The sequence below is a fragment of the Yersinia alsatica genome, assembly GCF_902170305.1.
Taxonomy (GTDB): domain Bacteria; phylum Pseudomonadota; class Gammaproteobacteria; order Enterobacterales; family Enterobacteriaceae; genus Yersinia; species Yersinia alsatica.
The window spans coordinates 115343-173013 of the sequence record NZ_CABHWW010000014.1 but is presented as its reverse complement, the minus strand read 5'-3'; the positions used below and the strand labels follow the sequence as shown (position 1 = coordinate 173013).

Genomic DNA, 57671 nt, shown 5'->3' with positions numbered 1-57671 from the left:
CAAAGAAGCGGGATTGCGCACCCATATTTTAGTGGGGATCGGCAGTGCCATGTTTATGATTGTGTCGAAATATGGCTTTGAGGATTTACTGACATTAGATCACGTCAGTTTTGACCCAAGCCGTGTCGCGGCACAGGTCGTCAGCGGTATGGGGTTCCTTGGTGCCGGGACCATTATGATTCAAAAACAGATGGTTAAAGGGCTGACAACCGCCGCTGGGATGTGGGTGACAGCAGCCATTGGTCTGGTGATTGGTAGTGGCTTATACCAGATTGGTATTTATGGCACCCTGATGACACTGGTGGTGCTGGAGATCTTCCGTCAATTAAGCAATCGCCTGCTGGGTCAGCATCATTATGTCTATATCAAACTGTTACCGCAGAGCGTACCCCGCCTTTTGGTCGCCCTGGAGCAATTGCGTCTACGCCCGATTAACCTGTCGGTGACCCAAAAACCCGAACAGAGTGATGCGTGCTGCGAATTGACGATGGAAGTGACATTGTCACCAAGGAAAAGCCTGGACAAGGTGTATGCCACATTATTGGCCATTGAGGGCATACAGCAGTTAGATATTAAATAGCGGGATTGGCCACTGTCAGCCAGACTGGTTTGAAGGTAATAATAATGTGCCAACTTTCCGCGTTATCTTTTGATGGTGATAACGCGGAAAGCGGATGCGTACTCCCCGCATCCACTACCGATGATTAATGCATCGGTGTCTTGGACAGTAAGTTAATCACCAATACGCCAGCAATAATCAACGTCATACCGGCGATTGCGGCCCAATCCAGTTTCTGCTGATACATAAATGTGGCGGCAACTGAGACTAAAACAATGCCTAACCCTGACCAGATGGCGTAAGCAATCCCCAATGGCATGGTTTTTACTACCTGCGATAACCCCCAAAAGGCAACCCCATAACCAATAACCACCACCACTGAAGGCACCAAACGAGTAAAGCCATCCGAGGCTTTTAGCATGGTTGTTGCCACCACTTCAGCCACAATTGCCATCATTAAATACATGAAACCATTCATTATCACTCTCACCTTTCAGTATTGAGGCGACATTATGCCCACTCATCGTTAAATGTTCATTAAATCTATTTGTACTTCACAATTATTTCACAAACCAACTTAAACCCAGCGCAATATTTGCTCGCCAAAGATTGCAAACAAAATCTAATTACAGTTATAAATAGTTTTCTAATTGTAATAATTATTATCTGATAGTCACGATATAGCCTATCCCCAGCGAATTCCTTATTCCAGCATAAACATCGCCACACAAATGCGATAACTGGCAAAAATACTCTCTGCTAGAATTTCTCTATTAGTTCAAATAGCCAAATAGACCCAATAAATTTCAATATGCAGAAAGGCTGATTCGCTGCATGACAAGCAATGTGAAGGTATAAATTAATGATTACGACTGACGGTAACAGTGCAGTAGCTTCTGTGGCCTATCGTGCCAGTGAAGTTATCGCTATCTACCCCATTACGCCAAGCTCTACCATGGCTGAACAAGCAGATGCCTGGTCTGGTGACGGTAAAGTCAATATTTGGGGCGATGTTCCCCGCGTGGTTGAAATGCAGTCGGAAGGCGGAGCCATCGCCACCGTGCATGGTGCCTTGCAAACTGGGGCGCTATCAACCTCATTTACCTCTTCGCAGGGCTTATTGTTGATGATCCCCACGCTGTATAAATTGGCGGGCGAACTGACACCTTTTGTCCTCCATGTGGCGGCTCGAACCATTGCCACTCACGCACTGTCTATATTTGGCGACCACTCCGATGTGATGGCTGTACGCCAGACCGGTTGTGCCCTGTTATGTGCCAGCAGTGTGCAGGAAGCGCAAGATTTCGCCCTGATTTCACAGGTGGCGACCCTCAATAGCCGCATTCCATTTATTCATTTCTTTGATGGTTTTCGCACCTCACATGAAATTAATAAAATCGTGCCGCTTAGCGACGATACATTGCGTCAGTTACTGCCGCAAAAAGGGATTGATGACCATCGTAGCCGTGCTTTGTCGCCAGATCATCCGGTGGTGCGCGGCACCTCAGCCAACCCTGATACCTATTTCCAGTCTCGTGAAGCGACAAATCCTTGGTACAACAATACCTATCAGCATGTTGCTGATGCCATGCAAGCATTTGCCGCCGCCACCGGGCGTGAATATAAACCATTTGAATACTATGGCCACCCACAAGCTGAGCGCGTCATTATCTTAATGGGATCAGCGATTGGCACCTGCGAAGAGGTTATTGACACTTTGCTGACTCGTGGTGAGAAAGTCGGTGTGCTGAAAGTACGGTTATTCCGCCCCTTCTCCGCAGAACATTTATTGCGTGTTTTGCCGCCATCGGTGAGTAAAATTGCAGTATTGGATCGCACCAAAGAGCCCGGCGCATTGGCGGAACCCCTCTATCTGGATGTGATGACTGCATTGGCCGAAGCCTATAGCCGTGGCGAGCGAGCAACCTTACCGAAAGTGATTGGTGGCCGCTATGGTTTGTCTTCTAAAGAATTTGGCCCGGATTGCGTACTGGCGGTATTCAACGAATTGTCATTAGACTTGCCGCGCCCGCGCTTTACCGTGGGTATTTTTGATGATGTCACCGGTCTTTCATTGCCGCTAACGGATGAAAAAATCGAGCAGCGCGCCACCCTCGAGGCCTTGTTCTACGGCCTTGGCAGTGACGGTTCGGTTTCCGCGACCAAAAATAACATTAAGACTATCGGTAACAGTACCGCGCTGTATGCGCAGGGTTACTTTGTTTATGACTCCAAAAAGGCCGGTGGTTTGACGGTCTCACACTTGCGCGTCAGTGAAACACCGATTAATTCAGCCTATCTGGTCAGCCAGGCCGATTTTGTCGGCTGCCATCAATTACAGTTTATTGATACTTACCAAATGGCCGAGCGGCTAAAACCCGGCGGTATCTTCCTGATTAATACCCCTTTCAGCGCCGACGAAATGTGGCAACGTTTGCCCCAAGAAGTCCAAGCCGTATTGCACCAGCGTAATGCCCGTCTGTTTGTCATTAATGCCGCGAAAATTGCGCGCGAGTGCAAGCTAGGCGCTCGCATCAATACCGTCATGCAGATGGCGTTCTTTCATCTGACACAAATATTGCCCACGGCAATGGCGCTGGAGCAATTACGGGCAGCGATTGACCGCAGTTACAGCAATAAAGGGCCAGAAATTGTCACCCGCAACTGGCAAGCACTGGATGCTACCCTTGATGCGTTGGTGGAGATCCCGCTGCAACCGATTGATGAAAACAGCCCGATGCGCCCGCCGATCGTCTCCGACCAGGCACCGGACTTTGTTAAAACCGTGACCGCAACCATGCTGGCGGGTTTAGGGGATGCATTACCCGTCTCCGCCTTCCCACCGGATGGCACTTGGCCGGTGGGCACAACTCAGTGGGAAAAACGCAATATTGCTGAAGACATTCCTATCTGGCAGCCTGACCTCTGTACCCAATGCAACCATTGTGTTGCCGCCTGCCCTCATTCAGCCATTCGCGCCAAAGTGGTGCCACCACAAGCCATGGCTGGCGCGCCCGATAGTTTGCAGTCGCTGGATGTAAAAGCACGCGATATGCGCGGGCAGAAATATGTTTTGCAAGTAGCACCAGAGGACTGCACCGGCTGTAACCTGTGTTATGAGGTCTGCCCGGCGAAAGATCGCCAAAAACCAGAAATTAGAGCCATTAATATGAGGCCGCGGCTGGAACATCTGGTGGCAGAAAAAGCCCACTATGATTTCTTCCTCAAATTGCCGGAAATCGATAAAACTCAGATGGAACGGATTGATATTCGCACCTCTCAGCTGATATCACCGCTGTTTGAATACTCTGGCGCTTGTTCTGGTTGTGGTGAAACGCCATATATTAAATTGTTGACCCAGTTGTATGGCGACCGTCTGTTAATTGCGAATGCCACCGGTTGCTCGTCAATCTATGGTGGCAACCTGCCAACCACGCCTTACACCACCAATGCAGAGGGGCGTGGCCCGGCTTGGGCAAACTCACTGTTCGAGGATAACGCCGAGTTCGGTTTGGGCTTCCGCCTAACTGTCGATCAACATCGCCAGCGTGTTATTCGTTTAATCACTCAACTGGCGCCGCAACTGCCGTCAGAACTGGTCAGCCAACTGCTTGAGCAACAGGCAACACCTGAAGTTCGCCGTGAGCAAGTCACGCAACTGCGCCAGATTTTGCGGGAAATCCCGGGCAATGATGCTCAGCAATTAGCTACTGATGCCGACTATTTGGTGGATAAATCTATTTGGCTGATTGGTGGTGATGGCTGGGCCTATGACATCGGCTTTGGAGGCCTTGACCATGTCCTCAGCTTGACCGAAAACGTCAATGTGCTGGTGCTGGATACCCAGTGTTACTCCAACACCGGTGGGCAGCAATCCAAAGCAACACCTTTAGGTGCGGTAACCAAATTTGGCGAACACGGTAAACGTAAGGCACGCAAAGATTTAGGTGTCAGCATGATGATGTATGGCCATGTCTATGTAGCGCAGATTTCATTAGGTGCCCAGCTCAATCAGACGGTGAAAGCCATTCAAGAGGCTGAAGCTTATCCAGGCCCGTCCCTGATCATTGCTTACAGTCCGTGTGAAGAGCACGGTTATGATCTTGCCTATAGCCATGATCAAATGAAGCAATTAACCGCCACTGGCTTCTGGCCACTGTATCGCTTCGATCCGCGTCGCGCCGATGAAGGTAAAGTGGCGCTAGCGCTGGACTCCCGCCCACCCAACAGCGACCTGACCACCACACTGTTGAATGAGCAGCGCTTCCGCCGGCTCAATACCCAAGAGCCAGAAGTGGCGGCGCAACTGTACGCCGCAGCGGAAAAAGACCTGAAAAAACGCTATGACTTCTTAAGTTTGTTGGCAGGTAAGGCGGATAAAGCGCCAACAGAGTAATAGATTCGTGCGTGATCCTCACAAGCCAGTCGGTTTTTACTGACTGGCTTTTTATATTGTGACTATTTTTATTCCTCTTCATTTTAAAGTTGAAATTTCGCCGTGTTAAATAAAATGCTAACTTAGCATCAGTTAAAAATTTAACGTATTATTTTTATATGCATATCAAACTGATGACACTACTTAATATTATTTAAAATACCCTTTCAATGATAAGGAATACTTTATGCAGACCTGGATGTCTCATCTTAGCGATTCAATGTTATTAAGCCAAATATCCATACCTGGGACGCATGATTCGGCATCATTTAATATAAATGTTTCTGGTGCTGGTTTTACTCAAACTCAGTCATGGAACATTAAAGAGCAGCTTGATAACGGCGTGAGGTTTTTGGATGCCAGATGCCGTCTTATTGAGGATGTATTCACTATGCATCATGGGGCGGTCTTTCTAAAACAACAATTTGGCGACATGCTTAAAACCTGTGTTGATTTTTTAATTCGCCACCCTACTGAGTTCATTATTTTATCGGTTAAACAAGAGCATACAACAGAAAATAGCATTGCACAGTTTCATGAAGTCATGCAGAAACGCTATGTTAAACAATATAGTAATCTATTTTATTTACAGAATAAAATACCTAGGCTTAACGAAGTCAGAGGGAAAATAGTTCTGCTACGGCGTTATTCTGGTGGCGACATTGGCATTAACGCGAATCCGTGGAAAGACGACACCACCTTTAAAATTAAAAATAACGGTTTCAATATCCATGTCCAAGATCATTATGCTGGCTATAACGCATTAAATATAAATTTTAAAAGGAAATTTGTAGCCGCTTTACTCTCAGAAGCAAAAAATAAACGTCCTCAGGATTTGTTTATTAATTTTATCAGTGTGTCAGGGTTATTAATGCCGTATACCGGCGCTGCCGGTCATCATTTAATTGATGGCATGAACGTCTGGCTGTGCAAGCAATACCGCGAGAAACAAACAATGGGCATTATTGTTGCTGACTTTGTCGATGTTGACGATGGGGACATTATTAAAACAGTCATAAATTCAAATATTTTTGTATAAGCGACTCTTCAGCCCTTCGCTAAAAAAGACTGACTCATAAATTAAAATACTAATATATACGCTTATTGAATGATAAACTTGTGCCATAGCGACAGTGCACCATTATGCCCCAACTGGATATGAGTCAAGAATAAATGCAAGAGAAACAAGTGGTTAATCAAAAAGAACAATACAATTTGAATAAATTGCACAAGCGCCTGCGCCGCAATGTCGGTCAGGCGATTGCTGATTTTAATATGATTGAAGAAGGTGACCGCGTGATGGTTTGCCTCTCTGGTGGTAAAGACAGCTATACCATGCTGGATATTTTGCAGAGTCTGCAAAAAAGTGCCCCAATTAATTTCACTCTGATTGCGGTCAATTTGGACCAGAAGCAGCCGGGGTTCCCTGAAGATATCCTGCCAGCTTACCTGGACAAGCAAGGTGTGGAATATAAGATTGTTGAAGAGAACACCTACGGGATCGTCAAAGAGATTATTCCGGAAGGGAAAACCACCTGCTCACTGTGTTCGCGCCTGCGTCGTGGCATTTTATACCGCACCGCCAGTGAACTGGGGGCAACCAAGATAGCCCTTGGTCATCACCGCGATGATATTTTGCAGACCCTGTTCCTGAACATGTTCTATGGTGGAAAATTAAAAGGCATGCCGCCCAAGCTGATGAGCGATGATGGCAAGCATGTGGTCATTCGCCCACTGGCCTACTGTCGTGAAAAAGATATTGAACGTTTCGCTGTTGCCAGAGAGTATCCGATTATTCCTTGTAACTTATGCGGCTCGCAACCTAACCTGCAACGTCAGGTAATCAAAGACATGCTGCGTGACTGGGATAAGCAGTATCCCGGGCGCATTGAAACCATGTTTAGCGCCATGCAAAATGTGGTACCGTCGCACTTAAATGACCATAAGCTGTTTGATTTTAAAAGCATTACTCATAATAGCGAAGTGGTGGATGGCGGTGATTTGGCTTTTGATCGCGAAGAATTACCCCTACAACCTGTTGGTTGGCAGCCCGAAGATGATGAAGAGAGTGAAAAACAGCCTCTGATTCGTCTTGATGTGCTAGAAATCAAATAAAGCGCGGATAGCTATCGCCTCGTTCCCTCCATGGTTCAGAGGCGAGTTCTCTTGTTTGTTTTAACTGCTGTTTTGCCCAAAAAAAGCATAAAAAAATGCCGATGTTGAGACAACATCGGCATCGTAACAATTATGTGCTATGCAGTAATTCAAAATAAAAGTATTACAAATATGGAGCGCAACGCCCATCGCTTGACGTTGCATTCACCTGCAAAGTGATAATGCCTGAGTCATAACCGCTGAATCTTGATATGGCTCAATTTTGCAGTGATTAACCCCCGCTATGGCATACTCTTTTACTCACCTGTCTAGCACCCATTAGAGCCATTTACTGCGCTTTAACCACCAGGCAACAACCACTACCAAAACCACTAACATCATGCAGAATGTGGCGAAACCAAAAGAGTAGGTATTGCCGGGAATGCCGCCAAGGTTGACGCCAAATAGCCCAGTCAAAAAGGTAGTCGGCAAAAATACCATGGCCAATAGTGACATGGTATAGGTTCGCCGGTTCATAGCATCCGCCATTAACGAGCTAATTTCGTCGGACAACACTGCCGTGCGCGCAATGCTAGAGTCTAAATCCTCTAAACCACGCCCTAAACGCTCAGAAATTTCCTGCATCCGGCGGCGATCATCATCACTCATCCACGGCAAGCGCTCACTGGCCAGCCGGGAGAAAACATCACGCTGAGGTGCCATATAGCGGCGCAACACAATCAACTGCTTACGGAGCAGCGCCATCTGCCCGCGCTGCGGAATTTTTTGTTCCAGCAAATCATCTTCAAGATCGATAATTTTGTCATGCAGATCCTCGATAAACTCACTGGTATGGTCCGTCAGACCATCAACAATTTCCACCAGCCAATTGCCACTGTCTATCGGGCCAGTGCCACTTTGTAAGTCATTGAGTACATCATCGATGGAGTAAACTTTGCGGTGCCGGGTCGAGACGATTAACTTGTCTGTCATATAAACCCGGATAGTGACTAACTGATCTGGACGGGCATCATTATTAAAATTAATACCTCGCAGAGTTATCATGGTGCCATCGCCCAAGCGAGTGACCTTAGGGCGGACACTCTCGCCAGCCAGCCCATCACGAACTACCTCTGGCAATAATGGGGTATTTTGCAGCCAAGCGGCACTTTCCGGGTAGGTGTAATCCAGATGCAACCAGCAAGGTTGCTGCGCAGTGGCGACAGCATCAGTGCTGATGGATGTCACTCCCCCTTTACCATCGAGCTGATAGGCATAAACTGCATCCGAGACTTGCAGTGCTTTCCCTTCGACTACATCCACGACAACATCCTCTATTTCGGCATTTATCATGCAATTAGCTCAGTGTAGCGCTAGCAACCTGATCTTTAAAGCCGATGTCGCGGATAGCCGCTATCCCGAGTAAAATAGCGACTATTCGGCAAGAATTATCATCGATAACAGCTGAGCCTAATATATTCATCAAGATACGTGGCATGAAAATATTGCCATTAAACCGATATAGTTAAGGATACATAAGGATAAAGTCAGCAGGCGCCGCTCAGGCTTTGAGGTACAATTTTCACTAGTTACCACGTTGTATATTCAAGGAATATTGATTATGGAAATCAGCTTCATTACGTTAATGAAAGCATTAATTGGTGGCGCGGGAGCAGGGTTTGCACTAACTGGGGGCTTATCATTTTTAGTCCCTGCATTAACGGTTACGGCTTCCCTTGCATTCACATTTGCAGCAATTGGAGGCGTACTCATAGCTGGTGCCTATCTGAGCAAAGTTTTGGTGAACTAAATTGGAGCTACTCACCCCCCACTGGTACTCACCACAGACAACCGATGAGTTGACCAAGTTTTACTGTATTATCTGTATCTCTTACATGCTAATACATATTATTTGGGATTGTATTTCAAAAAAGACGCCACCATTTGCATTAGAAAATCTGCAATACAAACTTAACGAGTTATATTCATCATCAACTTTTGCGACCAGTTCATTCTTTTTTGTGATGATTATTGATATAAAGAATCCATTAAGATCTTCAGATGCTTTTATTTTTCCATTAATCGTGGCGTCATTGACTGGGTTTATGATTTCCATCTCAGCTATTGTACCTAAGCGGCATAACATAAAATAACCTTATATTCTTTACATCCTTAATTAACTATTGAATATAAAAAGCCACCGGTTAATACCAGCGGCTTATTTATTACGCTAAAATTAATGTTTGATGATGTACATAGTGTGACTATATGCCACATCTTCAGGGTTAGTGATAGGATAGCCTTTTACCCATGGCTTAATTAAGCGCCCATTAGTGAATTGATATATTGGTGCTATCGGCACTTGCTCTGCAATAATTTGTTCGGCTTTATTATAGTCATCACTTAATGCTTTAGGGTTAGTCTGTTTACCCGCTTCACTCAATAAGCGGTCATAATCTGCACTGTTAAATTTGGCAATATTACCGCTGTGAGTAGATGTCAGCAGTGATAGAAATGTCGATGGCTCATTGTAATCCCCCACCCATGATGCACGAACCACATCAAAATTCCCGGTATTACGGCTATCAATGTATGTCTTCCATTCCTGGTTAATCATATTGACATCCACGCCCAAGATTTTCTTCCACATGGAGGCAATAGCAATAGCCAATTTCTGATTATTATCAGAGGTATTATACAACAGTGATAATTTTAGTGGTTTATCAGGGCCATAGCCTGCAGCATGTAATAGTGCTTTAGCTTGGGCATTTAATTCTTCCTGATCTTGCTGCTGCAACAAGTTCGCCACAGGGTGATAGCCCGCAGTAACGTCAGGCGTAAAGTGATAGGCTGGTTTCTCTCCGGTGCCTAATACTTTTTCCGCAATAATTTTACGATCTATGGCATAAGATAGCGCTTTGCGCACTCGCACATCATTTGTTGGCGCACGCTGCGTATTGAATGCGTAATAATAAGTCCCTAATTGATCGGGTGTATAAACCTGCCCCGGAATATCTTTTAATAATTTTTGATATAAATTTTTCGGGAAGGATTCTGTAATATCAATGTCACCCGCTTGATAACGTTTAGTGGCATTGGCTTCCTGATTAATGGGAATAAACGTCACTTTAGTCAGCACAGTATGAGCATGGTCCCAATAATGATCATTGGGGACTAACACTAACTTTTCATTCACTACCCTATCTTGTAATTTAAATGCACCATTTCCAACCAGATTACCCACTTTAGTCCAGTCATTACCATATTTTTCAATTACAGCAGAGGGGACTGGGAATAAACTGAAGTTTGCCGTCAGGCTTGGGAAATAAGGCACCGGCTTGCTGAGTTTAACTTTAAGCGTATATTTATCAACCGCGCTGACCCCAAGAGTCTCCGGTGGCATTTTCCCCGCAATAATCTGTTGCGCATTTTCCATTCCTGCCAGTTCTGCAAACCAGGCAAAAGGAGATAAACTTTTAGGGTCCACCAAACGACGCCAACTATAAACAAAATCTTGCGCCGTTACCGGTTCGCCATTGGACCATTTCGCATCTTTGCGTAAGGTAAATATATACGTTTGGTTATCTGCTGTTTGCCACTTTGCTGCCACGCCCGGAATTATTTGGCCATGCGCATCTTGATTAACCAACCCTTCGAACAAATCTCTGGCAACCTGAGCCTCTATTAGCCCGACCGCTTTCATCGGATCGAGGGAAGCTGGCTCATCTTTAATATGACGAACAATTTCTTGTTTTTCAGCCAGTACGGTGCCTGCAGGGACATCAGCAGCATTGGCTGCGCCCAGCGCTGTGCCAACTAATGCGGCACACAATGCATAACGGAAATAGCGCATAATTGATAACCTTTTCGTTGTTCCATTTCAGCGAAAGTGCAAAAGTCTAATAAGCATAAACTAGCAGATTAAACATCATAATAACGGCCGTCGAATACTCGATTTAGTGGCCATCTAATGCAGCCACAACCCAGCGCTACAATCACCAGCCAAATTTAACTTTCATCTTTTTTGAATCATTACCCAGTTTATTACCAAATATCTTATCTTATTGATTCAAAGTAATAATGTTAGATGCTATGTTGAATGTAATATAAATATATGCGAAATAACAGAGATTATCATGAGCCAACTTCGCCCCCGCACAGCACGGGGAAATCTGGTTACGCCAGGGCAACACTACGGCACATCCCTACTGGGAGCACCACTGCTTTATTTCCCTGCACTTAATCCATCAGTTGATACCGGCTTGATTATTGCTGGCACTCATGGTGATGAAAGTGCGGCAATTGTGGCCCTCTCCTGTGCATTGCGCAGCATCTCGCCACTACAGCAGCGCCATCACGTAGTCTTGGCGGTGAATCCTGACGGCTGCCAACTGGGGCTACGTGCCAATGCCAATGGCGTTGATCTTAATCGTAATTTCCCAGCTAAAAATTGGCAGGCCGGAGATACCGTCTATCGCTGGAATAGCGTAGCTGATGCACGCGACGTGGTGTTATCGACCGGGGAATACGCCGGTTCAGAACCGGAAACTCAAGCTTTGTGCACATTAATTGACCAACTCTCCCCCAGTTGGGTTGTCTCATTTCATGAGCCGCTGGCCTGTATCGAAGATCCCGACAGTTCAGAGCTGGGAGCATGGCTCGCCGACAATTTCGAATTGCCACTGGTCACCAGTGTTGGCTACGCCACGCCGGGTTCATTTGGCAGTTGGTGTGCTGAGCGCAACTTACCTTGTATTACCGCGGAGTTGCCACCAATTTCAGCCGATGCAGCCAGTGAATGTTATCTGGCCGCATTGATTGATTTACTGACACTGACGGATTAAACCAATAAATCGATAGCCCCCGTAGAGAAGTGCAAGCCGTCATCGACATCGCGTTCCAACCAGGTTGGGCCGTCCAGATCGACAAAACGAGCGGCGGGTGCCAGAGGTAATGCGGCACGGATCGCCCGTGACGTACACAACATGCAACCGAGCATAATGGCAAATCCCATCGATTTTGCCTGCTCGGCTAATAGCAACGCCTCAGTTAACCCGCCACTTTTATCCAGTTTGATGTTAACCATGTCGTAGCGACCAACCAGACCGGCTAAGTCAACCCGTGTATGACAGCTTTCATCGGCACAAATAGGCAGTGGATGGATAAAATTCTCCAATGATTCGTCCTTACCTGCGGGCAGTGGTTGCTCTAACATTGCCACGCCTAAATCTGCTAATAACTGGCAACGAGCCGCTAAGCCCTCTGGCTGCCAAGCTTCATTGGCATCGACGATTAAGGTCACTTCAGGGGCGGCACTGCGAATAGCGACTAAACGTTCAGCAATAAGATGGTCATCCAGCTTGATTTTTAATAGTTTAGCGCCAAGACGTGTTAATGCACTGGCACTGTATGCCATGGCTTCCGGCGTACCAATGCTGACAGTCTGGGCCATGGAAATTGCAGGGATCGCAGGGATATGGGCCCGCTGCCATAAACTTTGCTGATTCTGTAAGCACTCCAGTTGCCATAACGCGCAATCTACCGCATTCCTTGCCGCCCCGGCTGGCAAGAGCTGCTGCAGCTCCTCGCGTGAAATACCATATTCTATCGCACTTACCACCAGCGCCAACTGAGCCATCACCGAAGATTCACTTTCACCATAATGCGGATATGGCGTACATTCACCCAATGCACGGATACCCTCTTCCTCAATCTCGACCACCACAACTTTGGCTTCAGTACGGCTTCCGCGTGAAATAACAAACGCGGAGTGAAGAGGCCAGGCCTCAGGATAACAACGCATGGTTCTCATAAGGGTTCCTCGGCAGAATTCAGGCTTTGGCGTCAAGTGCGAGGACTTAACGTCAGTAAAATCTCAATTATTTGGCAAATTTCTCATATCCAAGCTGCCATTGTTACCTTAAACTGAACTTCGTGTTACACATCTGTAAAATGGAGCAAATAATGACACAGACAGTACATTTCCAAGGCAATCCAGTGACCGTTACCGGTCAACTGCCACAACCGGGCGATAAAGCTAAAGACTTTACTTTGGTAGCGAAAGATTTATCTGATGTTGCATTGAGCAGCTTCGTTGGCAAACGTAAAGTCCTGAACATCTTCCCAAGTATCGATACCGGTGTTTGTGCCGCATCTGTACGCAAATTCAACCAACTGGCTGGCGAACTTGAGAACACCGTCGTTCTTTGTATCTCCTCTGACCTGCCATTTGCTCAATCACGTTTTTGCGGTGCTGAAGGCCTGAGCAACGTTGTTACGCTGTCAACTTTACGTGGCGCAGAGTTCAAACAAGCTTACGGTGTAGCCATTACTGAAGGCCCATTGGCGGGTTTGACTGCACGCGCTGTCGTGGTTCTGGATGGTCAGGACAACGTGATCTACAGTGAGTTGGTTAACGAAATCACTACCGAACCAAACTATGATGCTGCTCTGGCGGCACTGAAGTAACCATCACGCCTTTGGTTTCATTAAAACTAAAGTCATGATGCAAACGGCTGACCCATTAGGTTCAGCCGTTTTTTTATCGCCACCGACACTATTGTCTTTTTACTGAACGTTATGTGGCTTTAGCTATATCGCTAGTAAGCCAGCAACTTACTCTTCTTCACTTTCATCACTAGTAACTCGCTTACTGCTCAAGCCATATTCACGTAGCTTATTCGCAATGGCGGTGTGAGAAACCCCCAACCGTTTGGCCAGCTTACGTGTACTAGGATAATTGCGATAAAGGCGAGTCAAAACAGAGCGTTCGAAACGTTTGCTGATGTCATCAAGTGAGCCATCGAGAACTTCATCCCCAAGCGCAGCTTCAACTTCGAACTCCGGTAAAATGATATCTTGCGGCCGTAACTCAGACCCTTCCAACTGAGTCAGGGCGCGGTAGATAGCATTTTTCAACTGCCGCACATTGCCAGGCCAGCCATAATTCGTCAGGAAGCTACTCAGTTCAGGGGCCAATTTAGGCCGCGGCACGCCTTGTTCGTCGGAAAAACGCGCCACAAACATCGCCGTCAGCGGCATGATGTCGGCCTGACGCTCACGCAATGGCGGCAAAGTGATGGTCAATACATTGAGGCGATAATATAAATCCTCACGGAATTCACCACGCTGTACCAACTCCACTAAATTCTTTTGTGTCGCGCAAATAACCCGCACATCGACATGCACCTCGTGCTCCTCCCCAACCCGGCGGAAAGTCCCGTCATTAAGGAAGCGCAACAATTTGATTTGCATGCGAGGCGACATTTCGCCGATTTCATCCAGCAGCACCGAGCCGCCATTAGCCTGCTCAAAGAAGCCCTTTTTGCCCTCAATGGCATTAGGATAAGCTCCCGCGGCATAGCCAAATAGCTCGCTTTCTACCACATCATCTGGCATCGACGCACAGTTTAAGCCGAGGAATGGCATTTTCCCGCGCGGGCTGCGCAGATGGCAGGCGCGCGCTAATAAGTCTTTGCCGGTGCCGGTATCACCCACGAGCAGTAAAGGTGCATCCAGCATGGCCAATTTACGTGCTTGTTCAAGTACCTGGCGCATCTTCGTGCTGGTCGCAACAATCTGTTTAAATTCAGTATCGTCATTAACCGATAAAATTTGCAGCTGTTTGCCCATGCGCGCGGTGGATTTTAACATCACCACGGCCCCCACGGTCTGGCTCTGCTGATTTTCATCTTCAAGCTGAATCGGGGTGATTTCCATCAGGTAATCCTGATTATTGATCAACACCCGTTCAGTATGAGGCGCGGTTTCGCCCTCTTCAAACCAGCGGGCAAAGTTATACCCACCCAGCAAACCACCGGCCGTTTTATGGCGGATTTTCTCTTCATTAAGGGAAAATAACTCGCGAGCGGCAGGGTTGGCTAACTCAAGATTACCTTTCAAATCGATAGAAAATACAGGCTCGGGCATGGACTCAAGCAATGCCCGCAGCGAACGGTGTTCGCGCTCTGACGGCATGAAAGAGACGGTTCGGACATCAGTGACACCTTCAATGCGCCGAATATCCATCATTAAGGCGCTAAATACACTGAAGTCCAGTTGGGAGAAGTTCAGGTAAATGCGGCCAATCGGATCAATTTCGATCCCCCGTAAATCAATGCTGCGTAAAACCAAGAGATCAAGTAACTCTCTGGTGAGACCGAGTCGGTCTTCGCAAAAAACTTCCAAGCGCATCAGTATCGACCTTATATATGGCAGGTGCGGAATATCTGCCATGATAATACCCTGTCCCCCTGTGCTGATGAAGCAGTCTGTCAGCAAAAGTTGACAGGAATCGGCTTTTTATTGTTTTTTTTGCTCGATAAAGCACAGAAAGGAAATATCATCAGCGCCTATAGCCGAACTATATAGCGACATATTAGTTTTTATTCTAATAATTCAGAATAATATAATGCTTAATCGCGTCAAGCTCTTCGTCAAGCGCGAGTGACACTTTGCTTTGTATCGGCCAACTGGCTATAGTAGAGGTAGCCAATTGACCGAGGAGGTTACATGAGAGCATATCACCCAGCCCCAGCGACCAAAACAGGCGCGCTATGGCGTGAGATTGGCTTGCCCGCCAGCCGCGGTCCTGTATTGGTAGATAGCATCAAAATGGGTTTTTCTGTTGATGTTATCGACAGTATTCATCTATGGGCATCAATACCTAAAGCCGAAATATTACGTGCAACCGGGATTCCCAGCCGCAGCCTCACCCGCCGACGCACTCATGATGGTCGTTTTACCCCCGAAGAGAGTGAGCGAATTGCGCGTTTTGTCCGCGTAATGGATGCAGCCGTTGATTTGTTCGGTGGTGATAAAAACCGCGCCATCACCTGGATGTCTACCCCGATCAAAGGCTTGGGTCAGCGCAGCCCTGATTCTTTGCTGGAAACAGAAACCGGTGCACTGGAAGTTTGTGATTTAATTGGCCGGCTAGAGCACGGCGTATTTTCATAGTAGCAAGGACCGAGCTTACGCATCGGGTACAGGGCTAAGTATTCTAACAGGGTGATTTTGCCATGAATGACCGCCAGACGGGCCGTTACTGATGATTTTCTACCGCATTGTGATGCGCCATTATCTGGCGTCAACCTGGACTGGCTACGGGGCAGAAATCTATGGCGGTCGCTGGAACCACAAGGGACATGCGGCTATCTACTTAGCCAGCAGTGTGTCGCTAGCGATGCTGGAAACCTTAGTGCATATTCAGGGTAGCTCAACATTGAGTGAGTTCGAGCTATTCCAGATTGAGATAGATGACAGCAATATCATGCTGCTACAGCCGCAGGACTGGCCAACTGACTGGCGCAGTGATCCGGCACCGGTAGCCACAATGGATATTGGCACCGAATGGCTGGAGTCAGAATCATCACTTGGATTACTGGTTCCCTCTACTCTGGTGCCATCAGAAAATAACCTGCTGGTTAACCCTCGCCACCAAGACTTTCAAGCTTGCCTGACCAGTGTCAAGCCGCTCTCTTTTTCCTTTGACTCACGCCTAAAATAGTCTTCAAAACCAAGGGTTAACGCTTGTCACGGCTGACTAATCTTATCTTTTTTGGGCAAGGTGTTTTTCAGTTGGCTAATCAACTGGCGGCGGAAATCACCTAACTTAGGTTTATCCTCCCCCAACCAAGGTAATGGGCGGCACAGTTCCATAGCTTTGATACCCAGTCTGGCCGTCAGCAACCCCGCCCCAATGCCTTGGGCAGCACGGGCTGATAGACGCGCAGCCAAATCCTGAGACAACCAATCCATACCCACTTCACGCACCAATTCTGAAGCACCGGCAAAAGCAATGTTCAGCAGCACCAGGCGGAACAGCCTAATGCGGCTGAAATATCCCAGTTCAATGCCATACAAAGCCGCAATACGATTAATTAGCCTGATATTACGCCAGGCAATAAAGGCCATATCCACCAGCGCTAATGGGCTAACGGCTATCATCAATGCGGATTCAGCAGCATAACGGCTGATTTCGGCCCGCGCCTGATTATCCAGAGCTGGCTGTACCAATTTGGCATAAAGTTCAACGACTTCACGATCGTTATGGGTTTCATGCAGCGACGCTTGCCAGCGCTGTAATGCCGGATGCCCTTGATCCAGCCCAGCCTGACGTGCCAGTTTTTCACAAAACGCCCGCCCCTGACCAATCCCGTGGCTAACCAGCAGTTCGCGCGCGATATCACGCTCTTCAGCCCGTTGACGCAGCCGGTATAAGCGCCGCCACTCCGTCACTACCGAGCCAACGCCCGCCAACACAATCAGCCCCCCGGCAGTGGTAGCCCCCAGCGCTATCCAATCTTGTTGCTGCCAGGCTTGGTTGACCCATTGCACTGACTGAGCCATCACACTGACACCAAATAGTGCCACACCGGCAGTGACCATTTTACGCCACAGACTACGTTTAGGTTTCAGTGCCGCATTAACTAGCCCTTCAACCCGACCTTCTTCATTTTCTGCATCTAATTCCGGGGTGGCAGGATAGAAATTCTCGCTAGCTTGCTGGCTGAAATCCTGCGCCGCTTTTAATACCGGTTCATCCAGTGGTTGCAATGGCTGTTCAAAATCGATTCGAGGTTTTAACGGCTCGCTCATCGCAATTTATCTCCCAATAAAAATTCCATCACCGCATCAAGACGAATATGAGGCAATGGGCTGTCCACATTGACCGCCTGCGGGCGAAACTCATCAAAATGGAAGCCTTGCTGCTGCCAAAAAGCCGGGCCCGGTAAACGGGCTGGAACATCGCCGGGAAACACCGTCAGCGGCATACCATCACTCAGACGATGGCCCCGTAACGCCGGTATTTTCTGCCCTTGATGCTCGACAATGCCGCTCTCTGTTGCTTGTACCGAGGCCAACCCGACACAATCCATGCTAATCCCTTCGAAAGCCGCATTCTGCCAAGCTTCTTGCACCAGTTGCTGGAGCAAAGAAACCAAATTGGCATGTTGATCTGCCGTGACATGGTCAGCTTTGGTTGCCGCGAACATCAACTTATCAATACATGGTGAGAATAGGCGGCGGAATAAAGTACGCTTCCCATAATGGAAACTCTGCATCAATTGTGTCAGCGCCAAACGCATATCATTGAATGCCTGCGGCCCGCTGTTCAGGGGTTGCAAGCAGTCCACCAGCACGATTTGCCGGTCAAAACGCACAAAATGCTCTTTATAGAAACCTTTCACCACCGAGTTGCAATAATAGTTAAAACGAGCGCGTAACATCCCCAAATTGGAGTGTTTATCTGCTTGAGCTAACCGAGATTCACCCAAGCTGTTGACATCCGGCCATGGGAAAAACTGTAATGCCGGTGCGCCCGCCATATCGCCGGGTAACACAAATCGCCCTGGCTGAATAAAATGCAGCCCTTCATTTTTGCAACGAATCAGATAATCGGTATAGGCTTGTGCAATCGCTGCCAGTTGATTTTCGTCTGCCGGTGCCAGTGGGTCACACTGCTGGCACAGTGCTAGCCAAGGCTCGGCCCACTTGGCACGATCACCTTGTAACAGCCCCGCCATCTGGCGCGACCAACTTAAATAGTCCTGCTCCAGCATCGGCAAATCTAGCAACCATTCACCCGGATAATCGACAATTTCCAGATACAGCGTCGAAGTCTCTTTAAAGTGACGCAGCAACGAATCACCAGAGCGAAAACGCAGCGCCAGACGAATTTCGCTGACGCCACGGGTGGGAGTTGGCCAGTTTGGCGGCGTACCATATAAAGAGGCCAGCCCTTCATCATAAGTAAAACGTTGGATACCCAAGTCACGTTGCGGCACCCGTTTTACGCCGAGCAACCGCTCCTCGCGGACAGCAGAAAACAGCGGCAAACGTGCACCGCTGTGGACATGAAGTAATTGATTCACTAACGAAGTGATAAAGGCGGTTTTCCCGCTGCGGCTCAGGCCGGTTACCGCTAACCGCAGATGACGGTCCATCCCACGGTTAACCAAAGACGTAATTTCATTTTGCAGTCGTTTCATGCTTCTCCTTGGCAAATTGGCCCGCAGCGGCCCCCATCGCCCGTTTTAAAATAGGCTCCAGCATCATCAACAGCAACCAACGTAGGGGCTTACGGCTGACATTTTTTACTATCAAGCCAGCGGCACCGGCGGGGCCATAGGTCAGTGCGACAGTAAAAATAATTTTAGCTATTGTCGTTAATACTACACCGGCTCGCGTGCGGGCGAGGTTTTTGTTCATCTTCTTACCCTCCGGCAAGCCGAAATTGGGATGACTTATCCCGTGATATTACAACTGACGAAAACGGCTGCGCACCCCGAAGGTCTCGGATGTGACATAGCGCTCGACCTGACGCAGACGCTGCTCACCTGCCCCCAACTCATACTCGAGCTGATCGAGAAGCTGCCTTGGCGTTGCTTCTCGATGTTCGCTGAAACTGCTGGCGGGAGCCGGTTCCAACATAAAAGTCAGTACGATGTAGGCCACAATGGTAAACACGAACAGGCCGAAAAATAGTGATAAAACCACCATCACCCGGATCAAGCGTACCGGAATATCAAAATAGTGCGCCAAACCCGCACAGACTCCTTTGATCATGCCCTCTTCCGGTACCCGGTACAGTTTTTTGCTGCTGAGCCCATTAGCCATTATGACTGCCTCCAATCTGGATGCTGTGCATCAAGAATTTCTTCTAATGTCTGGATACGTTCGCGCATCCGGCGAGCATCATCAGTGAGTTGTGATAGGCGCTGCATATCCTGATGGCTGAGTTGAGCACCGCTTTGTTGGCGATTGCTGTAATGCAGCCATAACCAAATTGGTGCTACAAACAGCACAAAAATTGTCAGCGGTATGGCAAGAAACAGGATACTCATTCATTCCCCTTAATCATCTTTGCTAGCGGTTTTCCGCGTTTTATCATGGCAGGTCGTCGTTCGTTATCCCATCTGACGACCTGCACTGTGGTAGTAACATTACTCAGCTGAATTCATTTTTGCTTTCAGGGCAGCCAGTTGGTTGCTGATTTCGTCATCCGCTTTCAGCTCGGCAAATTGGCTTTCCAGTGATTTTTGTTTGCCAATCCCCACAGTTTCAGCCTCGGCTTCCATGTGGTCAATACGCCGCTCAAACTGCTCAAAACGCGCCATCGCCTCATCAAGTTTGCCACTGTCCAGTTGACGGCGAACATCACGGGATGATGCCGCAGCCTGATGGCGCAAGGTCAATGCCTGCTGTCTGGCGCGCGTTTCGGTCAGTTTGCTTTCCAGCTCGGTAATTTCATGCTTCATGCGGTCCAGTGTTTCATCCACTGTCGCCACTTCACGGGTTAGCGTGTCAATCAATGCCGCCACTTTCTGTTTTTCAATCAGTGCCGCACGTGCCAAATCTTCTTTATCTTTGCGCAGGGCCAGCTCGGCTTTATCCTGCCACTCTTGCTGCTGACTTTCGCTGTGATCAATGCGGCGCAGCAGCTGTTTTTTCTCTGCCAATGCGCGGGCCGATGTTGAGCGAATCTCAACCAGCGTATCTTCCATTTCCTGAATCATCAGCCGTACCAATTTCTGCGGGTCTTCGGCTTTATCCAGTAATGTATTGATGTTGGCGTTCACGATATCGGCGAAACGAGAAAAAATACCCATAATTTACATCCTCTTTTAACTTATTGGCTCTTTGAAATAGTGGCGTCTGATGACGCCTTGGCAGATAACTGTCTGGCAATAACACATTTCTTTCTTGGGTTAACTACAATCAAGAGTCGTGCCAACTTTTCACTAAAGTTAATGGACTGAAAAATAACAAAAAAAATTTTCGACTGTTTTAGGATAGAATGTAGATTAATAATTTTAACCAACTATTGGCGAATTTCACCATGAGTGAGCAATTAGAAAACCTGTTAGGCGAAGCAAACTCGTTTGTTGAGGTGCTGGAGCAAGTTTCTGGGCTGGCAAAGCTGAATAAGCCGGTATTGGTAATTGGCGAACGAGGGACCGGTAAAGAGCTTATTGCCCACCGCCTGCACTACTTATCCAATCGTTGGCAGGGGCCATTTATTTCGCTTAACTGTGCTGCCCTCAATGAAAACTTACTCGATTCTGAGTTGTTTGGTCATGAGGCCGGGGCTTTTACCGGGGCGCAAAAACGCCATTTGGGCCGTTTTGAACGGGCGGACGGCGGCACCCTGTTCTTGGATGAACTGGCAACCGCGCCGATGTTAGTGCAGGAGAAGTTATTGCGTGTGATTGAATATGGCCATCTGGAGCGCGTGGGGGGTAGCCAGCCATTGCAGGTGGATGTGCGGCTGGTGTGCGCCACTAATGATAATTTGCCGGCGTTAGCGGCAGCAGGTAAATTCCGCGCCGATTTGCTCGACCGCCTCGCCTTTGATGTGGTGCAGTTGCCGCCCCTGCGCGAGCGCCAGCAAGATATCATGTTGCTGGCCGAGCACTTTGCCATTCAGATGTGCCGCGAATTAGGTCTGCCTCTTTTCCCTGGATTTACCCCCTTGGCGCAAGCCGAGTTATTGGAATACCGTTGGCCCGGTAATGTGCGCGAGCTTAAAAATGTGGTTGAGCGCTCGGTATATCGTCACGGCGACAGCAGCCAACCACTGGGGAATATTATTATCAATCCCTTTGCCAGCCGCTTGGGTACTGAAAATGAGGCTATTGCGCATCATGATACCCATGGGATGACCGACTCATCGTCAGAGTTACCCACTCTTCCTATCGATCTTAAACAGTGGCTGCATAGCCGTGAACAACAGATGTTAAAGCACGCGCTAGAACAGGCGCGGTTTAATCAACGCAAGGCGGCGAGTCTGCTGGGTCTGACATACCATCAATTACGCGGCATGCTAAAAAAACACGCCATGCTGGCAGGAGAAAATGATCAGCAGTAAAGGCAAGATTGGCTGGATAACTTTATAGCAGGCAAAAAAAAAAGCCAGCACCCGAGCTGGCTTAAAAAACACTGGAAGCAATGTGAGCAATGTCGTGCTTTTCTGTCAAAAGCCTAAAATCACTGGCTTTATCCCGAAGAGCAAAATGATGATAATAGTTATCAATAGCACTTGCAAACACTTTGTTGAGAATTTTTCTCATTCCCATACTGATTCTGATGGAATTATGTGCAGCGAATACCCGAAATCCCCTCTCTGCTTGTTATGCCGCTATGATTTCCTATTGAGGAAACAATAATTTGCTTTTTATTTCGCTCAATTGCTGTAATAAGCAGCAGATGGCGTATTTGTTGCGCTCAATGAATAGTTGTTTTGCTCAATGGATTGGGGGGCGTGCCAGATTACGGTACACTAAGAACATTGCTTACTGACTGCGAAAGCGTATATGCGTGCTTTACTGATTTGGATGCTGTCGCTGGCTTGCCTTGCGACTCCCGCGCTGGCGCAACCTGCCCCAGCCGCCGAACCCACTCAACCACTGCCGGATATCCGTCAGCGTGGTTTTGTTTATTGTGTCAGCGGGATACTCAATACCTTTAATCCACAGATGGCCAGCAGCGGATTAACAGTCGATACCTTGGCTGCTCAGCTTTATGACCGGCTGCTGGATGTCGACCCTTATACCTATCGGTTAATCCCGGAGTTAGCCGAAAGCTGGCAAGTGCTGGATAACGGCGCGACTTACCGGTTTCATTTACGCAAAGATGTCCCTTTCCAGACCACCGACTGGTTCTCTCCCACGCGGAAGATGAATGCCGATGATGTGGTGTTCAGTTTTCAGCGCGTGTTTGACCCGCAGCACCCCTACCATGACGTCAATGGCGGCGAATATCCCTATTTTGACAGTTTGCAATTTGCCGATGCAGTACAAAGTGTCAAAAAACTGGATGACTATACGGTTGAATTTAAACTAAAAGCGCCCGACGCCTCCTTCCTGTGGCATTTAGCAACCCATTATGCGCCGGTGCTGTCGGCCGAATATGCCGATGTCTTAACTAAAAAGGGGCGACAGGAGCAGATCGACCGCGAGCCTGTGGGTACCGGTCCATTCTTATTGAATGAATATCGCTCTGGTCAATATATCCGGTTATTCCGCAATAGTGCCTATTGGAAAGGTTTGCCGCGCATGCCTCAGGTGGTGATTGACTTAGGTGCCGGTGGCACTGGCCGTCTCTCTAAATTACTGACCGGTGAGTGTGACGTGCTGGCTTATCCCGCAGCCAGCCAGTTATCTATTTTACGCGATGACCCACGTTTGCGGCTGACACTGCGCCCGGGGATGAATGTCGCCTATCTGGCCTTCAATACCCGTAAACCGCCACTCAATAACCAACGCGTGCGGCAGGCCATAGCTTTATCTATTAATAACCAGCGTTTGATGCAATCTATCTATTACGGCACCGCCGAGACGGCAGCATCTATCTTGCCGCGCGCATCATGGGCTTATGATAGCCAAGCTCAAGTCACTGAATACAATCCGGAAAAAGCCAAGGAAATACTCAAAGAGCTGGGTATCACTAAACTGCAACTCAATTTATGGGTACCTACCGCCTCGCAATCCTACAACCCAAGCCCATTAAAAACGGCGGAGCTAATTCAGGCGGATTTAGCACAGGTGGGAATTAGCGTGAATATTGTGCCGGTCGAGGGCCGTTTCCAAGAGGCGCGGCTGATGGAGATGAGTCACGACCTGACGCTATCTGGCTGGTCAACCGACAGTAATGACCCAGACAGTTTCTTCCGCCCATTATTAAGCTGTGCAGCAATTCGTTCGCAAACAAACTATGCTCACTGGTGTGACCCGGAGTTTGATGATCTGCTGCAAAAAGCATTACGTTCCCAGCAATTGTCGGCACGTATTGATTATTATCAGCAAGCCCAGCGTATTCTGGAGCAACAGTTGCCGCTGCTGCCATTGGCATCATCCTTGCGGTTACAAGCATACCGCTATGATATTAAAGGTTTGGTACTCAGTCCGTTTGGCAATTCTTCTTTTGCTGGCGTGTTCCGCGAGAGCGATGAGGGCAAAAAGCCATGATCATCTTCACCTTACGGCGCTTATTACTGCTAATGATAACTCTGTTTATGTTGTCGCTGGTCAGTTTTAGTTTGAGCTACTTTACCCCTCATGCGCCCTTAAATGGCGCAGCGCTGCTGGATGCCTATCGTTTCTATTTCAGTAGCTTATTGCAGTGGGATTTCGGCGTTTCCAGCATTAATGGGCAGCCTATCAGTGAGCAGCTACGCGAAGCCTTCCCGGCCACCATGGAGCTGTGTGTTTTAGCCTTTACCCTGGCGCTGTTTGTCGGCATTCCGTTGGGCATTATTGCCGGGGTGATGCGCGGCAAATTTGCTGATATCGCCATCAGTTCTATTGCTCTCATCGGCTTCTCAATTCCCGTGTTTTGGCTGGCGCTGTTATTAATGCTGTTCTTTTCGCTGCATTTGGGATGGCTACCGGTATCAGGGCGTTTTGATCTGCTCTATCAGGTAAAACCGGTCACCGGGCTGGCATTAGTCGATGCCTGGCTCTCCCCCTCACCTTATCGTAAAGAGATGATGCTCAGTGCGCTTCAGCATATGATCTTGCCCATCACCGCACTGGCGGTGGCTCCTACCACCGAAGTTATCCGCCTGATGCGCACCAGCACCGATGATGTCATCGGGCAAAATTATATCAAAGCGGCAGCCACCCGTGGCTTATCAAGATTCACCATTATTCGCCGCCACGTGCTGCATAATGCGCTGCCGCCGATTATCCCGAAATTGGGATTACAATTCTCAACCATGCTGACACTGGCGATGATAACCGAAGTGGTCTTTAACTGGCCGGGGTTGGGCCGTTGGCTGATTAACGCCATTCGTCAGCAAGATTACGCCGCTATCTCTGCCGGTGTGATGGTGGTGGGTTCGTTGGTCATCGTCATTAACGTCCTGTCAGATATTCTGGGCGCAATGATGACGCCGCTAAAGCATAAGGAATGGTATGCCCTTCGATAATGTCTACCGCGAGAAGAAAATGCCCAGCCCGTTGCTGTATACCTGGCGGCTGTTCTATTCTGATGGCTTGGCGATGGTGGGTTTCTACGGGGTTGTTGGCCTGTTGTTGCTGTGTGTGCTGGGCAGTACATTGGCCCCCTATGCCCTCGACCAACAGTTTTTAGGTTATCAATTACTGCCACCCTCTTGGTCTCGCTATGGCAATGTCTCTTTCTTCCTTGGCACTGACGATTTAGGCCGCGATATTTTAAGCCGCTTATTGGCGGGTACTGCTTCTACTTATGGCTCCGCGCTGCTCGTCACTGTCGCCGCAGCACTGTGTGGCGTGGTGCTCGGTGTCTTTGCCGGTATTACTCATGGTTTCCGCTCCGCGATCCTGAATCATATTCTGGATACCTTGCTCTCTATTCCTTCATTACTGCTGGCTATCATTGTTGTGGCCTTTGTCGGCCCGAGTTTAGAGCATGCCATGTTCGCCGTGTGGCTAGCATTATTACCGCGAATGGTTCGGACTATTTATAGCGCTGTTCATGATGAGTTGGATAAAGAGTATGTGATTGCGGCCCGTCTGGACGGCGCTTCCACTCCGCATATTCTGGCCTATGCCATTTTGCCCAATATTGCCTCGGTGTTAGTGACGGAGTTTACCCGCGCCCTTTCGATGGCCATTTTGGATATCGCCGCCTTGGGCTTTCTCGATTTAGGCGCGCAGTTACCTTCGCCGGAATGGGGTGCCATGCTGGGTGATTCACTGGATTTAGTCTATGTTGCCCCTTGGACGGTGATGCTGCCCGGCGGTGCCATTTTAGTGAGTGTGTTGTTGGTAAACCTGTTAGGTGATGGTATGCGCCGAGCGATTAATGCGGGGGTGGAATAATGCCGTTACTTGATATTCGTAACCTCACTATTGAATTTATGACCTCTGAGGGCATGGTAAAGGCGGTTGACCGCATTAGCATTACTCTGACAGAGGGGGAAGTCCGTGGATTAGTGGGTGAATCTGGCTCAGGTAAGAGTTTGATTGCCAAAGCTATCTGCGGAGTCAGCAAAGATAACTGGCGCATCACCGCAGACCGTTTTCGTTTTGACGATATTGACCTGCTGCAATTGACCCCACGTGAGCGGCGTAAGGTGATCGGCCATAATATTTCGATGATTTTCCAAGAGCCGCAATCTTGTCTGGACCCTTCCGAAAGTATTGGCCAACAACTACAGCAAGCCATCCCCGGCTGGACGTATAAAGGCCGCTGGTGGCAGCGATTTCATTGGCGTCAACGGCGCGCGATAGAGTTGCTGCACCGGGTGGGGATCAAAGACCACAAAGATATTATGCGCAGTTACCCTTATGAGCTGACCGAGGGTGAATGCCAAAAAGTTATGATTGCTATCGCTCTGGCAAACCAGCCACGGCTGCTGATCGCCGATGAACCGACCAATGCGATGGAACCGACCACCCAGGCACAAATTTTCCGCCTGCTGGCGCGGCTGAATCAGAACAACAACACCACTATTTTGCTCATTAGCCATGATTTGCAGATGATGAGCAAATGGGCGACCCGGGTTAATGTGCTGTATTGCGGTCAAACCGTGGAAAGTGCCGTTTGTGAAGATCTGCTGGCGGCCCCGCATCATCCCTATACTCAAGCCTTGATCCGCGCCATGCCCGATTTTGGTCGTTCTTTGCCACATAAAAGCCGCTTGAATACTTTGCCGGGAGCCATTCCATCACTGGAACATTTGCCGATCGGCTGTCGTCTGGGGCCACGTTGCCCGTATGCACAAAAAACCTGCATTGAAACGCCGCGCTTGCGATTGGTTAAAAACCACGCCTTTGCCTGCCACTTCCCCTTAAATTTGGAGGAGCAATAATGGCCGAGACGCTGCTCGAAGTCCGTAACCTGAGCAAAACCTTCCGCTATCGCACCGGGTTATTTCGCCGCCAACATGTAGAGGCGGTTAAATCCGTCAGTTTTACCTTACGTGAGGGACAAACACTGGCGGTTATTGGTGAGAATGGCTCGGGTAAATCCACACTGGCGAAGATGCTATCAGGCATGATTGAACCGACTGACGGTGAGTTGCTCATTGACGACCATCGTCTGGTTTATGGTGATTACGCCTATCGTAGTCAACGTATCCGTATGATTTTCCAAGACCCTAGCACCTCACTGAATCCGCGCCAACGTATTGGTCAACTGCTGGATGCGCCACTGAAGCTGAACACGGATTTAGACTCAGCCGCCCGTGAGCAGCGCATTTATCAGACTTTACGTCAGGTGGGGCTGTTACCTGATCACGCTAATTACTATCCTCATATGTTGGCTTCAGGCCAGAAGCAGCGTATCGCGCTGGCGCGGGCACTCATTTTGCAACCCAAAGTGATTGTTGCCGATGAAGCGCTAGCCTCACTGGATATGTCCATGCGCTCGCAGATTATTAATCTGATGCTGGAGTTACAGGAAAAGCACGGAATATCTTATATTTATGTGACTCAGCACTTAGGCATGATGAAGCATATCAGTGACCAAGTGATTGTGATGCATGAAGGGGAAGTAGTGGAACGTGGCAGCACCGCTGAAGTGTTGGCGGCGCCGCTGCATGATCTGACCAAACGCTTAATTGCCAGCCATTTTGGTGAAGCATTGACCGCCGATGCCTGGCGGCGGGATTCCGGCAATTTTTAATACTGCCACGCGGCGAATTCTGCGTGGAGAGACCTCAATACAGTACCGGCTCAATATCGCGCCCAGTTAATGTACACAAAAGGATTATTGCTATGGGTTTTCTTACCGGCAAACGCATTCTGATAACAGGTGTCGCCAGCAAATTATCAATTGCTTATGGCATTGCCCAGTCCATGTACCGCGAAGGGGCTGAACTGGCCTTCACCTATCAGAATGACAAATTAAAAGGTCGCGTTGAAGAGTTTGCGGCGGCACTCGGTTCCAAACTGATTTTCCCTTGCGACGTCGCGCAGGATGAGAGTATTGAGCAGCTGTTTACTGACTTAGGCCAAGCTTGGCCGAAATTTGATGGTTTCGTGCATTCGATTGGTTTTGCTCCAGCGGATCAGTTAAAAGGTGATTATATTGATGCCGTCACCCGCGAAGGTTTTGGCATTGCGCACGACATCAGCTCATACAGTTTTGTCGCTATGGCAAAAGCTTGCCGTACCATGCTCAACCCGAACTCGGCCCTGCTGACCCTGACCTATCTGGGTGCTGAACGTGCTATTCCAAACTATAACGTAATGGGCTTGGCAAAAGCCTCTCTGGAAGCCAACGTGCGCTATATGGCGAATGCCATGGGGCCAGAAGGTATTCGTGTCAATGGCATTTCTGCGGGGCCAATTCGCACACTGGCAGCTTCAGGTATTGATAGCTTCCGTAAAATGCTGGCACATTGTGAAGCGGTAACTCCTATTCGTCGCACCGTCACCATTGAAGATGTCGGTAATCCGGCCGCATTCCTGTGTTCCGATTTAGCCGCAGGCATCACCGGTGAAATCCTGCATGTTGATGGCGGTTTCAGTATTGCGGCAATGAATGAGTTGAACCTGAAGAAACCAGAGTAATCGCCCACCACCGGCTAAGTAAGGCCACGCCCCGCTTTGTCATCCGCGACCTATCCGGCGCGGATTTTTTCTATTTTCCTCATCCATTAGTCAATTACTGACTAACGTAACAACATTTTTGTTATATATAATAATATGTTATTACTTTTGGTTATGGATTATGGTTTAACATTATTTTATCTCGCAAACCCAATCAGCAATGATATCCACTGTGTTCACTCCTCAAAACAACAGGATATATTGCCGATGTCGAACCCTTGCACTTTGCATTGCTCCCAGTCAGATTCCGTACTAATCCGCTACTCACATCCGGCCGGTCATTCAGTTGTGATTACCCCACTGCTGCCTTTCACACTGGCATGTTGCTGTCCCTAACGGAGGTCACTATGGTGCAATTTAGACGCCACGATAATGCCCATTGGTATCATGAAACTCAACGTAGCGGCGGGAGCCTCGCGGTGCCAGTCAGCGATGAAAGTTACTGTGCCAATAGTAGTAATATCAGCAACCTCCACCATGATGAGAACACCACTGAACAAGGTATTTTTCTGCTCGGCCTAGCCGAGAGTGTTCCCGCCGCATTAGATGACGCATTGCAGCATCACGCCCTTATCTTACGGGCTTCAGATGCGATGTATCAGGCGCTTTTCCCGGCGATTGTCGAGCCAGATCACGACAATCGATTCTCGCTCTATGACCGACTAAGTAGCGCATTGACCGTCGCGCAGGTGACCGGCGTTCAACGTTTGTGCAGCCACTATGCCGCGCGTCTTACCCCGCTTTCCAGCCCGGATGCATCGCGGGAAAGCAATATGCGGCTAACACAAATTACCCAATATGCTCGCCAACTCGCCAGTCAGCCGACCTTAATCGATAGGCACGCACTGCAACAATTAGCCGACGTAGGCTTGAGCAACGCAGATATTATTGTTTTATCGCAGGTAATTGGTTTTGTGGGTTATCAGGCCCGAGTCGTAGCCGGTTTTTCGGCTCAGGCCGGCTATCCGACTGTCATGTTGCCCGGTTTCCCGCGCATGGAAGATGCCAGCGCAAGTCAGTTACCGGAGATTGACTCTCTATGGCAAGGTTGGTTGCCGGGATTAACAGCAACAGCGACTGAAGAGCCACAGGTTAATCCTGAGCTGACACTGAACCAATTATTGGCACTCCACCCACTCAGTTCACATGCTTATCATGCGATTACCGCGCAGGCTCAAAACCTTCAGTTAGTGACCGTCGATTCAGCTGCCACGGCTTGGCAACAGTGGATAGCACTGGTCAGTGGCCGGATCAACGGCAGCCGCTACTGTCAGGCGCGTCATCAACACCATTTGCAGCAATGGGCCGGGAATTCATCATTACTGGCGGCGCTACAGGCCGGGATTGATTGCGCGCTGGCAAGCCAAGCAGATAAGCAAATCACCCACCAGCTTATTTATGTTACTGCCGAATTGACCCGCGCACCGGAACGTTTTAGCCCGCAGCACGTCAGCCCATTGCTCGCCCTTGGCATCAGCAATGAACAATTACTGAGTATTATCTTTAACGTGGCAACCGCAGGCTGGACCAACCGCCTCCGCCACACGTTAGGGCAAGCCGTTTGATGCTCATCCATACTGCTGGTCATCAAGCTTCGTGAGTCGCTAACCACGCGTGGGCAACATCAAAGAAATGCTGAGCCAGTGGTGTGACTCGCCCTGGCTCAGCCACGACCACGGCGGCATGTCGGCTCATCTTAGGGATATCCACTGGCCGCCGCTGTAGTGCTGGCGACATATCCGGCAACAAACTGCCCTGAGGGAACAACCCGCAGCCCAGCCCGACAAAAACACCTTGTAACAACTGGAAAATTGAGGTGCTTTCCAGCCGGGCATGCAATGACAGCCCCGCATCGCGAAAGTTGTTATCCAGATAGCGGCGAAAATAGCGGCTAGGCTCCGTTAAACAGAGTGGTAAGGCGGCTGTTTGCGCCAATGTCAGCGGCTCAGTACCAACCAAATCAGGGAAATGCTCGGGATGAAACACCACATCAACACCACTATCAACTAAAGGCTGAACCTGAAAATGCAATTCTTTCAATGTGTTCAGTTCAAAAAAGCCAATACCGACATCCACTGAGTGACCGGTCAACGCCTCGAGCAGCTGATCCGCACTTAATACTGAAACCCGATAGTCCAGATGGGGATAGTGCTCGCTGGCGCTTTTCAGCAAACGCGCCAGTGAAATACTGCATTGTGGCACCACACCAATACGCAGCGTGCCATTTAACCCATTTTTGAGTGACTCAACTTCTAGTTTTAGCCCTTGATAGACCGAGACAATCTCCCGCGCCCAAGCTAAAACACGCTCACCTTCCGCCGTAAATCCTTCAAAGTTATTGCCACGGTTTATCAGGGCCACTCCCAGCTCCCGCTCCAGATTTTTCAAGCGCATCGACAGTGTCGGCTGACTAACGAAGCTGGCTTCAGCCGCGCGGCCAAAGTGTTTTTCGCGCTCTAAATTACAGAGATAGATAAGCTGTTTGATATCCATACAATACTCAGATTTTTACGATTACCAGCAGTATATCATTGTGCTCGCACCCTATGTTTTGCCCTTGGGGTGCTTTTAGATGAAAAAATTTACACAACTCTCTGATCCAGATCCCAGTTTAACTCGCGGCTCAGGTTTTTACCTGGTTAACATTTAAGCTAAATTTGGATAATTTCAGACTTTTCCATATAAGCACAATATTGGTTTGGTTATTCACATACAGATAACTATATGAACCATAAATTAGCCAAATAGCAGAATATATCACTAAATAAAATCAGTTCAGCTTTTAATCAAAACAAAAATTCGCCAAACAGCCAAAACATAAACGTTAATACTGCATAACATTTGTAACATGGTTACATCGAGCTGAGAGGGATATATGTAACAGAACATTACAAAAGCCTTGTCTCGTTGACAAAGATAGTGAACATTAACCGCCGCCAAACATCTTATAACAACGCAAAAGGATGCCATCCGCGCATTCACTTTTGTATTTCCTGTCATTTATGGCCGGTAGTGAAAAACAGAGGTTTCTCGTGTCAACAGCAAACAGCAATCAACAACCACCAAACAGTGAACAGCCCGAAAACATCAGCATGAATGCTTTCAAGCAGCCGAAAGCGTTCTATCTGATCTTTTCTATAGAGCTTTGGGAACGTTTTGGTTATTACGGCCTGCAAGGGATCATGGCCGTTTATCTGGTCAAAATGCTCGGGATGAGCGAAGCCGATTCCATCACGTTATTCTCTTCCTTCAGCGCACTGGTTTATGGCTTTGTGGCCATCGGTGGCTGGTTAGGTGATAAGGTTCTCGGCGCGAAACGTGTCATCGTGCTCGGCGCACTGACATTGGCAGTGGGCTATACCATGATCGCCTACTCGGGTCATGACATTTTCTGGGTTTATCTGGGCATGGCGACCATTGCTGTTGGTAATGGTTTGTTTAAAGCTAACCCATCCTCCCTGCTCTCAACCTGCTATAACAAAGACGACCCGCGTTTGGACGGTGCATTCACCATGTACTATATGTCCGTCAATATCGGTTCGTTCTTCTCTATGCTGGCAACACCATGGTTAGCCGCTAAATATGGTTGGAGCGTGGCATTCTCTCTCAGCGTAGTGGGGATGTTGATCACTCTGGTGAACTTCTGGTTCTGCCGTAAGTGGGTGAAAAACCAAGGTTCTAAACCTGACTTTGCACCATTGCAGTTTAAAAAATTACTGATGGTACTGATTGGCGTGGTTGCATTGGTTACCCTGTCTAGCTGGTTGTTGCACAATCAAATTGTGGCGCGCTGGGCACTGGCACTGGTTTCACTGGGCATTATCTTTATCTTTGCCAAAGAGACGTTTTCTCTGCACGGGACAGCACGTCGCCGAATGATTGTGGCTTTCCTGTTGATGCTGGAAGCCGTGGTGTTCTTTGTGCTGTATAGCCAAATGCCAACCTCACTGAACTTCTTTGCTATTCATAACGTTGAGCATTCAATCTTTGGCATTGCTTTTGAACCAGAACAATATCAGGCACTGAACCCATTCTGGATCATGGTTGCCAGCCCAATATTGGCCGCTATCTATAATAAAATGGGCGACCGCCTGCCAATGCCACATAAGTTTGCTTTCGGCATGGTGCTTTGTTCTGCGGCATTCCTGGTCTTGCCATGGGGCGCAAGCTTCGCTAACGAGCACGGTATCGTCTCCGTCAACTGGCTGATTCTGAGCTATGCACTGCAAAGTATCGGTGAATTAATGATTTCTGGCCTCGGTCTGGCGATGGTTGCACAGCTGGTTCCTCAGCGTTTAATGGGCTTCATCATGGGGTCATGGTTCCTGACCACTGCGGCAGCAGCCCTGATCGCCGGTAAAGTCGCGGCATTGACCGCTGTACCAAGTGATATCACCGACGCCCATGCATCACTGGCTATCTACAGCCACGTGTTTATGCAGATTGGTATTGTCACCGCCGTCATCGCCGTACTGATGATGCTGACTGCGCCAAAACTGTATCGCATGACATTGGCACCGAGTGACAGCAAGAAAGCCACCCCGGTAACAGCAGCATAATTATCTGACTAACTAACAGCGCTCCTCTGGGGCGCTGTTTTTATTTTTACGCTTGCCGACGACGTTCCTACGCCAAACTGGAAATTTCCATCCCCCCACCTAATATTTCCTAAACACTGCCCCTGCTCAATCCTTTGAGTGACAACCATCCATTTAGAAAATACATTTGGTCTATAACAAGATTTTTTACTCACCTCTGAGGGTATCGATGAAGACTGCATTGCTTAGCAAAACAAAACTCCGCCAAACATTACTGGCGCTGTCAGTTGTCGGGGCCAGCACTCTGGCTCTCAGCCTGCCGACGATCAGTAGCGCCGCAGCGCCCGCCCAGCAGCAAACACAGGTTCCCGGTTACTACCGGATGGCATTAGGGGATTTTGAAGTCACGGCTATCTATGACGGTTATATAAAACTGGGCACTAATCTGCTGAAAGATATCAGCGAAAAAGATATCCAAACGCTGCTCTCCAGTATGTTTATTGATAGCACTAACGGCGTGCAGACAGCGGTAAATGCTTTCTTGATTAACACCGGCAGTCACTTGGTGTTAGTTGATGCTGGCGCGGCACAATGTTTCGGGCCGACACTCGGGGTAGTGGTGGATAATATTCGCGCCGCAGGTTATCAGCCGGAACAGATTGATACCGTGCTACTGACTCACCTGCACCCCGACCATGCTTGTGGCATCAACAATCAAGGCAAAGCCGTGTTCTCCAACGCCACGGTCTATGTGTCAAAAGGGGATGCGGATTTTTGGTTGAATAAAGACGTCGCCAGTAAGGCACCACCAGAGCACCGCCCAATGTTTGAAAAATCAATGGAGTCGGTTGCCCCTTATGTCGCCAATAATAAGTTAAAAATATACACGGCGGGTGAAACCCTACTCCCTGGCGTCAAAGTGGTGCCGACTCCGGGCCATACACCGGGCCATACCTCATATCTTTTCTCTTCAAAAGGTGACAATTTGCTGGTTTGGGGGGATATCGTGCACAGTCACTCCATTCAATTCGCACATCCGAATGTCTCTTTAGAGTTTGATTCTGATAGCAAACAGGCCATTGCAACCCGCAAAGCCATTTTTGCTGAAGCCGCGAAAGACAAACTGTGGGTAGCCGGTGCTCATCTTCCGTTCCCTGGCCTCGGCCATGTTCGGGCTGATAAAGTCGGTTACACTTGGGTGCCAGTGGAATACAGCCCACTGATTGAGAAGAAATAAAGCAATACGGCTTAATCCGCTGAGATTAAAAACCGCCTTTCACTCTTGGGCGGTTTTTTTCAAGTTGATCATGGGCAACTTAGTTATCTGACCATACCGCCAATTGATAACCATCTGGATCGGTAAAGTGGAAACGTCGTCCACCTGGAAAAGCAAAAATAGGCACCACAATTGGCGCACCCGCCGCTACCAGACGTTTTTGCGTCTGTTCTAAATTATCTGCATACAGAATAATTAGCGGCCCGCCATTAGGCTGAACCTCACTTAAGGTAGTAAAACCCCCAGTCAACCGGCCATCAGTAAACTCACAGTATCCCGGCCCGTAATCAGTAAACTGCCAGTTGAAAACCGTGCCATAAAACGCCTTCGAACGGGCAATGTCACTGACGGCAAACTCTATGTTGTCGATCCGACTATCATTTCCCTGAATACCCATTAACTGCTCCTGTGGTGAGTTCATTGATATGGTTAATGACCTATCTTAGGTATTTAAGCTATTGATGTCTGCAATCCTCTCCCACTTGTGCGTGAACAGCATCACATTATGACAGTGTAAAAAACGAACTATACTGATCTTAGGTCGTGTGGCATTAAACCCCATCCCCCAGTGCTATGGGGATGATATTTGTCTGTTATTCGCGGCCGGTAGCGGGCAAGGAGGTGACTTATGATCAACCATGTATGGGGGCTTCTGACCCATCCCAGTCAGGAATTGCAGCAAATCAAGCATGAAGGTGAAAGTGTCCAGCACCTGTATGCTCATCACGTACTGTTGATGGCCGCTATTCCGGTGATTTGCGCGTTTATCGGCACCACGCAAGTGGGCTGGAATTTCGGTGATGGCCAGAGCATAAAACTGACACCCCTTACCGCGCTCTATTCCGCCATTATTTTCTATGTTTTGATCCTGGCCGCCGTCGCCCTGATGGGCCGCGTGATTTACTGGATGGCGCGCCGCTATGAAAGCCGCCCCAGTTGGCAAAGTTGTACCCTGTTCGCCGGTTATGCCGCGACACCGATGTTTTTAGCGGGTGTGGTGGCCCTCTACCCTATTATTTGGCTGTGTTTGCTGGTGGGGATTGTGGCACTTTGCTATGCCGGTTATCTGATGTATCTGGGGATCCCTACCTTCTTGAATATTGACCGACAAGAGGGATTTATCTTCTCCGGCTCCACCTTTGCCATTGGCGTTTTAGTATTAGAGTTACTCCTTGGCCTGACCGTTCTACTGTGGGGCTACGGTTCACGATTGCTATAGCCAATAGGCTTTGCACTCGCTTTTTCTTCACTCCTGGTCTTGCTGCTACTACCCGCTTTGCGAAATTTTTCGTAAAGCGGGGTTCTTTATTTCCTATTTGAAACCGCTAACAGGCTTTTATGGTAATTAATGTCGCCTGGATCGCAATCTCTTACATCCCCGTACAGCATAAGGTTGTACACTGTGTAGGACTGATGCAAACAAGGCAAAAAAAATGAAAAAGCTGACATTAAAAGAAATGACCGAAAGTGAGCAACGTGACGTCAAAACGCAACTCGATAAAGCCAGGATCAATTTAGGAAGGGCATTAACCAATTCAGAACAAAATAAAGTCAAAGACGAAGCAATAGAAAAAATCATGCACGCCAGAGAACAAGTCGCCAAGTTAACCCGCGTCGAAAGAAAAACCAAAAAAACAGCACCAAGCACCACCACTTTTAGCTGGTCAGCATCGATCAGCACCCGTCCACCACGGTAATTAATTTCCACTGACAGAAATTAGCTGTCATGGATGACCTACAGCGGGGAAGTCCTCTCCGCTGCGGGCGCTTTATTTCTTGCACCACATTGATTTCTATTCCCACTGTTATTTTCCGCATAATTATCTTACGTCGCTAGCTGCATTTTTCTCTCGTCTGCCTTAGGATTAAGGAAGCTTTTTTCTTTCAGTGCTCTATTAAGGAGTTTGTGATGAAATTGTTCTATAAACCCGGTGCCTGTTCTTTATCTCCGCATATCGTATTACGTGAAGCAGGATTGGACTTCAGTATTGAAAGCGTCGATCTGGCGACCAAAAAGACTGAAACGGGTGAAGACTATTTAAGCATCAATCCCAAAGGACAGGTCCCCGCGCTGCTGCTGGATGATGGTAGCCTGCTAACTGAAGGTGTGGCTATCGTGCAATATTTGGCGGATAAAGTGCCTGATCGCCATCTGATTGCCCCATCAGGTACCCTTTCCCGCTACCATGCCATTGAGTGGTTAAACTTCGTTGCGACTGAATTACATAAAGGTTTCAGCCCACTGTTTAATTCAAAAACACCTGAAGAGTATAAAGCGATTGCTCGTGAGCGGCTGGATAAGCAATTCAGTTATGTCGATAGCGTATTAGCACAGCATGATTATCTGTTAGGCAAAAAATTCAGTGTAGCTGACGCTTATCTATTTACCGTCACCCGCTGGGCCAATGCGTTGAAGCTTGAAATTAAGCAACGCAGCCATTTAGATAAATTTATGGCACGAGTGGCTGAACGCCCAGCAGTAAAAGCGGCATTAGCCGCCGAAGACGCGAAGAAATAAGAGATTAAATTAATAACAGCGCCCCTCTTTAAGGGGCGCTTGATATAAATGGCAGCTTATCTACCCAATAGATTTCGTATTGCAGCAAGGCGGCAACTGAACGAATCCACTGGAGCTTAGTTCACTAAGTCACTGGGATGAGTGCACGTAGCTAACAACTCTGCGACTTCAAATACCAAGGGGATTAGCGGTGAATTGGCATGACGGATTAACAATAGTATCCTGCGCTGCAACCACCTGAAGCTCATACTCACCCATTGCCTGAGTTTTCAGCATCACTTCATATACTGCCGCCGTCACATGCTCAAGCGCCTTATCCAGTGGCTCGCCTTTAAGCAGATTGACCAATAATAAACCACTGGTCAAATCACCGACACCCACCGGCTGACGAGCGCCAAAGTCCACCAGCGGGCGGCTAATGTGCCATGCCTCATCAGCGGTAACTAAGAGCATTTCAAAGCAATCAGCATGATAACCTGCTCGGCTCAGGTGCTTAACCAATACAATTTTTGGCCCTTTAGCACAAAGTTCGCGGGCAACGTTAACCGCCTGCTCGACATTTTCTACTCGCACACCGCTAAGTTGCTCTAGTTCAAGCAGATTGGGGGCAATAATATCACTGGCGGGTAATGCCTCTTTGCAGAAGAACTCAGCCACACCGGGAGCAACAATACAGCCCTTCTCAGGATGCCCCATCACCGGGTCGCAGAAATACCAAGCTGCTGGATTGGCCTGTTTTACTTGCGCCACTGCCGCCAATATATGGCCGCCTTGCTCGGGGGAACCAATATAACCACTCAATACAGCATCACAATCTTTCAGCCGATCAATATTGGCAATGCCTTGGACAATTTCAGTTAAATGGCTGGCGGGCATCACACATCCGGTCCAGTGACCATATTGCGTATGATTGGAAAACTGGACAGTATTCAGCGGCCAGACATTAACCCCCATCCGGCGCATAGGAAATTCAGCAGCGCTATTCCCTGCATGACCAAAAACAACGTGTGATTGAATCGAAAGTATATTTTTCATGATACGGCCTAAAGTTAAGGGCGCTTAAAAAAAATAAGGGACATTTCTGCCCCTTATCTTATTTCATTCTTATAACCAGCTAATCAGGCAATAATGTTTTTTGCCACGGCGCAATAAGGTATAGCGGCCGAATAGGCGATCAGCATCAGTGAAAGTATATTCTGGATCTGACTGCTTCTCACCATTGATGGCAACGGCATTAGAGTTAATCATCGTGCGTGCCTGACCGCGGGACGGCACCAGCTCGGCATTCACCAGCGCTTGCTGCAAATCTGCATCACGGCTCAGCTCAATCGTCGGCATCCCATCTTGTGCCAACTGGGCAAAGTCAGCTTCGGTCATGTCATGCAGATTACCTGAAAACAAGCTATCGGTAATACGTTTGGCCGCTGCCAGACCTTCAGCGCCATGAACCATAGCGGTCACATTTTCGGCCAGTACATACTGCGCCCGTGGTGCTTTGCCACTGTTTTTATCTTCTTCTTCCAGTGCATTAATCTCTTCCATGCTCATGAAAGTAAAGAATTTCAGGAAGCGATAAACATCAGCATCCGCAGTATTAATCCAGAATTGATAGAATTTGTACGGACTGGTTTTCTGCGGATCAAGCCATACTGCGCCACCTTCGGTCTTACCAAACTTGGTGCCATCTGCTTTAGTGATCAACGGCACGGTCAGACCATAAGCCTGCTGCTGGTGAAGACGACGAGTCAAGTCGATACCTGAGGTAATGTTGCCCCACTGGTCCGAACCGCCAATTTGCAGGACTACGCCGTGAGCTTTGTTCAAGCAGGCGAAATCGTATGCTTGCAACAAGTTGTATGAAAACTCAGTGAATGAAATACCGCTGTCATCGCGATTCAAGCGCTGTTTCACCGCTTCTTTATTAATCATCTGATTAACAGAGAAGTGTTTGCCGATGTCGCGCAGGAAAGTCAGCACGTTCATGCCACCAAACCAGTCATAGTTATTCGCGGCAATCGCACTGTTTTCACCGCAATCAAAATCCAGGAAGGGTGAAACCTGGCGGCGGATTTTCTCCACCCACTCATTGACGGTATCTTCGGTATTCAGCTTACGTTCGCTGGCCTTAAAGCTCGGATCACCAATCATGCCGGTAGCACCGCCAACCAAGGCCACAGGGCGATGCCCTGCCAGTTGGAAACGCTTTAGGCATAACAATGGAACCAGATGGCCCAAATGCAAGCTGTCTGCGGTAGGATCGAAACCGCAATACAGTGAAATTGGCCCTTGCGCCAGTCTCTCTGCTAACGCGTTTTCATCCGTAACCTGGGCAACGAGGCCCCGCTCTTGCAATTGTTTAATCAGGTTGCTGCTGGTCATCAACGACTCCATTGTCTTTTACGAAACATGTTCTTTTACGAGACATTGCTTGCTACAAAAATTCTCTGTGACAAACATTCTCTGTGACAAACATTGTCTGGTACAAAAATTGTATTTTACGAGGGGTGCTCAAGGAAGGTATAGAATAAAGCGCCCGTCCCGCGAGCGCTAGGTTTAACCACAATTATTTCATCATTCTCAAGGGGCTAAACGGTCAATTTTCCATGCATCTGCATCTCGCTGATAAATAAAACGGTCATGCAGACGATGTTCGCCACCTTGCCAAAACTCGACAGAGTCGAATTTAACGCGAAATCCGCCCCAAAAACTGGGGAGAGGGATATCACCGTGCTGGAATTTTTGTTTTAGCTCGAGGAATTTGCTTTCCAGCACTCCGCGGGCTGAAATCCGTGAAGATTGCTGGGATACCCAAGCACCAATCTGGCTATCTTTAGGGCGCGAGCTGAAGTATTTCAGCACTTCGAGGGTGGTAAGCCGTTCAGCTTTGCCAAGGAAAATGACTTGCCGGTCTAACATATGCCAAGGGAATAACAAGCTGATATGTGGATTCTCAGCTAATTGCTGCGCCTTGCGGCTACCTAAATTGGTGTAAAACACCATCCCTTGATCATCATAATGCTTGAGTAGCACAATGCGCTGATAAGGCTGGCCATTAGCATCAACGGTTGCCACACACATGGCGGTTGGGTCGGGCAAACGGGCATCACACGCCTGTTTTAGCCAGCGCTCGAATAATTCCAATGGATTTTCGGTTAAATCGCTACGGCGTAGACCGCCACGAATATATTCACGGCGCAAATCTGCAACATCAAATTCATTATTGTCAGTCATATAAGCTCTATAACGCGCAGGAAAGCAGTGATTATCATTCTGCCCTTGCAGCAACAGAATCACAATCACCCTGAACCGACAATGGCCCGATTACTTGATCAAAACACAATCATTGATAATGATTTTATCGCCACGTTCAACAAAAGCACTGTTGCCTTTCGACCAGAAAGTGTAATGCCCATCACTGTATTTACTGCCAGATGCCGCGCGCACTTGCGGTAGCGTCAACTGTTCACCGTCTAAAACAAAACTGACCTTATCTTGCTTATTGTCCTGCATTACCGTCAGCTTGGTAGTACCGCATTGATAATGCAAAATTTCGTTCTTCGGTTGTACCAGGCTACACCCCACCAGCGCCATTGCCACTGTTATGCAAAGAAAGCGTTTCATTATGATGTCGTCCTTATTGAGTGAATAAGCTGCCCTAATCTATGGCAGCTTAGCACCCTCATCGTGACGATACAGGATAGACTGCTCCTAAAATGGTCTCGCAACTCGCGCCGGTTACTGAGGGTAAATTGCCCGATTTACCTGATAAAGTGCGAAATGCCAGCCAAGCGAAGGCCAGTGCCTCCATATCATCACCACTGACACCGAAATCATCCGTCACACACACTTCAGTGCCCGGTAACAGCGCCGACATCCGCGACATCACCAGCGGATTACGCGCGCCACCGCCGCAGACCAACAGACGATCACAACCTCCTGCCAGTTGAACCTGCTCTGCGATTGATAGCGCAGTTAACTCAGCCAGCGTGGCCTGGACATCTTCAGGTGCTATTGCCGGAATTTTAGCCAGTTGTTTATCCAGCCACCCGGCATTGAAATACTCACGCCCGGTACTTTTCGGGGCCGGTAACGCAAAGTAAGGGTCGCTGTACATTAGCTCAAGCAGTGATTGATTGACCTGCCCTTGCTGCGCCCAAGCCGCATCTTTGTCATAAGGCAGTGAACGGTTGCGCCAGATCCAGGCATCCATCAGCATGTTTCCCGGGCCAGTGTCAAAACCACGCACCGGTAAATCTGGCAGCAACATCGATAAATTCGCAATGCCGCCAATATTCAATACCATGCGCCGCTCTGTGGGGTGGGCTAATAAGGCATGGTGGAAGGCGGGGACTAAAGGCGCGCCCTGCCCGCCATAAGCCATATCGCGGCGGCGGAAATCGCCAACGGTGGCAATGTGGGTCATCGCCGCAATGCGATTATTATCCCCTAATTGCATAGTAAAGGCGGGTTCTCCCAGCGGCTCATGCCACACAGTTTGCCCGTGGCAACCAATCGCCGTGATGTCTTGCGCCGTCAGTCCCTCTTTGGCCAACAAGGCCAGCACTGCCTCGGCAAATAATATCCCCAATTCGGCATCAAGCTTACCGACGGCCGATAAGGTGGTTGACTGGCCCTGACACATGCCAAGAATATCTTTTTTCAACTGCACTGGCATCGGGTGACTGTAACTGGCCTGCTGAGCCACCATGCGCTGGTCAATAGCCGCCAGCACCACATCAATCCCGTCCAGACTGGTTCCTGACATGACTCCAATAAAACGGCCTGATTTCATAGCAATGACCTTATTTCCCCTCAAGGGATAAAATAGTGACAAGACTTTCCGTGAACCATGTCGGAATAGTAAAATTAACACCATGAAAAGATATACTTTTTTAAGTGTATACCGCCATAGGGGCATGTCTTAAAGAATGCTTTCTATTTGTAGGAAAGGTCACATAAAAGTCATTAGTTCTTACGGTTTCATTTATTGGAGTGATATTTCTTACTTTAAGAAAGTTAAACTGCCGTTTAATATTGGTTGAAGGATAAACCGCTAAGCTGCGACCCATTGAAGTGGTAGAAAAATTAAGCACGTCGTCAAAAATCAGTTAAGTAGTGAAATAAACATTTGGGTAAGCCATACTTTATGCAAATACTAGGCCGTCAATGGACTGGATTTGGATATCCCTGGCATACTAAACCGTAATACGGTTATGCATTTTTAATAGGAGTTTTTATGATCAAGCCATTAATCGCCGTTGCTATTGCCGCAGTGACTCTAACCGGCTGTGCTAACAACAGCACGCTGTCTGGTGATGTATTCAGCGCCTCACAAGCGAAGCAAGTACAGACGGTGACTTACGGCACATTGCTTTCCGTGCGTCCTGTGACTATTCAGGGCGGCGATGATAACAATGTTATGGGCGCTATCGGTGGTGCCGTATTGGGTGGTTTCCTTGGCAATACTGTCGGTGGTGGCACAGGTCGTAGCCTGGCAACTGCAGCGGGTGCTGTGGCGGGTGGTATGGCTGGGCAAGGTGTTCAGGGTGCAATGAACCGTACTGACGGTGTGCAGCTTGAAGTTCGCAAAGATGATGGCACCACTATTCTGGTCGTTCAGAAGCAAGGTCCAACCCGCTTTAGCGTTGGTCAGCGTGTCATGCTCGCCAGCAGTGGCAGCACGGTGACTGTTAGCCCACGCTAATCGCCCTCAGGTCATCCCTAAATAAAAGCCAGGGCTGGTAATGCGCCCTGGCTTGTTTTTTCAACGAAAAAATCTTTCTGCTGTGAATAGAAATCTAAAGCTTTATTATTACTTGCTTTGTAGTTGAATAATGTTTCTCTCGAGCTTATCAATCAAACCAGATAGCAATTCAATTTCATCTGGCGAAATTCCCCCAAGAATTTCTTTACGGGTGGAACAGATGACTCCATCAACCTGCTCTATTATCGGTGAAGACTGTTCCGTCAGTTTTATCCTCTTCGCACGTCGGTCATTTGCGCAGGTATGCCGCGTGATTAAACCTTTCTCCTCCAGTTGATCTAAGGTTCTAACCAGTGATGGTTGTTCGATACCAATCGCTTTTGCCAGTTGAATCTGTGATTGCTCAGGTGGTAAACGATTAATGTTATGCAAAGTAACCCAATGCGTTTGGGTCAGCTCCAACGGTTTCAGCCGATGGTCAATAAGTGCGCGCCAAACGCGAACTAATCGTGCTAAATCAGATCCTAATGTCGATTCCAATTGCCCCTCCTTTTATTTAGCGTGCTAGCATAACTACCAGAGTCCAGTCTATTTTGGGTAATTAACATTAAAAACACAAATGTATATATACCGTCGATGCTAGGACAATAGCAATAAATACGGGGAATCCTTTAGCAAAAATGATGTATTTACTAAAATTACCTCTTAAGGATTAACCTTATGTATGTATCTATATTATCCCCTAACGCACCACTTTCAGACTTGGTTTTAGGTGCCTCAATCTATTTCCCGCCAATGTTTAAGGCGGTTATGCTAGGTTTGGTGTTATGGCTATTGATCCATCATATGCTACGGAATTGGATCTACTCTGGTGACATCTGGCATCCAATATTAATGGATCTGTCAATTTTTGTCATTGCAGTCAGCGTTTCTTTATGGATATTAGCCAGTTGGTAAATTGATATGAATCATCAGTCTTTTAAATACTTCACCTCAGTCATTGTATTCGCCCTCGCACTTTGTGCTGGTTGGTGGATGTGGAATTATTACATGCAATCTCCCTGGACTCGCGATGGCAAAGTCCGGGCAGAATTAGTCAGCATCACCCCGGAGGTCTCTGGCCGGCTGGTTAACATACTAGTTCATGATAACCAGTTGGTAAGCTCGGGGAGCTTATTATTTGTGATTGACCCACAACCTTATCAGCTGGCGCTGGATAATGCCCAAGCGGCTGTCGTCAGGGCTCAGGCTGAATTAGCCAAAGCTAATCATGAAGCCGAACGCCGCCGAAACTTGCCGAAAAATATCATTTCTGGCGAAGATCTCGATATTGCCAATTTAACCGCAGAGAGTATGAAAGCGGCTTATCAAGGCGCCTTAGCCAACCTTGAACAAGCGAAATGGAATCTCAGCAAAACCCGTATTTATGCTCCAGCCAATGGCTATATCACTAACTTACAGACCCGCGTAGGCGACTACGCAACCACAGGAACTCCTTTAGTCGCGCTAATAGATACCGACTCATTCTATGTGATGGGCTATTTTGAAGAAACCAAACTGAGACACATTAGAGAAGGTAATGAAGCCAAAATTGTGCTGTATAATGGCAACATTCCTTTACGGGGAGTGGTGGAAAGTATTGGTCGCGCAATTTATGACCAGAGTGTCGATACCAGCGGCAATTTATTGGTCGATGTGAAGCCGAATGTCCCTTGGGTGCGTTTGGCGCAGCGGGTTCCGGTGAGAATTAAATTGCTGGATGTTCCTGCCGACGTCACTTTGATTGCCGGTACCACCTGCACTATCTCCTTGGTGCAATAAGCCATGCGCCTTGCTTTCCCCTCGTGGCAGCAAACCCCTTGGGGTAAAGCCAATGCTGGCCAATGGCGCTACGCGCTGCGCAATTCACTGGCGATGTGCTTATCGCTGTGGATTGCCTTTGCACTGAATCTGGATGAACCCTACTGGGCAATGACCTCTGCCGCGGTTGTCAGTTTCCCGACAGTCGGTGGTGTCATCAGTAAAAGTATTGGTCGGGTTATTGGTAGCCTCATTGGTGCCGCGGCATCGTTGATGATTGCCGGTCATTGCCTCAATGACCCTTGGTTGTTTACTTTTGTCATTGCCGCCTGGATTGGCTGCTGTACTTTTGTCTCAAATCATTACCAGAACAACGTTTCTTATGCTTTTGCATTAGCCGGTTACACCACCGCCATAATTGCTTTCTCGACTGTCAATATCACTGATACACAACAAATTTTTGATATTGCCCAAGCCAGGGTTTGTGAGGTCATTACCGGTATTCTCTGCGGCGGGCTGATGATGATGCTGCTGCCCAGTACCTCCGACGGCGAAGCACTGCTGACATCCCTGCGCCGGATGCAGTCGCGTTTACTGGAACATGCTGAATTATTATGGCAAACCGAGCTGACGCCACAGATTCGCACCTCACACGAGGGGTTGATTGGTCAGATCCTCACCATGAATCTGCTGCGAATTCAGGCGTTTTGGAGCCACTACCGGCTGCGGCGACAAAATAACGTATTGAATTTTATTCTGCATCGCCAGCTACGCATCACTAGCGTGATTACCAGTTTGCGCCGTATGTTGGTTAACTGGCCTTCGCCGCCGGAAAATTTGGCAACGGTTCTGGCACAATTACTGGCCGCCTTACAACAACCGGATTGTGATAAGTATCAGTTGGCCAAAATACTGCAACAAATCGCCCCTCATGATGAGTTTGACTATCGTCACCGGGCCTTCTGGTTACGATTACGTCATTTCTGCTGGCTCTATTTGCAAGTGAATCGCTGGCTGGCGCAATTGGATAAAGAGCCGGAAAGTGGCATGTTATCGCCGCCGCCAGTGGCATCACTGGCTCGCCATACCGACACCTATGAAGCGGCCTATAATGGCCTGAGAACCTTCGTTTGTATTGTTATCGGCTGCGCATTCTGGATCAACACACAATGGAGTTCTGGCAGTGCGGCACTGGCATTAGCCGCGGTCAGTTGTGTGCTCTACTCTGCCACACCCTCACCAACGGACAGCATCGCCACCCTCTTGAAAGCCATTGTTTTGCTCTCTATCGGCTGCTTTATTCTGAAATTTGGCGTGATGGTGCAAATAGATGATTTTTGGCAATTTGCCGTGCTGCTGTTCCCGATTTTAATCACCATGCAAATGATGAAGCTCCAACATCCGTCTTATGCTTCGCTATGGGGGCAACTGATTGTATTTATGGGGTCTTTCTTGAGTGTCACCAACCCACCGAGTTATGATTATCAAGAGTTCCTGAATGATAACATCGCTAAATTAGTGGGGGTTATGCTGGCCGGTGTCGCATTCCAGCTGCTGCGCCCCAGCTCGGATAAACGCAAAAGTCGCCGCATTATTCGCATGCTTCGCCGTGATTTTATCGATCAACTTAGCAGTCACCCGAGACAGAGTCAGCATCAATTCGAATCACTGATTTATCATCGCATCAGTCAGCTTAATCTTAGCAAGGACCAACCCGCCCGGTTATGGCTACTGCGCTGGGGGATGGTGCTGCTCAATTGCAGCCATGTGGTCTGGCAACTACGTGATTGGCAAACCACGTCAGCGCCCCTGTCTGCGGTGCGTGATGTGTGTATCCACTGTTTGAAGGGTTGTATGACCGAGAAAGGGATTCAACCGACGTCGTTGCAAGCCACGTTGCAAGAGTTGCAGCGGATGAGTGCTATTTTGGGGCAATATCCGGATGCCACGGGTCGAGAGCTGGCCGGGCTTATCTGGCGGCTATATTGCTCACTGACACAACTGCAATTGGCCGTACCCGCCGAGGGAAGCCAAGCTGCGCCAGCCTAAACTGGCGCAAAGAAAAGTCTTAAGGCACATCATAGCCCAGCGCGGCACGACGAATACGGAACCACTGCTGGCGAGTCATCGTCAGAGAGAGTGACGCCCAGGCAGTTTTTACCCGCTCAATCTTACCAGAGCCAATGATTGGCAGCGGTGCCGATGGCAAACGCAGAACCCAGGCGTAAACCACTTGCTCAATACTTTCCGCGCCAATTTCATCCGCAACAGCTTGTAATTCATCACGTAATGTCTGGAACTCAGGATCACTAAATAAGCGACCGCCACCCAAGCAAGACCAAGCCATTGGTTTGATACGCAATTGTTGGCAAGCATCGAGTGTGCCATCGACAATCGCCGGCTGATGTAGCGGCGAAATCTCTACCTGATTAGTTACCAATGAGAATGGCAGGCGCGATTGCAGCAAACTAAATTGAGCCGGAGTAAAGTTTGAAACACCAAAATGTTTTACTTTGCCGCTTTTATGCAATTGAGTGAATGCTTCAGCAACTTCATCGGCATCCATCAATGGATCTGGGCGATGAATCAGCAATAAATCAAGATAGTCGGTATGCAGATGAGTCAGTGATTGTTCAGCACTTTCAATGATGTGCGAACGATCGGTAATATAATGCCCCAGCGCATGTTCCGGCTTCGCAGTGGTCGCAATACCACATTTACTCACCAACTCCAGTTGGCTACGCAGGGAGGGTTTAAGACGTAATGCTTTGCCGAATGCCTGCTCGCATTGATAACCGCCGTAAATATCTGCGTGATCAGCGGTGGTGATACCCAATTCAATATGCTGTTCAATAAAGACCAGCAGTTGTTCAGGCGTCATACCCCATTCCATCAGGCGCCAATAACCGCAAATCATGCGGGAAAATTCAGGCCCTTGCGGAGCAAGTTGGCTACGTGTATCCATTATCAGCTACCTCATTTGTTTATTTGCCCATAAGCATACACAACCGACGAAAAGGATCATCATCCTTGGTCAATGAATTAGGGGTCAATTGGGGGCTGAGCCATAAAATCGCCAGAAACGTTAAAAAGGCAGCAAAGAATCAGAATAAAGAAGGTTGTTCTGGCAAAGATTCATCGGGCTGCTTGTTGGCGCGCTGCAAGCGCAATAGACGTTGGCGACACAAACGCAGTACATCGCGCTTTTGCGGATCACTCAGCTGCATCCAATTAAAACGCTCTTCCCGGCTGCGCATGCAACCACGACAAAAACCACGGTCATCTGTTTGGCAGATACCGCGGCATGGGCTGGGGATGTCAAAAAACTCAAGTTGCTGAGCCACATAATCTCCTGATGCTGGTCCCTTAATTGAAGACTGCTTCACCGCCGCTGGCAAGTCCCTATTTCTGTCGGTAAGAAAAACCGATCATATTTGCCCCAGAGCGCACCTCAACCGCTAAGGTTATCTTAAGTTTCATGCGCTACTCTGCTGGCAATGAGTGAACTGTAGAGTTTGATTTTCATAATGAATGTACGACATAAGTTACAGTGTAACGGATTGGTTTTTATTCTGTCTTGCACACTGTTTTTTACCCTGTTCCAAAATGCACTATTTATTTATAAAGCCTGGTCGCTGATTCATTTTGACAGCAGTGACAGCTATTTCTTTGCTGCAACCATACCGGTAGTCATCTTCTGCGCCCTTAATATTATTTTTAGCTTGCTCGCGGTGCCCTTGCTGCGCAAACCCATCATTATTCTGTTTCTGCTCGGCAGCGCGGTCGCTAACTATTTTATGTTCAGTTACGGTGCCGTGATCGACGCCAATATGATGCAAAATGCCTTTGAGACTAACTCACAGGAAGCCACCGCCCTGTTCACCCCGCGCATGGCGCTGTGGTTGCTGGTGTTAGGCATTATCCCTGCGGTTGTTGTCTGTTTTGTACACATCCGGGCCACTCGTCCTTGGTGGTATATGTTGGGGTTGCGCGCAGCCAATATTTTGCTCTCCACCGTGATTATCCTACTGGTCGCGACCCTGTTTTATAAAGATTACGCCTCATTGATTCGTAACAATAAAAGTATCGTCAAGATGCTAACGCCGTCTAACTTTGTCAGCGGCAGTTTTCAATTTGCGAAACATAAATATTTTGCCAGTAACATGGCATTGGTGACGATAGGTGAAGATGCCCATAAAGGCCCGCTGATTAGCGGGCAACAGAAAAAAACATTAGTTATCTTAGTGGTCGGCGAAACCGCCAGAGCAGAGAATTTCTCGCTAGGTGGTTATGGGCGAGAAACCAATCCTCGCTTGCAGAAACAAAACGTTACCTTTTTCAAGAATGCTTCATCCTGTGGCACTGAAACGGCGGTGTCGGTGCCGTGCATGTTCTCGAATATGCCGCGCAAAAATTACGATGCTACACTGGCTAGCCATCAGGAAGGGCTGATGGATATCCTGGCGCGCGCAGGGTTGAATGTCTTATGGCGGGAAAATGATGGCGGCTGTAAAGGTGCCTGTGATCGCATTCCTCATCAGGATGTGACACAGCTGAAGTTAAGCAATGATTGCGAAAATGGCGTCTGTCTGGATAATGCATTGCTCTATAAATTAGATAACTATATCAATGGACTACAAGGCGATGCAGTGATTGTATTGCATCAGATGGGCAGCCATGGCCCAGCATATTACCGCCGATCCTCCCCAGAGATGCGCCAGTTCACCCCAACCTGTGATAGCAACCAAATTCAGGATTGCACTCCCCAGGAGCTGGTGAATACTTACGACAATTCTATTCTCTACACAGATGCGATGCTGGATAACACCATTAAGTTACTGCAACAGCACAACAATAACTTTAATACCGCACTGGTCTATCTCTCCGATCATGGCGAGTCACTCGGAGAAAATGGCATGTATTTGCATGGCACTCCGTATATGTTCGCCCCTAGCCAGCAAACACACATACCTTTTTTAATGTGGCTGTCTCCTGAATATACAAAAAACTATGGCATTGACCGCCAGTGTCTGTCCGACAGTGCGCAACATAATGAAATTTCTCAGGATAATCTTTTCCATACCCTATTGGGCATGATGAATATTCAAACTACCGAGTATCAAGCTGCAATGGATTTACTGCATAAGTGTCGCAGCCCAAACCCGTAAACAAAAAAGTGCTGTTAGACAGCCGATAATATCTGAAATTAATGCCAGCGCTCCTCTGTTGGCATTTTTTTCTTGACCTAGACCGATCGGTCTATTACGCTCTTTGGCATGAACAAAATACAGCATACACAGGTAGACACCCGCGAGCATCTATTGGCTACGGGCGAGAGTCTCAGCTTGCGCCTTGGCTTCAATGGTATGGGCCTTAGCTTGCTACTCACCACCGCGGGTATCCCGAAAGGGTCGTTTTATCACTACTTCCGTTCAAAGGAAGTTTTCGGTGAGGCGATGCTACAGCGCTATTTTGATCGTTATGATGCTGAGATGGAAAGTTTATTAGCCCAGCAACAAGGGGATAAGCGCCACCATCTACTGCGCTATTTTGCTCAATCTATCGCTAACTATTGTGGCAGTGAATGCCACAATGCTTGTCTGGCGGTTAAACTATCAGCCGAAGTGAGTGATTTATCCGAACCCATGCGTCACGCGCTGGATATCGGCACTGCTCGCGTCATTGGTCGTTTGCAAGATGCCATCGAAGCCGGTATTGAAGAAGGCTCGCTGCGTATCACGCTTTCCCCTGCCGCAACCGCAGAAACACTCTATGCCTTGTGGCTTGGTGCGGCGTTGCGCGCCAAGGTGAAACGATCGGTGGCTCCGCTGACTTGTGCGCTGGAAAGTATTGAACTGATTTTACAACCCACTCAATGATCTCATAATCCAATGATTCTGAAGTTAATATTATTTATCTTCGGGATTTACCCAGTCACTAGTTGACCGGTCTATTAATATAGGACGCACCATGACAACTGCTAAACTGTTCTCCCCTTTGAAGGTTGGCGCGCTCACTTTGCCAAATCGTGTCTTTATGGCGCCACTGACTCGTTTACGTAGCATTGAGCCAGGTGATATCCCAACCCCTCTGATGGCGGAATATTATCGCCAACGAGCCAGCGCAGGTTTGATTATTACTGAAGCAACTCAGGTTTCTTTCCAGGCGAAAGGCTATGCCGGTGCGCCGGGGTTACATACCCAAGAACAGCTAAATGCATGGAAAAAAATCACTCAGGCAGTGCATGAAGAAGGCGGACATATTGCTGTGCAGTTATGGCACGTCGGCCGTATCTCACACAATAGCCTGCAACCGGGTCAGCAAGCGCCCGTCGCGCCTTCGGCTATTGCGGCCGACACCCGCACCACCATCCGTGACGAAACCGGTGCTTGGGTGCGTGTTCCCTGCTCGACTCCGCGGGCACTGGAAACCGAAGAGATCCCCGGCATTATCAATGATTTCCGCCAGGCAACGGCGAATGCCCGTGAAGCTGGCTTCGACTATATTGAGTTGCATGCCGCCCATGGCTATCTGCTGCACCAATTCATGTCTCCAGCATCAAACCAACGTACCGACCAATACGGCGGCAGTATTGAAAACCGCACGCGCTTAACGCTGGAAGTGGTTGATGCCACTGCCGCTGAATGGGGTGCTGAGCATATTGGGATTCGTATTTCACCACTGGGGCCGTTCAATGGTCTGGATAATGGTGAAGATCAGGAAGAAGCTGCGCTGTATCTGATTGATGAGCTGAATAAACGCCAGATTGCTTATCTGCACATCTCCGAGCCAGACTGGGCCGGTGGCAAACCTTATACCGCGGCCTTCCGTGACGCCGTGCGCGCACGCTTTAACGGGGTGATTATCGGTGCGGGTGCTTATACCGCCGAGAAAGCTGAAGACCTGATTGAGAAAGGCTTTATTGATGCCGTCGCCTTTGGCCGCAGCTACATTTCCAATCCGGATTTGGTCGCTCGTCTACAACAGAAAGCGCCGCTGAATGAGCCAGATGGTGAAACCTTCTACGGCGGTGGCGCTAAAGGGTATACTGACTACCCAACACTGTAAGACTCTTTTATGTAATTCATTAAATAACAGCTGGTTAGAAGATAATTCTGACCGGCTGTTTTGTTTTTGACCCGTAGAAGATTACCGAGCTAGTGAGTGTGATAATATTGCTATATGATTATAAATTAGTTTTGATTTATCATGACTTGTAAATTTAACCTATTGATTATAAGGGGCTTTGTAAATGCGCTTACTCCATACCATGATCCGTGTAGGTGACCTGCAACGTTCCATCGATTTTTATACCAAGGTATTAGGGATGCGTTTGCTGCGTACCAGCGAAAATACCGAATATAAATATTCGTTGGCATTCGTCGGTTACAGTGATGAGAGTGAAGGTTCAGTCATTGAGCTGACTTATAACTGGGGCGTTGATAGTTACGAAATGGGGACTGCATTTGGTCATCTGGCGCTGGGTGTTGATGATGTTGCTGCCACTTGCGACCAAATTCGCCACGCGGGCGGTAAAGTAACTCGTGAAGCCGGTCCGGTCAAAGGCGGTAATACCATTATTGCTTTTGTCGAAGATCCCGACGGTTACAAAATCGAGTTAATCGAGAATAAGAGCGCCGGACTGGGCCTCGGAAACTGATTAACTTAAAGGCACCGGTAAGGTGCCTTTTTTCTCATCGCGATATCCCCCTGCATCCCGCGCTAAAATTTGACATAATGCGCGCTGAATTCGATGAAGATAAGAAACTGATGGCAGATAAAAGTGACCTTAACGCCCTGAGTGGCCGTTTTCGTGGGTATTACCCAGTAGTAATTGATGTAGAAACCGCCGGTTTTAATGCTCAAACTGACGCATTACTGGAAATTGCCGCCGTCACCTTGCAAATGAACAAGGATGGTTGGCTGTTGCCAGATGAAACACTGCATTTTCATGTTGACCCTTTTGAAGGTGCCAATCTGCAACCTGAAGCGCTGGCATTTAATGGCATAGACCCGACCAACCCTTTGCGTGGCGCAGTCAGTGAATATGAAGCCTTACATGCCATTTTCAAAGCGGTACGCAAAGGTTTGAAAGATCAAGGCTGTAACCGGGCAATTATTGTCGCGCACAATGCCCACTTTGATCACAGCTTTGTGATGGCGGCGGCAGAACGTGCCAGTTTGAAGCGCAATCCATTCCACCCTTTTGCCACATTCGATACTGCCGCGCTCAGCGGGTTAGTGCTGGGGCAAACAGTGTTGGCTAAAGCTTGTCTGACTGCGGGTATCCCCTTTGACAGTAGCCAGGCTCACTCAGCTTTGTACGATACCATGCAAACCGCAAAACTATTCTGTGAGCTGGTGAATCGCTGGAAGAAACTAGGTGGCTGGCCGGTACCGGCGGGTGAATCTGAGTAAGCAGATTTGAGGTGGGAATAGCGATTTCATGATTAAAAAAGGTGGCTTGCAAGCCACCTTTTGTTTGTTCCACTCACTCGCCAACCCATTATTCTGCGGCTGGTTTTTCTTCTTCTGCACGATATTTATCGGCAGTTTCTTTCAGTAACTTTTGCAGTTCGCCGCGTTGATACATTTCCATCAGAATATCGCAGCCGCCGACCAATTCACCATCAACCCACAGCTGTGGGAAGGTTGGCCAGTTGGCATATTTTGGCAGCTCAGCACGAATATCTGGGTTTTGCAGAATATCAACATAAGCAAAACGCTCGCCGCACGCGGACAGCGCCTGCACAGCCTGAGCAGAGAAACCGCAGTTTGGCAGCTTAGGTGAACCCTTCATATAAAGCAGGATTGGGTTTTCCGCTATCTGGCGCTGAATTTTATCAATCGTGGTCATTTCTTGCTTCCTCAAGCCCTGTGGCTACAATACTTATTGCTCAATTTAATTATTGCGTACGGCCTATTGTAGCGACTGTCACGACAGGAATAAAACGCCATCTTTTGCAGGGGCTTTACTCTGCCAGCAAATGGTTATATTGTCGGCTACAAATATATGCATTTATAATAACATTTTTGATCCCATCACTTCATTATTATCTTGCTTGTGGGGTGCTTGAAATAGGCGGTGGTTAACTCGTTGACGTATGGTTGATTTAAGGTCATTTGACGGGTGAAAAAACAACAATTGCGACGCCATTAACGTTTTCTCACAATATCGATTAGATTCTTGTAGTTCGCCGCTGTTTTATATCCGGAGTTTCGGCAATACTGTGACTCTTCATATTCATTTCAGGGCCAAGGTTGGTAGCGTTATTATGCGTTTAATTCTTACGCTGTTTGTGCTGCTGTTCACCCAGCTATTTCTAAACCTGGCGCATGCGTCGCCGCAGGCTCACGTCTCTGCTGAGCAAAAGAAAGGTCAGATTAGTCAGGCCAGCCCTGATGATCGCAAGAAACGTAAAGCAGATAAAAACATTAAGAAAGTTAAAGTCGACAACAATAAAAACACTACCAGTAAAAAAGTCCCAAATAAGATAGCCGCCAATAACGATAAAAAGAAAACAGCCGCCACTGCCAGTAAAACTATTAAGAAGAAAGCACCAGAAGTCAGCAAACCTACCGCTAAAAAATCAAACAACAGTAAAGCCACTGAGAGTAAAAAAACCGATATTAAAACTGCGGCCAATAAAAAGGCGACAGTTAAGAAAACAGAAAAAGTTGCTTATGGTCGCCATAGAAATAAAGCGGAAGGGAAAGCCAGCACCGAATTAGCCGCAAATAATAAAATGAAACTCAGCCCGGCACATAAAAAACGCTACCAACACGCCAAACAAACCGCTATGAGCAAACTGATGAAACAAGTCGGCAAACCTTATCGCTGGGGCGGCACCTCCCCTAATACCGGTTTTGATTGCAGCGGGCTTATCTATTACGCCTATAAAGATGTCATCAGAATAAAAATGCCGCGCACCGCCAACGAAATGTATCATTTGCGCGATGCAGCACCGGTTAAACGCGCTGAATTAGAAAGTGGTGACCTGGTGTTCTTCAATATTGCTAATCGTGGTGTGGCCGACCATGTAGGGGTCTATTTAGGCAACGGCAAGTTTATTCAGTCCCCGCGGACGGGCGAAGAGATCCGCATCAGCATGATGGATAATGACTACTGGCAAGATCACTATGTCGGCGCGCGCCGGGTAGTGACACCAAAAACCATCCGCTAATCCTTACACTGGCATCCGGTAAATCTATCAGGTGCCTACCTCTCAACATCCCCACCAATCACATAACTCAATGCGTTTAATTTTCGTGCAATCTCCTATCTGTCAGTGTGGTTATATCTGTCATTCCTGTTGAAAGTTGTTAAGATTAATACCCACAACAAAAATACAACAATTATGATTTAACCGCTCTTCGCCGCATCATGGCTACAGCTAATGACCGGATTTGAGGAGCAAACACCCTGAGCAACCCCGAAAGGAGAGAGCTATGTCTTTTGAATTACCCGCATTACCTTATGCACAAAATGCACTGGAACCGCATATTTCGGCTGAAACACTGGAATATCATTACGGCAAGCATCACAACACCTATGTGGTGAATCTTAATAACCTGATTAAAGATACTGAGTTTGCTGCTAAGACGTTGGAAGAGATTATCAAAACCTCCAGCGGCGGCATCTTTAACAATGCTGCTCAAGTCTGGAACCATACTTTTTACTGGCACTGTCTGTCGCCGAATGGCGGTGGCGAACCGACGGGCAAAGTCGCTGATGCCATTAAGCAATCTTTTGGTTCTTTTGCTGAATTTAAAGCGCAATTTACCGACGCCGCAGTGAAAAACTTTGGTGCAGGTTGGACGTGGCTGGTCAAGAAAGCGGATGGCACTCTGGCAATTGTCAGTACATCGAATGCTGCAACACCACTGACAACCAGCGATAAGCCGTTGTTGACAGTGGATGTGTGGGAACACGCTTACTATATTGATTACCGCAATGCGCGGCCAAAATATCTGGAGAACTTCTGGGCTTTGGTTAACTGGTCTTTTGTTGAGCAGAATTTAGCTTAATAGCGGCGTAATAATTAAGGGCGGGTAAACCGCCCTACTTATCACCGGCAAGCGGCTTAATTAATTCATTACCGCCACGAAGCTAAAGACAATAATCATTGCCAGCGCACCAACAGTCGTAATCAGCGACATCTTCAAATTGGTATCCATAAAAACTCCTCAGCCGGTTAATTTTAGTAGGGAAAAGGCACATAATTAGTGCGTTAAATTATTTTCCCACAGATAGGAAAAAAAATCTTGTGCTCATTACGCACTTTATAACATTGATTAGCTCTTCCACTTTCCCTCCAGATCAGACAAAATTCGCAGTTCATAACTGCATACCGACTAATAACGTCCAATAAAAACTCTCAGACGACCAGCTGACTCAACCATCCAGCCTACTATCGTGCTTCTGTCTGAGCGGTTTTCGAGTAATGCAGGCAAACGATTAACATAATACTTACCTGCTGTAACAGGTAAGCTTAGGAGTCATTTTTTTTATGGCAACGATTAAAGATGTGGCCAAACACGCGGGTGTGTCCACCACCACCGTTTCACACGTGATCAATAAAACTCGTTTCGTCGCCGAAAATACCAAGGCTGCTGTGTGGGCAGCCATTAAAGAACTGCATTATTCGCCCAGTGCTGTGGCTCGCAGTTTGAAAGTGAATCACACTAAGTCAATTGGTTTACTGGCGACATCCAGTGAAGCCCCCTATTTCGCTGAAGTGATCGAAGCGGTTGAAAATAGCTGCTATAGCAAAGGCTATACCCTGATTTTATGTAACTCTCATAATAATCTGGATAAACAAAAAGCTTATCTGGCCATGCTGGCGCAAAAGCGTGTTGATGGGCTATTAGTTATGTGCTCAGAATATCCCGAGCAACTGTTAGGGATGCTGGAAGATTATCGTAATATTCCAATGGTAGTTATGGATTGGGGCACCGCGCGCGGTGATTTCACCGATTCAATTATTGATAATGCCTTCGAGGGTGGCTATTTAGCTGGCCGTTATCTGATTGAGCGCGGCCATCGTGATATCGGTGCTATTCCCGGCCAGTTATCACGTAATACCGGGGGCGGTCGCCATCAGGGCTTCCTGAAGGCCTTAGAGGAAGCGAATATCACGATTCGTGATGAATGGGTGGTTCAGGGCGATTTTGAACCTGAGTCTGGTTATAAAGCCATGCATCAGATTTTGACGCAAAAACATCGTCCGACCGCAGTATTCTGTGGCGGCGATATCATGGCGATGGGTGCAATATGTGCCGCTGATGAGCTGGGACTCCGCGTGCCGCAAGATATTTCGGTGATCGGGTATGACAACGTACGTAATGCGCGCTATTTCTCACCGGCGCTAACCACGATCCACCAGCCCAAAGAGCGATTAGGTGAAACCGCCTTTGCCATGTTGCTTGATCGTATTGTCAGCAAGCGCGAAGACCCACAAACCATTGAAGTACACCCGAAACTGGTAGAGCGCCGTTCTGTCGCTGATGGCCCGTTCCGCGATTACCGCCGTTAATCCTCTTCGGCCAGTCACATTCCACGTGACTGGCCGCTAGTGCTGCACGCCGCCGTCATCCGCTGCATTGCCATCCTTTAACCATTCGTCATTTAGCGTGACACTGTCACCTAAATAGTCCAGTAACCACGCTAAAGCTGGGGAGTGATTATTCTGTTCCCAGGTTAAGCAGCACGGGCTATCTGGCAGTGGTTCAGCTAACGTCAATGCCACCAACTGGCCATCGGCAATCAGCGGCGACACCATATGGGCTGGCACCATACCAATGCAAAGCCCTGCACACAGGCAGTCAATCCCCGTCGTCCAGTCCGGTGCCACTAATCGTTGCTGATTATCCAGCGTCCAGGTATCTCGCTTAGGCAGATTTCGCGCCGTATCCTCCAGACAGAGTGATGGATATGGCCGCAACTGATTGTCGTTAAGTGGCCCGGTTAAACGGGCTAAAGGATGGTTCACGCTGACCACACAGTGCCAGGTCAAAAAACCCATATCGCGAAATACAAACCGCCCTCTCACCGGGATAGCCCGGGTGGCACCAATGGCCATATCGGCTTGCCCATCGACCAAAGCATCCCAGACACCATTAAACACCTCATAGCGCACCCGCAACTCCACATCAGGGAAATGGCGATAAAAATCTAGCACCAGGCGGCGACTTCGCTGCGG

At 48.2% G+C, this 57671-nt stretch carries 59 protein-coding genes (2 of these 59 running past the window's edge); 34 read left to right on the top strand and 25 right to left on the bottom strand.

The genetic code is table 11. From position 1 onward, the window contains the following. Nucleotides 1–580: the 3' portion of an MgtC/SapB family protein gene (locus tag FTA96_RS10315; RefSeq protein WP_050107106.1), read on the top strand. The gene continues 80 nt to the left of window position 1, outside the view; only the last 580 of its 660 coding nucleotides appear in the window; its start codon lies beyond the left edge, outside the window; its stop codon occupies nt 578–580. 124 nt (nt 581–704) lie between these two features. On the opposite strand, the gene FTA96_RS10310 is transcribed toward FTA96_RS10315, so the two are convergent. Continuing rightward, nucleotides 705–1037, bottom strand: coding sequence for a DMT family transporter (locus FTA96_RS10310; protein ID WP_050107107.1), 333 nt, complete (start codon nt 1035–1037; stop codon nt 705–707). Between the two features lie 384 nt (nt 1038–1421). Between FTA96_RS10310 and nifJ the strand changes: the two genes are divergently transcribed. From nifJ to ttcA, 3 genes are all read left to right on the top strand, one after another. After that, nucleotides 1422–4955, top strand: a complete 3534-nt coding sequence (gene nifJ / locus FTA96_RS10305; protein ID WP_145573744.1) for a pyruvate:ferredoxin (flavodoxin) oxidoreductase — start codon at nt 1422–1424, stop codon at nt 4953–4955. Nucleotides 4956–5181: 226 nt separating this feature from the next. Next, nucleotides 5182–6033 (top strand): phosphatidylinositol-specific phospholipase C, encoded by an 852-nt coding sequence (locus FTA96_RS10300; RefSeq protein WP_235897473.1) that lies wholly within the window; start codon nt 5182–5184, stop codon nt 6031–6033. A gap of 134 nt (nt 6034–6167) precedes the next feature. After that, the gene (gene ttcA, locus FTA96_RS10295; protein WP_050107109.1) at nt 6168–7109 is read left to right on the top strand and encodes a tRNA 2-thiocytidine(32) synthetase TtcA; all 942 of its coding nucleotides are present in this window, start codon (nt 6168–6170) and stop codon (nt 7107–7109) included. A 318-nt stretch (nt 7110–7427) separates the two neighbouring features. Here ttcA and zntB read toward each other — a convergent pair whose 3' ends face one another. Together zntB and FTA96_RS23265 are read right to left on the bottom strand one after the other, a co-directional pair. Continuing rightward, the gene (gene zntB, locus FTA96_RS10290; RefSeq protein ID WP_050107197.1) at nt 7428–8411 is read right to left on the bottom strand and encodes a zinc transporter ZntB; all 984 of its coding nucleotides are present in this window, start codon (nt 8409–8411) and stop codon (nt 7428–7430) included. Between the two features lie 34 nt (nt 8412–8445). After that, the gene (locus FTA96_RS23265) at nt 8446–8586 is read right to left on the bottom strand and encodes a hypothetical protein (protein WP_155413425.1); all 141 of its coding nucleotides are present in this window, start codon (nt 8584–8586) and stop codon (nt 8446–8448) included. A 123-nt stretch (nt 8587–8709) separates the two neighbouring features. Here FTA96_RS23265 and FTA96_RS10285 point away from each other — a divergent pair, with 123 nt between their 5' ends. Next, on the top strand, nt 8710–8898 hold the full coding sequence (locus tag FTA96_RS10285; protein WP_004706656.1) for a hypothetical protein: 189 nt from the start codon (nt 8710–8712) through the stop codon (nt 8896–8898). 426 nt (nt 8899–9324) lie between these two features. On the opposite strand, the gene FTA96_RS10275 is transcribed toward FTA96_RS10285, so the two are convergent. Continuing rightward, nucleotides 9325–10941 carry a peptide ABC transporter substrate-binding protein gene (locus FTA96_RS10275; protein ID WP_145573742.1) on the bottom strand — a complete coding sequence of 539 codons (1617 nt, stop codon included), beginning with the start codon at nt 10939–10941 and terminating at the stop codon, nt 9325–9327. Nucleotides 10942–11224: 283 nt separating this feature from the next. Here FTA96_RS10275 and mpaA point away from each other — a divergent pair, with 283 nt between their 5' ends. Further along, a complete protein-coding gene (mpaA, locus tag FTA96_RS10270; protein WP_050121294.1) occupies nt 11225–11932 on the top strand; it encodes a murein tripeptide amidase MpaA in 708 nt (235 codons plus the stop codon). Here the strand turns inward: mpaA and ycjG are convergent. Next, entirely contained in the window at nt 11929–12900 is a 972-nt protein-coding gene (gene ycjG / locus FTA96_RS10265; protein ID WP_145573740.1) for an L-Ala-D/L-Glu epimerase, read from the bottom strand. The two genes, mpaA and ycjG, sit on opposite strands and share 4 nt — an antisense overlap. Before the next feature lie 152 nt (nt 12901–13052). On the opposite strand from ycjG, the gene tpx reads away from it, so the two are divergent. Beyond that, nucleotides 13053–13556: a thiol peroxidase gene (tpx, locus tag FTA96_RS10260; protein WP_050134508.1), complete on the top strand. Its 504-nt coding sequence runs from the start codon at nt 13053–13055 to the stop codon at nt 13554–13556. 147 nt (nt 13557–13703) lie between these two features. Here the strand turns inward: tpx and tyrR are convergent, their stop codons facing one another. Then, nucleotides 13704–15281 (bottom strand): transcriptional regulator TyrR, encoded by a 1578-nt coding sequence (gene tyrR, locus FTA96_RS10255; protein ID WP_050107113.1) that lies wholly within the window; start codon nt 15279–15281, stop codon nt 13704–13706. A 318-nt stretch (nt 15282–15599) separates the two neighbouring features. Here tyrR and xre point away from each other — a divergent pair, with 318 nt between their 5' ends. Both xre and FTA96_RS10245 read left to right on the top strand, forming a co-directional pair. Beyond that, nucleotides 15600–16046, top strand: coding sequence for a type II toxin-antitoxin system antitoxin Xre (gene xre, locus FTA96_RS10250; RefSeq protein WP_050107114.1), 447 nt, complete (start codon nt 15600–15602; stop codon nt 16044–16046). Nucleotides 16047–16137: 91 nt separating this feature from the next. After that, the gene (locus FTA96_RS10245; protein ID WP_145573738.1) at nt 16138–16596 is read left to right on the top strand and encodes an RES family NAD+ phosphorylase; all 459 of its coding nucleotides are present in this window, start codon (nt 16138–16140) and stop codon (nt 16594–16596) included. A 26-nt stretch (nt 16597–16622) separates the two neighbouring features. Here the strand turns inward: FTA96_RS10245 and FTA96_RS10240 are convergent, their stop codons facing one another. From FTA96_RS10240 to pspA, 6 genes are all read right to left on the bottom strand, one after another. Next, on the bottom strand, nt 16623–17687 hold the full coding sequence (locus FTA96_RS10240; protein ID WP_050121289.1) for a YcjF family protein: 1065 nt from the start codon (nt 17685–17687) through the stop codon (nt 16623–16625). Then, nucleotides 17684–19081 (bottom strand): YcjX family GTP-binding protein, encoded by a 1398-nt coding sequence (locus tag FTA96_RS10235; protein WP_050121288.1) that lies wholly within the window; start codon nt 19079–19081, stop codon nt 17684–17686. Before FTA96_RS10235 ends, FTA96_RS10240 begins: the two co-directional genes overlap by 4 nt. Further along, nucleotides 19062–19301, bottom strand: coding sequence for a phage shock protein PspD (pspD, locus tag FTA96_RS10230; RefSeq protein ID WP_050121287.1), 240 nt, complete (start codon nt 19299–19301; stop codon nt 19062–19064). The genes FTA96_RS10235 and pspD overlap by 20 nt, the downstream gene beginning before the upstream one ends. A gap of 48 nt (nt 19302–19349) precedes the next feature. Continuing rightward, on the bottom strand, nt 19350–19709 hold the full coding sequence (gene pspC, locus FTA96_RS10225) for an envelope stress response membrane protein PspC (protein ID WP_050107119.1): 360 nt from the start codon (nt 19707–19709) through the stop codon (nt 19350–19352). Then, on the bottom strand, nt 19709–19936 hold the full coding sequence (pspB, locus tag FTA96_RS10220) for an envelope stress response membrane protein PspB (RefSeq protein ID WP_032910193.1): 228 nt from the start codon (nt 19934–19936) through the stop codon (nt 19709–19711). Before pspB ends, pspC begins: the two co-directional genes overlap by 1 nt. Before the next feature lie 99 nt (nt 19937–20035). Further along, nucleotides 20036–20701, bottom strand: coding sequence for a phage shock protein PspA (gene pspA, locus FTA96_RS10215; protein WP_050107120.1), 666 nt, complete (start codon nt 20699–20701; stop codon nt 20036–20038). A gap of 230 nt (nt 20702–20931) precedes the next feature. Here pspA and pspF point away from each other — a divergent pair, with 230 nt between their 5' ends. From pspF to FTA96_RS10165, 8 genes are all read left to right on the top strand, one after another. Then, nucleotides 20932–21960, top strand: a complete 1029-nt coding sequence (gene pspF / locus FTA96_RS10210) for a phage shock protein operon transcriptional activator (RefSeq protein ID WP_145573736.1) — start codon at nt 20932–20934, stop codon at nt 21958–21960. A gap of 445 nt (nt 21961–22405) precedes the next feature. Continuing rightward, nucleotides 22406–24058 carry an ABC transporter substrate-binding protein SapA gene (sapA, locus tag FTA96_RS10200; protein ID WP_050107122.1) on the top strand — a complete coding sequence of 551 codons (1653 nt, stop codon included), beginning with the start codon at nt 22406–22408 and terminating at the stop codon, nt 24056–24058. Continuing rightward, nucleotides 24055–25020: a putrescine export ABC transporter permease SapB gene (gene sapB / locus FTA96_RS10195; RefSeq protein ID WP_050107123.1), complete on the top strand. Its 966-nt coding sequence runs from the start codon at nt 24055–24057 to the stop codon at nt 25018–25020. The genes sapA and sapB overlap by 4 nt, the downstream gene beginning before the upstream one ends. Then, nucleotides 25007–25897, top strand: coding sequence for a putrescine export ABC transporter permease SapC (gene sapC, locus FTA96_RS10190; RefSeq protein ID WP_050107124.1), 891 nt, complete (start codon nt 25007–25009; stop codon nt 25895–25897). Before sapB ends, sapC begins: the two co-directional genes overlap by 14 nt. Continuing rightward, nucleotides 25897–26889 carry a putrescine export ABC transporter ATP-binding protein SapD gene (sapD, locus tag FTA96_RS10185; protein ID WP_145573733.1) on the top strand — a complete coding sequence of 331 codons (993 nt, stop codon included), beginning with the start codon at nt 25897–25899 and terminating at the stop codon, nt 26887–26889. The genes sapC and sapD overlap by 1 nt, the downstream gene beginning before the upstream one ends. After that, on the top strand, nt 26889–27704 hold the full coding sequence (gene sapF, locus FTA96_RS10180; protein WP_032910189.1) for a putrescine export ABC transporter ATP-binding protein SapF: 816 nt from the start codon (nt 26889–26891) through the stop codon (nt 27702–27704). Before sapD ends, sapF begins: the two co-directional genes overlap by 1 nt. A gap of 92 nt (nt 27705–27796) precedes the next feature. After that, nucleotides 27797–28594 carry an enoyl-ACP reductase FabI gene (fabI, locus tag FTA96_RS10175; RefSeq protein ID WP_134957165.1) on the top strand — a complete coding sequence of 266 codons (798 nt, stop codon included), beginning with the start codon at nt 27797–27799 and terminating at the stop codon, nt 28592–28594. Between the two features lie 386 nt (nt 28595–28980). Next, entirely contained in the window at nt 28981–30198 is a 1218-nt protein-coding gene (locus FTA96_RS10165) for a CMD domain-containing protein (RefSeq protein ID WP_145573731.1), read from the top strand. Between the two features lie 22 nt (nt 30199–30220). On the opposite strand, the gene FTA96_RS10160 is transcribed toward FTA96_RS10165, so the two are convergent. Beyond that, entirely contained in the window at nt 30221–31126 is a 906-nt protein-coding gene (locus tag FTA96_RS10160) for a LysR family transcriptional regulator (RefSeq protein ID WP_050318612.1), read from the bottom strand. A gap of 539 nt (nt 31127–31665) precedes the next feature. Here FTA96_RS10160 and dtpA point away from each other — a divergent pair. Continuing rightward, nucleotides 31666–33192: a dipeptide/tripeptide permease DtpA gene (dtpA, locus tag FTA96_RS10155; RefSeq protein ID WP_050107129.1), complete on the top strand. Its 1527-nt coding sequence runs from the start codon at nt 31666–31668 to the stop codon at nt 33190–33192. A 208-nt stretch (nt 33193–33400) separates the two neighbouring features. Beyond that, on the top strand, nt 33401–34408 hold the full coding sequence (locus tag FTA96_RS10150) for an MBL fold metallo-hydrolase (RefSeq protein WP_145573729.1): 1008 nt from the start codon (nt 33401–33403) through the stop codon (nt 34406–34408). Between the two features lie 79 nt (nt 34409–34487). On the opposite strand, the gene FTA96_RS10145 is transcribed toward FTA96_RS10150, so the two are convergent. Further along, a complete protein-coding gene (locus FTA96_RS10145; RefSeq protein ID WP_050107131.1) occupies nt 34488–34844 on the bottom strand; it encodes a VOC family protein in 357 nt (118 codons plus the stop codon). A 231-nt stretch (nt 34845–35075) separates the two neighbouring features. On the opposite strand from FTA96_RS10145, the gene FTA96_RS10140 reads away from it, so the two are divergent. From FTA96_RS10140 to gstA, 3 genes are all read left to right on the top strand, one after another. Continuing rightward, nucleotides 35076–35666: a Yip1 family protein gene (locus FTA96_RS10140; protein ID WP_072077497.1), complete on the top strand. Its 591-nt coding sequence runs from the start codon at nt 35076–35078 to the stop codon at nt 35664–35666. Nucleotides 35667–35880: 214 nt separating this feature from the next. Continuing rightward, entirely contained in the window at nt 35881–36144 is a 264-nt protein-coding gene (locus FTA96_RS10135; RefSeq protein WP_050107132.1) for a DUF3811 domain-containing protein, read from the top strand. Nucleotides 36145–36356: 212 nt separating this feature from the next. Beyond that, nucleotides 36357–36965 (top strand): glutathione transferase GstA, encoded by a 609-nt coding sequence (gstA, locus tag FTA96_RS10130; protein WP_050107133.1) that lies wholly within the window; start codon nt 36357–36359, stop codon nt 36963–36965. Nucleotides 36966–37133: 168 nt separating this feature from the next. Here the strand turns inward: gstA and pdxY are convergent, their stop codons facing one another. The 5 genes from pdxY to anmK all read right to left on the bottom strand — a co-directional run bounded on the left by pdxY (nt 37134) and on the right by anmK (nt 41757). After that, nucleotides 37134–38000, bottom strand: coding sequence for a pyridoxal kinase PdxY (pdxY, locus tag FTA96_RS10125; RefSeq protein WP_145573726.1), 867 nt, complete (start codon nt 37998–38000; stop codon nt 37134–37136). 69 nt (nt 38001–38069) lie between these two features. Beyond that, entirely contained in the window at nt 38070–39344 is a 1275-nt protein-coding gene (gene tyrS / locus FTA96_RS10120) for a tyrosine--tRNA ligase (RefSeq protein WP_050107135.1), read from the bottom strand. A gap of 198 nt (nt 39345–39542) precedes the next feature. After that, nucleotides 39543–40196: a pyridoxamine 5'-phosphate oxidase gene (gene pdxH / locus FTA96_RS10115; RefSeq protein WP_050107201.1), complete on the bottom strand. Its 654-nt coding sequence runs from the start codon at nt 40194–40196 to the stop codon at nt 39543–39545. 90 nt (nt 40197–40286) lie between these two features. Further along, complete coding sequence (locus FTA96_RS10110; protein ID WP_145573724.1) at nt 40287–40586, bottom strand: MliC family protein; 300 nt, start codon at nt 40584–40586, stop codon at nt 40287–40289. Between the two features lie 58 nt (nt 40587–40644). Then, a complete protein-coding gene (gene anmK / locus FTA96_RS10105) occupies nt 40645–41757 on the bottom strand; it encodes an anhydro-N-acetylmuramic acid kinase (protein ID WP_145573722.1) in 1113 nt (370 codons plus the stop codon). Between the two features lie 444 nt (nt 41758–42201). Here anmK and FTA96_RS10100 point away from each other — a divergent pair, with 444 nt between their 5' ends. Further along, nucleotides 42202–42669 (top strand): outer membrane lipoprotein, encoded by a 468-nt coding sequence (locus FTA96_RS10100; RefSeq protein WP_004706618.1) that lies wholly within the window; start codon nt 42202–42204, stop codon nt 42667–42669. Between the two features lie 108 nt (nt 42670–42777). Here the strand turns inward: FTA96_RS10100 and rovA are convergent, their stop codons facing one another. Continuing rightward, a complete protein-coding gene (gene rovA, locus FTA96_RS10095) occupies nt 42778–43209 on the bottom strand; it encodes a virulence master transcriptional regulator RovA (protein WP_004706617.1) in 432 nt (143 codons plus the stop codon). A 180-nt stretch (nt 43210–43389) separates the two neighbouring features. Here rovA and FTA96_RS10090 point away from each other — a divergent pair, with 180 nt between their 5' ends. The 3 genes from FTA96_RS10090 to FTA96_RS10080 are packed head-to-tail and all read left to right on the top strand — an operon-like array spanning nt 43390 to nt 46518. Beyond that, nucleotides 43390–43626, top strand: coding sequence for a DUF1656 domain-containing protein (locus tag FTA96_RS10090; RefSeq protein WP_050107138.1), 237 nt, complete (start codon nt 43390–43392; stop codon nt 43624–43626). Nucleotides 43627–43632: 6 nt separating this feature from the next. Continuing rightward, nucleotides 43633–44490 (top strand): efflux RND transporter periplasmic adaptor subunit, encoded by an 858-nt coding sequence (locus FTA96_RS10085; RefSeq protein ID WP_050121275.1) that lies wholly within the window; start codon nt 43633–43635, stop codon nt 44488–44490. Between the two features lie 3 nt (nt 44491–44493). Further along, complete coding sequence (locus FTA96_RS10080; protein ID WP_050107140.1) at nt 44494–46518, top strand: FUSC family protein; 2025 nt, start codon at nt 44494–44496, stop codon at nt 46516–46518. A gap of 19 nt (nt 46519–46537) precedes the next feature. Here FTA96_RS10080 and FTA96_RS10075 read toward each other — a convergent pair whose 3' ends face one another. Both FTA96_RS10075 and FTA96_RS10070 read right to left on the bottom strand, forming a co-directional pair. Further along, nucleotides 46538–47434, bottom strand: coding sequence for an aldo/keto reductase (locus FTA96_RS10075; protein ID WP_050134518.1), 897 nt, complete (start codon nt 47432–47434; stop codon nt 46538–46540). Nucleotides 47435–47573: 139 nt separating this feature from the next. Then, nucleotides 47574–47813 (bottom strand): DUF1289 domain-containing protein, encoded by a 240-nt coding sequence (locus FTA96_RS10070; RefSeq protein WP_050107142.1) that lies wholly within the window; start codon nt 47811–47813, stop codon nt 47574–47576. Nucleotides 47814–47996: 183 nt separating this feature from the next. Between FTA96_RS10070 and eptA the strand changes: the two genes are divergently transcribed. From eptA to rnt, 5 genes are all read left to right on the top strand, one after another. After that, entirely contained in the window at nt 47997–49637 is a 1641-nt protein-coding gene (gene eptA, locus FTA96_RS10065; protein WP_050107143.1) for a phosphoethanolamine transferase EptA, read from the top strand. Between the two features lie 108 nt (nt 49638–49745). Next, entirely contained in the window at nt 49746–50348 is a 603-nt protein-coding gene (locus tag FTA96_RS10060) for a TetR/AcrR family transcriptional regulator (RefSeq protein ID WP_050107144.1), read from the top strand. A 91-nt stretch (nt 50349–50439) separates the two neighbouring features. Then, a complete protein-coding gene (gene nemA / locus FTA96_RS10055; protein WP_050107145.1) occupies nt 50440–51537 on the top strand; it encodes an alkene reductase in 1098 nt (365 codons plus the stop codon). Between the two features lie 184 nt (nt 51538–51721). Further along, on the top strand, nt 51722–52129 hold the full coding sequence (gene gloA, locus FTA96_RS10050; RefSeq protein ID WP_050107146.1) for a lactoylglutathione lyase: 408 nt from the start codon (nt 51722–51724) through the stop codon (nt 52127–52129). Between the two features lie 77 nt (nt 52130–52206). Further along, on the top strand, nt 52207–52887 hold the full coding sequence (gene rnt, locus FTA96_RS10045; protein WP_050107147.1) for a ribonuclease T: 681 nt from the start codon (nt 52207–52209) through the stop codon (nt 52885–52887). 88 nt (nt 52888–52975) lie between these two features. Here the strand turns inward: rnt and FTA96_RS10040 are convergent, their stop codons facing one another. Next, entirely contained in the window at nt 52976–53326 is a 351-nt protein-coding gene (locus FTA96_RS10040) for a Grx4 family monothiol glutaredoxin (RefSeq protein ID WP_050107148.1), read from the bottom strand. Between the two features lie 418 nt (nt 53327–53744). Between FTA96_RS10040 and FTA96_RS10030 the strand changes: the two genes are divergently transcribed. Both FTA96_RS10030 and sodB read left to right on the top strand, forming a co-directional pair. Further along, nucleotides 53745–54653 carry a C40 family peptidase gene (locus FTA96_RS10030; RefSeq protein ID WP_050107149.1) on the top strand — a complete coding sequence of 303 codons (909 nt, stop codon included), beginning with the start codon at nt 53745–53747 and terminating at the stop codon, nt 54651–54653. Nucleotides 54654–54918: 265 nt separating this feature from the next. Next, nucleotides 54919–55497: a superoxide dismutase [Fe] gene (sodB, locus tag FTA96_RS10025; protein WP_050107150.1), complete on the top strand. Its 579-nt coding sequence runs from the start codon at nt 54919–54921 to the stop codon at nt 55495–55497. Nucleotides 55498–55557: 60 nt separating this feature from the next. Here sodB and cydH read toward each other — a convergent pair whose 3' ends face one another. Continuing rightward, complete coding sequence (gene cydH, locus FTA96_RS10020; protein WP_019079325.1) at nt 55558–55647, bottom strand: cytochrome bd-I oxidase subunit CydH; 90 nt, start codon at nt 55645–55647, stop codon at nt 55558–55560. 332 nt (nt 55648–55979) lie between these two features. Here cydH and purR point away from each other — a divergent pair, with 332 nt between their 5' ends. Then, the gene (gene purR, locus FTA96_RS10015; RefSeq protein WP_145536603.1) at nt 55980–57005 is read left to right on the top strand and encodes an HTH-type transcriptional repressor PurR; all 1026 of its coding nucleotides are present in this window, start codon (nt 55980–55982) and stop codon (nt 57003–57005) included. Between the two features lie 36 nt (nt 57006–57041). Here purR and punR read toward each other — a convergent pair whose 3' ends face one another. Further along, nucleotides 57042–57671, bottom strand: the 3' portion of a protein-coding gene (gene punR, locus FTA96_RS10010; RefSeq protein WP_050134521.1) for a DNA-binding transcriptional activator PunR. Its footprint extends 309 nt past the window's final position; the window shows 630 of its 939 coding nt (coding positions 310–939); its start codon lies off the right edge, out of view; it ends in the stop codon at nt 57042–57044.

Excerpts from the sequence above, each read along its gene's own strand:
- FTA96_RS10310 (WP_050107107.1), bottom strand. The coding sequence starts at position 1,037 with ATGAATGGTTTCATGTATTTAATGATGGCAATTGTGGCTGAAGTGGTG.
- nifJ (WP_145573744.1), top strand. The coding sequence starts at position 1,422 with ATGATTACGACTGACGGTAACAGTGCAGTAGCTTCTGTGGCCTATCGT.
- FTA96_RS10300 (WP_235897473.1), top strand. The coding sequence starts at position 5,182 with ATGCAGACCTGGATGTCTCATCTTAGCGATTCAATGTTATTAAGCCAA.
- ttcA (WP_050107109.1), top strand. The coding sequence starts at position 6,168 with ATGCAAGAGAAACAAGTGGTTAATCAAAAAGAACAATACAATTTGAAT.
- FTA96_RS23265 (WP_155413425.1), bottom strand. The coding sequence starts at position 8,586 with ATGCCACGTATCTTGATGAATATATTAGGCTCAGCTGTTATCGATGAT.
- FTA96_RS10285 (WP_004706656.1), top strand. The coding sequence starts at position 8,710 with ATGGAAATCAGCTTCATTACGTTAATGAAAGCATTAATTGGTGGCGCG.
- FTA96_RS10275 (WP_145573742.1), bottom strand. The coding sequence starts at position 10,941 with ATGCGCTATTTCCGTTATGCATTGTGTGCCGCATTAGTTGGCACAGCG.
- mpaA (WP_050121294.1), top strand. The coding sequence starts at position 11,225 with ATGAGCCAACTTCGCCCCCGCACAGCACGGGGAAATCTGGTTACGCCA.
- ycjG (WP_145573740.1), bottom strand. The coding sequence starts at position 12,900 with ATGAGAACCATGCGTTGTTATCCTGAGGCCTGGCCTCTTCACTCCGCG.
- tpx (WP_050134508.1), top strand. The coding sequence starts at position 13,053 with ATGACACAGACAGTACATTTCCAAGGCAATCCAGTGACCGTTACCGGT.
- tyrR (WP_050107113.1), bottom strand. The coding sequence starts at position 15,281 with ATGCGCTTGGAAGTTTTTTGCGAAGACCGACTCGGTCTCACCAGAGAG.
- xre (WP_050107114.1), top strand. The coding sequence starts at position 15,600 with ATGAGAGCATATCACCCAGCCCCAGCGACCAAAACAGGCGCGCTATGG.
- FTA96_RS10245 (WP_145573738.1), top strand. The coding sequence starts at position 16,138 with ATGATTTTCTACCGCATTGTGATGCGCCATTATCTGGCGTCAACCTGG.
- FTA96_RS10240 (WP_050121289.1), bottom strand. The coding sequence starts at position 17,687 with ATGAGCGAGCCGTTAAAACCTCGAATCGATTTTGAACAGCCATTGCAA.
- FTA96_RS10235 (WP_050121288.1), bottom strand. The coding sequence starts at position 19,081 with ATGAAACGACTGCAAAATGAAATTACGTCTTTGGTTAACCGTGGGATG.
- pspD (WP_050121287.1), bottom strand. The coding sequence starts at position 19,301 with ATGAACAAAAACCTCGCCCGCACGCGAGCCGGTGTAGTATTAACGACA.
- pspC (WP_050107119.1), bottom strand. The coding sequence starts at position 19,709 with ATGGCTAATGGGCTCAGCAGCAAAAAACTGTACCGGGTACCGGAAGAG.
- pspB (WP_032910193.1), bottom strand. The coding sequence starts at position 19,936 with ATGAGTATCCTGTTTCTTGCCATACCGCTGACAATTTTTGTGCTGTTT.
- pspA (WP_050107120.1), bottom strand. The coding sequence starts at position 20,701 with ATGGGTATTTTTTCTCGTTTCGCCGATATCGTGAACGCCAACATCAAT.
- pspF (WP_145573736.1), top strand. The coding sequence starts at position 20,932 with ATGAGTGAGCAATTAGAAAACCTGTTAGGCGAAGCAAACTCGTTTGTT.
- sapA (WP_050107122.1), top strand. The coding sequence starts at position 22,406 with ATGCGTGCTTTACTGATTTGGATGCTGTCGCTGGCTTGCCTTGCGACT.
- sapB (WP_050107123.1), top strand. The coding sequence starts at position 24,055 with ATGATCATCTTCACCTTACGGCGCTTATTACTGCTAATGATAACTCTG.
- sapC (WP_050107124.1), top strand. The coding sequence starts at position 25,007 with ATGCCCTTCGATAATGTCTACCGCGAGAAGAAAATGCCCAGCCCGTTG.
- sapD (WP_145573733.1), top strand. The coding sequence starts at position 25,897 with ATGCCGTTACTTGATATTCGTAACCTCACTATTGAATTTATGACCTCT.
- sapF (WP_032910189.1), top strand. The coding sequence starts at position 26,889 with ATGGCCGAGACGCTGCTCGAAGTCCGTAACCTGAGCAAAACCTTCCGC.
- fabI (WP_134957165.1), top strand. The coding sequence starts at position 27,797 with ATGGGTTTTCTTACCGGCAAACGCATTCTGATAACAGGTGTCGCCAGC.
- FTA96_RS10165 (WP_145573731.1), top strand. The coding sequence starts at position 28,981 with ATGGTGCAATTTAGACGCCACGATAATGCCCATTGGTATCATGAAACT.
- FTA96_RS10160 (WP_050318612.1), bottom strand. The coding sequence starts at position 31,126 with ATGGATATCAAACAGCTTATCTATCTCTGTAATTTAGAGCGCGAAAAA.
- FTA96_RS10150 (WP_145573729.1), top strand. The coding sequence starts at position 33,401 with ATGAAGACTGCATTGCTTAGCAAAACAAAACTCCGCCAAACATTACTG.
- FTA96_RS10145 (WP_050107131.1), bottom strand. The coding sequence starts at position 34,844 with ATGGGTATTCAGGGAAATGATAGTCGGATCGACAACATAGAGTTTGCC.
- FTA96_RS10140 (WP_072077497.1), top strand. The coding sequence starts at position 35,076 with ATGATCAACCATGTATGGGGGCTTCTGACCCATCCCAGTCAGGAATTG.
- FTA96_RS10135 (WP_050107132.1), top strand. The coding sequence starts at position 35,881 with ATGAAAAAGCTGACATTAAAAGAAATGACCGAAAGTGAGCAACGTGAC.
- gstA (WP_050107133.1), top strand. The coding sequence starts at position 36,357 with ATGAAATTGTTCTATAAACCCGGTGCCTGTTCTTTATCTCCGCATATC.
- pdxY (WP_145573726.1), bottom strand. The coding sequence starts at position 38,000 with ATGAAAAATATACTTTCGATTCAATCACACGTTGTTTTTGGTCATGCA.
- tyrS (WP_050107135.1), bottom strand. The coding sequence starts at position 39,344 with ATGACCAGCAGCAACCTGATTAAACAATTGCAAGAGCGGGGCCTCGTT.
- pdxH (WP_050107201.1), bottom strand. The coding sequence starts at position 40,196 with ATGACTGACAATAATGAATTTGATGTTGCAGATTTGCGCCGTGAATAT.
- FTA96_RS10110 (WP_145573724.1), bottom strand. The coding sequence starts at position 40,586 with ATGAAACGCTTTCTTTGCATAACAGTGGCAATGGCGCTGGTGGGGTGT.
- anmK (WP_145573722.1), bottom strand. The coding sequence starts at position 41,757 with ATGAAATCAGGCCGTTTTATTGGAGTCATGTCAGGAACCAGTCTGGAC.
- FTA96_RS10100 (WP_004706618.1), top strand. The coding sequence starts at position 42,202 with ATGATCAAGCCATTAATCGCCGTTGCTATTGCCGCAGTGACTCTAACC.
- FTA96_RS10090 (WP_050107138.1), top strand. The coding sequence starts at position 43,390 with ATGTATGTATCTATATTATCCCCTAACGCACCACTTTCAGACTTGGTT.
- FTA96_RS10085 (WP_050121275.1), top strand. The coding sequence starts at position 43,633 with ATGAATCATCAGTCTTTTAAATACTTCACCTCAGTCATTGTATTCGCC.
- FTA96_RS10080 (WP_050107140.1), top strand. The coding sequence starts at position 44,494 with ATGCGCCTTGCTTTCCCCTCGTGGCAGCAAACCCCTTGGGGTAAAGCC.
- FTA96_RS10075 (WP_050134518.1), bottom strand. The coding sequence starts at position 47,434 with ATGGATACACGTAGCCAACTTGCTCCGCAAGGGCCTGAATTTTCCCGC.
- eptA (WP_050107143.1), top strand. The coding sequence starts at position 47,997 with ATGAATGTACGACATAAGTTACAGTGTAACGGATTGGTTTTTATTCTG.
- FTA96_RS10060 (WP_050107144.1), top strand. The coding sequence starts at position 49,746 with ATGAACAAAATACAGCATACACAGGTAGACACCCGCGAGCATCTATTG.
- nemA (WP_050107145.1), top strand. The coding sequence starts at position 50,440 with ATGACAACTGCTAAACTGTTCTCCCCTTTGAAGGTTGGCGCGCTCACT.
- gloA (WP_050107146.1), top strand. The coding sequence starts at position 51,722 with ATGCGCTTACTCCATACCATGATCCGTGTAGGTGACCTGCAACGTTCC.
- rnt (WP_050107147.1), top strand. The coding sequence starts at position 52,207 with ATGCGCGCTGAATTCGATGAAGATAAGAAACTGATGGCAGATAAAAGT.
- FTA96_RS10040 (WP_050107148.1), bottom strand. The coding sequence starts at position 53,326 with ATGACCACGATTGATAAAATTCAGCGCCAGATAGCGGAAAACCCAATC.
- FTA96_RS10030 (WP_050107149.1), top strand. The coding sequence starts at position 53,745 with ATGCGTTTAATTCTTACGCTGTTTGTGCTGCTGTTCACCCAGCTATTT.
- sodB (WP_050107150.1), top strand. The coding sequence starts at position 54,919 with ATGTCTTTTGAATTACCCGCATTACCTTATGCACAAAATGCACTGGAA.
- cydH (WP_019079325.1), bottom strand. The coding sequence starts at position 55,647 with ATGGATACCAATTTGAAGATGTCGCTGATTACGACTGTTGGTGCGCTG.
- purR (WP_145536603.1), top strand. The coding sequence starts at position 55,980 with ATGGCAACGATTAAAGATGTGGCCAAACACGCGGGTGTGTCCACCACC.